General features: G+C 45.0%; 49 protein-coding genes and 1 tRNA gene (2 of these 50 running past the window's edge). 22 read left to right on the forward strand and 28 right to left on the reverse strand.

All coding sequences use genetic code 11. The features are described 5' to 3' along the window. Positions 1–2,602: the 5' portion of a SusC/RagA family TonB-linked outer membrane protein gene (locus FEM33_RS12735; protein WP_139012398.1), read on the reverse strand. Its footprint begins 590 nt before the window's first position; 2,602 of the gene's 3,192 nt are visible here — the first part of the coding sequence; it begins with the start codon at positions 2,600–2,602; its stop codon lies beyond the left edge, outside the window. Positions 2,603–3,333: 731 nt separating this feature from the next. Here FEM33_RS12735 and FEM33_RS12740 point away from each other — a divergent pair. After that, positions 3,334–5,244, forward strand: a complete 1,911-nt coding sequence (locus FEM33_RS12740) for a T9SS type B sorting domain-containing protein (protein WP_139012399.1) — start codon at positions 3,334–3,336, stop codon at positions 5,242–5,244. A 31-nt stretch (positions 5,245–5,275) separates the two neighbouring features. Here FEM33_RS12740 and FEM33_RS12745 read toward each other — a convergent pair whose 3' ends face one another. Together FEM33_RS12745 and FEM33_RS12750 are read right to left on the reverse strand one after the other, a co-directional pair. Beyond that, positions 5,276–5,710 (reverse strand): helix-turn-helix transcriptional regulator, encoded by a 435-nt coding sequence (locus FEM33_RS12745; protein ID WP_139012400.1) that lies wholly within the window; start codon positions 5,708–5,710, stop codon positions 5,276–5,278. 246 nt (positions 5,711–5,956) lie between these two features. After that, on the reverse strand, positions 5,957–6,772 hold the full coding sequence (locus FEM33_RS12750; RefSeq protein ID WP_139012401.1) for a 2,3,4,5-tetrahydropyridine-2,6-dicarboxylate N-succinyltransferase: 816 nt from the start codon (positions 6,770–6,772) through the stop codon (positions 5,957–5,959). 589 nt (positions 6,773–7,361) lie between these two features. Here FEM33_RS12750 and gap point away from each other — a divergent pair. Next, the gene (gene gap, locus FEM33_RS12755) at positions 7,362–8,378 is read left to right on the forward strand and encodes a type I glyceraldehyde-3-phosphate dehydrogenase (RefSeq protein ID WP_139012402.1); all 1,017 of its coding nucleotides are present in this window, start codon (positions 7,362–7,364) and stop codon (positions 8,376–8,378) included. A 68-nt stretch (positions 8,379–8,446) separates the two neighbouring features. On the opposite strand, the gene trmB is transcribed toward gap, so the two are convergent. The 7 genes from trmB to FEM33_RS12790 form a co-directional block, all read right to left on the reverse strand. After that, positions 8,447–9,106: a tRNA (guanosine(46)-N7)-methyltransferase TrmB gene (gene trmB / locus FEM33_RS12760; protein ID WP_139012403.1), complete on the reverse strand. Its 660-nt coding sequence runs from the start codon at positions 9,104–9,106 to the stop codon at positions 8,447–8,449. A gap of 14 nt (positions 9,107–9,120) precedes the next feature. Beyond that, a complete protein-coding gene (locus FEM33_RS12765) occupies positions 9,121–10,422 on the reverse strand; it encodes a bifunctional folylpolyglutamate synthase/dihydrofolate synthase (RefSeq protein ID WP_139012404.1) in 1,302 nt (433 codons plus the stop codon). 5 nt (positions 10,423–10,427) lie between these two features. Then, positions 10,428–11,354, reverse strand: a complete 927-nt coding sequence (locus FEM33_RS12770) for a hypothetical protein (protein WP_139012405.1) — start codon at positions 11,352–11,354, stop codon at positions 10,428–10,430. A gap of 106 nt (positions 11,355–11,460) precedes the next feature. Continuing rightward, positions 11,461–12,543 carry an HU domain-containing protein gene (locus tag FEM33_RS12775; protein ID WP_139012406.1) on the reverse strand — a complete coding sequence of 361 codons (1,083 nt, stop codon included), beginning with the start codon at positions 12,541–12,543 and terminating at the stop codon, positions 11,461–11,463. A 29-nt stretch (positions 12,544–12,572) separates the two neighbouring features. Then, positions 12,573–14,243 carry a TonB-dependent receptor gene (locus FEM33_RS12780; RefSeq protein ID WP_139012407.1) on the reverse strand — a complete coding sequence of 557 codons (1,671 nt, stop codon included), beginning with the start codon at positions 14,241–14,243 and terminating at the stop codon, positions 12,573–12,575. A gap of 35 nt (positions 14,244–14,278) precedes the next feature. Then, positions 14,279–17,296 carry a tetratricopeptide repeat protein gene (locus FEM33_RS12785; RefSeq protein WP_229214225.1) on the reverse strand — a complete coding sequence of 1,006 codons (3,018 nt, stop codon included), beginning with the start codon at positions 17,294–17,296 and terminating at the stop codon, positions 14,279–14,281. Positions 17,297–17,448: 152 nt separating this feature from the next. Next, positions 17,449–17,700, reverse strand: coding sequence for a hypothetical protein (locus FEM33_RS12790; protein ID WP_139012409.1), 252 nt, complete (start codon positions 17,698–17,700; stop codon positions 17,449–17,451). Positions 17,701–17,765: 65 nt separating this feature from the next. Here FEM33_RS12790 and FEM33_RS12795 point away from each other — a divergent pair, with 65 nt between their 5' ends. Beyond that, the gene (locus FEM33_RS12795) at positions 17,766–18,758 is read left to right on the forward strand and encodes a tetratricopeptide repeat protein (protein WP_229214226.1); all 993 of its coding nucleotides are present in this window, start codon (positions 17,766–17,768) and stop codon (positions 18,756–18,758) included. A 2-nt stretch (positions 18,759–18,760) separates the two neighbouring features. Here FEM33_RS12795 and menD read toward each other — a convergent pair whose 3' ends face one another. From menD to FEM33_RS12825, 6 genes are all read right to left on the reverse strand, one after another. Beyond that, entirely contained in the window at positions 18,761–20,470 is a 1,710-nt protein-coding gene (menD, locus tag FEM33_RS12800; RefSeq protein WP_139012411.1) for a 2-succinyl-5-enolpyruvyl-6-hydroxy-3-cyclohexene-1-carboxylic-acid synthase, read from the reverse strand. Between the two features lie 75 nt (positions 20,471–20,545). Next, the gene (locus FEM33_RS12805; RefSeq protein WP_015810559.1) at positions 20,546–21,409 is read right to left on the reverse strand and encodes a sigma-70 family RNA polymerase sigma factor; all 864 of its coding nucleotides are present in this window, start codon (positions 21,407–21,409) and stop codon (positions 20,546–20,548) included. A 66-nt stretch (positions 21,410–21,475) separates the two neighbouring features. Next, positions 21,476–23,611 (reverse strand): polyribonucleotide nucleotidyltransferase, encoded by a 2,136-nt coding sequence (gene pnp / locus FEM33_RS12810; RefSeq protein WP_139012412.1) that lies wholly within the window; start codon positions 23,609–23,611, stop codon positions 21,476–21,478. 112 nt (positions 23,612–23,723) lie between these two features. After that, the gene (gene rpsO / locus FEM33_RS12815; protein WP_026628777.1) at positions 23,724–23,999 is read right to left on the reverse strand and encodes a 30S ribosomal protein S15; all 276 of its coding nucleotides are present in this window, start codon (positions 23,997–23,999) and stop codon (positions 23,724–23,726) included. Between the two features lie 104 nt (positions 24,000–24,103). Beyond that, positions 24,104–25,603, reverse strand: a complete 1,500-nt coding sequence (locus FEM33_RS12820; RefSeq protein WP_139012413.1) for an LptF/LptG family permease — start codon at positions 25,601–25,603, stop codon at positions 24,104–24,106. After that, positions 25,603–25,995, reverse strand: a complete 393-nt coding sequence (locus FEM33_RS12825; RefSeq protein ID WP_138279935.1) for an START-like domain-containing protein — start codon at positions 25,993–25,995, stop codon at positions 25,603–25,605. The genes FEM33_RS12820 and FEM33_RS12825 overlap by 1 nt, the downstream gene beginning before the upstream one ends. Before the next feature lie 201 nt (positions 25,996–26,196). On the opposite strand from FEM33_RS12825, the gene FEM33_RS12830 reads away from it, so the two are divergent. Continuing rightward, positions 26,197–26,270: transfer RNA gene (locus tag FEM33_RS12830), tRNA-Met, on the forward strand. Between the two features lie 161 nt (positions 26,271–26,431). Continuing rightward, positions 26,432–28,210 carry an ABC transporter ATP-binding protein gene (locus tag FEM33_RS12835; RefSeq protein ID WP_139012414.1) on the forward strand — a complete coding sequence of 593 codons (1,779 nt, stop codon included), beginning with the start codon at positions 26,432–26,434 and terminating at the stop codon, positions 28,208–28,210. A 54-nt stretch (positions 28,211–28,264) separates the two neighbouring features. On the opposite strand, the gene FEM33_RS12840 is transcribed toward FEM33_RS12835, so the two are convergent. The 3 genes from FEM33_RS12840 to FEM33_RS12850 all read right to left on the reverse strand — a co-directional run bounded on the left by FEM33_RS12840 (position 28,265) and on the right by FEM33_RS12850 (position 30,900). Continuing rightward, positions 28,265–29,170, reverse strand: a complete 906-nt coding sequence (locus tag FEM33_RS12840) for a DNA-3-methyladenine glycosylase family protein (protein WP_139012415.1) — start codon at positions 29,168–29,170, stop codon at positions 28,265–28,267. Positions 29,171–29,211: 41 nt separating this feature from the next. Then, a complete protein-coding gene (gene holA / locus FEM33_RS12845; RefSeq protein ID WP_139012416.1) occupies positions 29,212–30,231 on the reverse strand; it encodes a DNA polymerase III subunit delta in 1,020 nt (339 codons plus the stop codon). Positions 30,232–30,297: 66 nt separating this feature from the next. Next, positions 30,298–30,900 (reverse strand): acyl carrier protein phosphodiesterase, encoded by a 603-nt coding sequence (locus FEM33_RS12850; protein ID WP_139012417.1) that lies wholly within the window; start codon positions 30,898–30,900, stop codon positions 30,298–30,300. A gap of 97 nt (positions 30,901–30,997) precedes the next feature. On the opposite strand from FEM33_RS12850, the gene FEM33_RS12855 reads away from it, so the two are divergent. Continuing rightward, complete coding sequence (locus FEM33_RS12855; RefSeq protein ID WP_139012418.1) at positions 30,998–31,513, forward strand: FKBP-type peptidyl-prolyl cis-trans isomerase; 516 nt, start codon at positions 30,998–31,000, stop codon at positions 31,511–31,513. Between the two features lie 42 nt (positions 31,514–31,555). On the opposite strand, the gene FEM33_RS12860 is transcribed toward FEM33_RS12855, so the two are convergent. Continuing rightward, complete coding sequence (locus tag FEM33_RS12860; protein WP_139012419.1) at positions 31,556–32,047, reverse strand: deoxycytidylate deaminase; 492 nt, start codon at positions 32,045–32,047, stop codon at positions 31,556–31,558. A 22-nt stretch (positions 32,048–32,069) separates the two neighbouring features. Here FEM33_RS12860 and FEM33_RS12865 point away from each other — a divergent pair, with 22 nt between their 5' ends. Further along, positions 32,070–33,206 (forward strand): DUF922 domain-containing protein, encoded by a 1,137-nt coding sequence (locus FEM33_RS12865; RefSeq protein ID WP_229214227.1) that lies wholly within the window; start codon positions 32,070–32,072, stop codon positions 33,204–33,206. A gap of 16 nt (positions 33,207–33,222) precedes the next feature. On the opposite strand, the gene FEM33_RS12870 is transcribed toward FEM33_RS12865, so the two are convergent. Genes FEM33_RS12870 through FEM33_RS12880 form a run of 3 tightly spaced genes read right to left on the reverse strand, consistent with a single transcriptional unit; the run spans position 33,223 to position 37,218 of the window. After that, positions 33,223–35,001, reverse strand: coding sequence for a ComEC/Rec2 family competence protein (locus tag FEM33_RS12870; protein ID WP_139012420.1), 1,779 nt, complete (start codon positions 34,999–35,001; stop codon positions 33,223–33,225). Between the two features lie 2 nt (positions 35,002–35,003). Next, the gene (locus FEM33_RS12875) at positions 35,004–36,290 is read right to left on the reverse strand and encodes a T9SS type A sorting domain-containing protein (protein WP_139012421.1); all 1,287 of its coding nucleotides are present in this window, start codon (positions 36,288–36,290) and stop codon (positions 35,004–35,006) included. Then, positions 36,271–37,218 (reverse strand): PhoH family protein, encoded by a 948-nt coding sequence (locus tag FEM33_RS12880; protein ID WP_138279945.1) that lies wholly within the window; start codon positions 37,216–37,218, stop codon positions 36,271–36,273. The genes FEM33_RS12875 and FEM33_RS12880 overlap by 20 nt, the downstream gene beginning before the upstream one ends. Before the next feature lie 246 nt (positions 37,219–37,464). Here FEM33_RS12880 and dnaB point away from each other — a divergent pair, with 246 nt between their 5' ends. The 5 genes from dnaB (at position 37,465) to FEM33_RS12905 (ending at position 41,879) form a co-directional block, all read left to right on the forward strand. Further along, positions 37,465–39,084: a replicative DNA helicase gene (gene dnaB / locus FEM33_RS12885; RefSeq protein ID WP_139012422.1), complete on the forward strand. Its 1,620-nt coding sequence runs from the start codon at positions 37,465–37,467 to the stop codon at positions 39,082–39,084. Positions 39,085–39,216: 132 nt separating this feature from the next. Next, a complete protein-coding gene (locus FEM33_RS12890; protein ID WP_139012423.1) occupies positions 39,217–40,542 on the forward strand; it encodes a C10 family peptidase in 1,326 nt (441 codons plus the stop codon). Next, a complete protein-coding gene (locus tag FEM33_RS12895) occupies positions 40,539–41,018 on the forward strand; it encodes a hypothetical protein (RefSeq protein ID WP_139012424.1) in 480 nt (159 codons plus the stop codon). Before FEM33_RS12890 ends, FEM33_RS12895 begins: the two co-directional genes overlap by 4 nt. 130 nt (positions 41,019–41,148) lie before the next feature. Then, entirely contained in the window at positions 41,149–41,403 is a 255-nt protein-coding gene (locus FEM33_RS12900; protein ID WP_139012425.1) for a hypothetical protein, read from the forward strand. Positions 41,404–41,435: 32 nt separating this feature from the next. Then, positions 41,436–41,879: a hypothetical protein gene (locus FEM33_RS12905; protein WP_139012426.1), complete on the forward strand. Its 444-nt coding sequence runs from the start codon at positions 41,436–41,438 to the stop codon at positions 41,877–41,879. A 205-nt stretch (positions 41,880–42,084) separates the two neighbouring features. Here the strand turns inward: FEM33_RS12905 and rlmD are convergent, their stop codons facing one another. Further along, a complete protein-coding gene (rlmD, locus tag FEM33_RS12910; protein WP_139012427.1) occupies positions 42,085–43,485 on the reverse strand; it encodes a 23S rRNA (uracil(1939)-C(5))-methyltransferase RlmD in 1,401 nt (466 codons plus the stop codon). A gap of 61 nt (positions 43,486–43,546) precedes the next feature. Between rlmD and FEM33_RS12915 the strand changes: the two genes are divergently transcribed. The 5 genes from FEM33_RS12915 to FEM33_RS12935 all read left to right on the forward strand — a co-directional run bounded on the left by FEM33_RS12915 (position 43,547) and on the right by FEM33_RS12935 (position 49,469). Continuing rightward, a complete protein-coding gene (locus tag FEM33_RS12915) occupies positions 43,547–45,754 on the forward strand; it encodes a T9SS type B sorting domain-containing protein (protein ID WP_139012428.1) in 2,208 nt (735 codons plus the stop codon). A gap of 122 nt (positions 45,755–45,876) precedes the next feature. Beyond that, positions 45,877–46,281 (forward strand): DoxX family membrane protein, encoded by a 405-nt coding sequence (locus tag FEM33_RS12920; RefSeq protein WP_139012429.1) that lies wholly within the window; start codon positions 45,877–45,879, stop codon positions 46,279–46,281. A gap of 441 nt (positions 46,282–46,722) precedes the next feature. Continuing rightward, positions 46,723–47,133, forward strand: a complete 411-nt coding sequence (locus tag FEM33_RS12925) for an Rrf2 family transcriptional regulator (protein WP_139012430.1) — start codon at positions 46,723–46,725, stop codon at positions 47,131–47,133. Positions 47,134–47,200: 67 nt separating this feature from the next. After that, positions 47,201–47,854 carry an NAD(P)-dependent oxidoreductase gene (locus FEM33_RS12930; RefSeq protein ID WP_139012431.1) on the forward strand — a complete coding sequence of 218 codons (654 nt, stop codon included), beginning with the start codon at positions 47,201–47,203 and terminating at the stop codon, positions 47,852–47,854. 292 nt (positions 47,855–48,146) lie between these two features. Continuing rightward, the gene (locus tag FEM33_RS12935) at positions 48,147–49,469 is read left to right on the forward strand and encodes a porin (protein ID WP_229214228.1); all 1,323 of its coding nucleotides are present in this window, start codon (positions 48,147–48,149) and stop codon (positions 49,467–49,469) included. Here FEM33_RS12935 and FEM33_RS12940 read toward each other — a convergent pair. After that, on the reverse strand, positions 49,441–49,920 hold the full coding sequence (locus FEM33_RS12940; protein WP_139012432.1) for an SRPBCC family protein: 480 nt from the start codon (positions 49,918–49,920) through the stop codon (positions 49,441–49,443). The two genes, FEM33_RS12935 and FEM33_RS12940, sit on opposite strands and share 29 nt — an antisense overlap. A gap of 105 nt (positions 49,921–50,025) precedes the next feature. Between FEM33_RS12940 and FEM33_RS12945 the strand changes: the two genes are divergently transcribed. Then, the gene (locus FEM33_RS12945) at positions 50,026–50,472 is read left to right on the forward strand and encodes an SRPBCC domain-containing protein (RefSeq protein WP_139012433.1); all 447 of its coding nucleotides are present in this window, start codon (positions 50,026–50,028) and stop codon (positions 50,470–50,472) included. Positions 50,473–50,518: 46 nt separating this feature from the next. Here FEM33_RS12945 and FEM33_RS12950 read toward each other — a convergent pair whose 3' ends face one another. Further along, positions 50,519–52,636 carry a Tex family protein gene (locus tag FEM33_RS12950; RefSeq protein WP_139012434.1) on the reverse strand — a complete coding sequence of 706 codons (2,118 nt, stop codon included), beginning with the start codon at positions 52,634–52,636 and terminating at the stop codon, positions 50,519–50,521. Between the two features lie 309 nt (positions 52,637–52,945). On the opposite strand from FEM33_RS12950, the gene FEM33_RS12955 reads away from it, so the two are divergent. Further along, the gene (locus FEM33_RS12955; RefSeq protein WP_229214250.1) at positions 52,946–53,740 is read left to right on the forward strand and encodes a ThuA domain-containing protein; all 795 of its coding nucleotides are present in this window, start codon (positions 52,946–52,948) and stop codon (positions 53,738–53,740) included. Between the two features lie 40 nt (positions 53,741–53,780). Here the strand turns inward: FEM33_RS12955 and FEM33_RS12960 are convergent, their stop codons facing one another. Beyond that, positions 53,781–53,969 (reverse strand): hypothetical protein, encoded by a 189-nt coding sequence (locus FEM33_RS12960; RefSeq protein ID WP_139012436.1) that lies wholly within the window; start codon positions 53,967–53,969, stop codon positions 53,781–53,783. Positions 53,970–54,147: 178 nt separating this feature from the next. Between FEM33_RS12960 and FEM33_RS12965 the strand changes: the two genes are divergently transcribed. Continuing rightward, on the forward strand, positions 54,148–54,603 hold the full coding sequence (locus FEM33_RS12965) for a DoxX family protein (protein ID WP_139012437.1): 456 nt from the start codon (positions 54,148–54,150) through the stop codon (positions 54,601–54,603). A gap of 9 nt (positions 54,604–54,612) precedes the next feature. On the opposite strand, the gene FEM33_RS12970 is transcribed toward FEM33_RS12965, so the two are convergent. Then, complete coding sequence (locus tag FEM33_RS12970; protein WP_139012438.1) at positions 54,613–55,836, reverse strand: RsmB/NOP family class I SAM-dependent RNA methyltransferase; 1,224 nt, start codon at positions 55,834–55,836, stop codon at positions 54,613–54,615. 138 nt (positions 55,837–55,974) lie between these two features. Between FEM33_RS12970 and FEM33_RS12975 the strand changes: the two genes are divergently transcribed. Both FEM33_RS12975 and FEM33_RS12980 read left to right on the forward strand, forming a co-directional pair. Further along, complete coding sequence (locus FEM33_RS12975; RefSeq protein ID WP_161597112.1) at positions 55,975–57,213, forward strand: cation:proton antiporter; 1,239 nt, start codon at positions 55,975–55,977, stop codon at positions 57,211–57,213. A 39-nt stretch (positions 57,214–57,252) separates the two neighbouring features. After that, a protein-coding gene (locus FEM33_RS12980; protein ID WP_139012440.1) for an SRPBCC family protein crosses the window boundary here: on the forward strand, positions 57,253–57,671 show its 5' portion. Its footprint extends 43 nt past the window's final position; the window shows 419 of its 462 coding nt (coding positions 1–419); its start codon is at positions 57,253–57,255; its stop codon lies off the right edge, out of view.

Below are 57,671 nucleotides of genomic sequence, written 5' to 3' on the forward strand. Positions count from 1 at the left end.
CACCGCCATAGGTGATAACGCCGTCGCCGTTCACATCTTTCATCTTGATTGTACCAATGGCTGAACGTCCCGGAATGATCGGTGAACTGGCAAGGTCTTCTGCATTCATGTAAAATCCTTCTTTTACCAGACCATAAAACTGTCCGAACGGCTTGCCAACCTGCGTGATGTGGAAAGAACCGTAAACACGGTCGATGCCCGGAGCCAGTTCCAGTACTTTGTTGCGGTTGAATGAAATGTTGGCATTCGTTGTCCATTTCAGTCTTCCTTCCAGGTTACGTGTCGTCAACGAAAATTCATGTCCCCAGAACTTGATTTCTCCGATGTTGTCATTGAAGTTGGTGAAACCTGCTTCCTGCGGAATCTGTACGGCATACAACAGATTGGTAGTCCGTTTTGTATAGAAGTCATAAATGAACTGGATACGGTCATTGAACAAACCCAGATCCAGCCCCAGGTCCATTTGTTTGGTTGTTTCCCAGCCGAGGTTGTTGTTTGCAAGGGAAGTAACCACGGCACCCGTTGCCACGTTGTTGCCAAATACCGCATTGGTTGTATTGTTGACCAGCGCATACTGCGTATAGTTACCGATGTTATTGTTACCGATTACACCATAGCTGCCTCTGATTTTAGCAAAAGAAACCTTGGCAATATTCTTGAAAAATTCTTCATCCGATATTACCCAGCCGGCCGAAACGGAAGGGAATGTTCCCCAGCGGTTATCAGAACCAAAGCGGGAAGAACCATCCGCACGAACCGCAGCTGTAAACAGATATTTGCCTTTGTAGTTATAAGACAGACGGGATAGATACGATGTCAGAGACCATTCATTGAAACCGCTGAATGTTCCGCCCCGGTTGATGTTCAGCGCACCCTGGATCGTTGGCAGTCTGTCGTCTGCATAGGTATCCGCCTGAATACGGGCAAAATCCTGGGTATAACGCTGCTGTGTAAAACCGGCCAGCAACTCAAAGTTGTGATTCCCGAAACTGGTGTTATAAACCGCGGTATTTTCGTTCAGCCAGCTGATGTTTTCCAGACTCTGGCGGGTTGTAACAGCCGTAGTCGGAACCGGAACGTTGATATTGCTGGTGGCAGTGGACGGGTTGAAGAAGAAAAACTTGTTGTTTTCATATTCAACGTTAAGCGTCGTTCTGAGTGTAAGCCCTTTAACCGGGTTTAGTACCAGATACGTATTGCCCAGCAGTTTTGTAGTCTTGGTTTCATTCACCAGTTCTTCGGCAGCGCGCACCCAGTTCGGGTAATCAAAGATGTTGCCTGTGCTTCCGGGAAAGTTGTTGTATTTTGTCAGCTGGCCATTTGCATCATAAATCGGCATGACCGGCCATGTATGCAGCGCATTGAAAAGAATCCCTGTGCCGCGGTCACCGTCGGTTCTCGGCGTATTGTCGTAAACATATTGCGGAGCGATATTAAAGCCGATTTTTACTTTGCTCGTTATATCATATTCCGAATTCATACGGAGCGAATAACGCTTGTAATCGTTATTCAGCACAACGCCCTGCTGGTTGAAAATACCCGCAACCAGGGAAGTTTTCAGGTTTTCCTTATTGGAAGTCACCGTCAGGTTATAGCTTTGAATCGGCGCAGTCCGTAAAAGGGCATCATACCAGTCATTGTTTTTACCTCTGAAACTGGACGGATTTTCAAATTCTTTCGGGACCGGCTGATTCTGGTCTTCGTAATATTCTTTTTTAAACTGTGCGAATTCTTCGGCGTTAAGCATCTTTACACGGCCTTTTTCTGCGACTTTCTGAAAACCATAGAAAGAATTCAGGCTTACGCTTGTTTCACCGGGTTTCCCTTTTTTGGTTGTAATCAATACAACGCCGTTGGCAGCGCGGGAACCGTAAAGAGAAGTAGAGGCTGCATCTTTCAGAATGGATATATCCTCAATCTCGTCCGGGTTGATCGTACCTATATTCCCTGTGATCGGAAAACCGTCTATTACATATAAAGGATCACTACCGGCAGAAACCGAAACCTGTCCGCGGATACGAACCGACATCCCCTGTCCGGGCTTGCCCGTAGTCTGGTTGATCTGAACACCGGCGAGCCTTCCCTGTAATTTCTGAGTAACCTGAGAAACGGGAATGTCTTTCAGTTCTTCACTTTTTACCGTCTGAACCGAACCCGTAATTTCCTTTTTCAGCTGACTGCCGTATCCGACCACAACTACTTCGGAAAGCGCCTTGGAATCGGTTGCCATTTTAATGTCGATGGTGGAACCGCTTCCGAGCGGGACTTCCTGCGACAGAAAACCGACCGAAGAAAAAATCAGCGTGCCGCCCTGATCTGGAACAGTGATGCTGTATGCACCGTCTGCATCCGAAACGGTTCCGGTTGTAGATCCTTTCAGGACAATGCTGACTCCCGGTATTTTCTCGCCGGTTTCGTCTGTGACTTTTCCTGTGATCGTCCGGTCAATGGTGATGTTGCTTTTTACAGCGTGGCCTGGAAACGGATGATGATCTGCCATTGCATTTACGCCGCAGGCAACACCAATAAGCACCTGGCTCAATGATATTTTCAGTATGGAATTAAGCCGGGTACAATGTAATGATTGTCGAAATTGATTCATACGATTAAATTTAAGAATTGGAAATAGGCTTGGATTTAAGGACTGCTATGTAAGCCGATCTGGCTTCATTACGTATCGTTCTGTTACATCATGTGTTTTGGGTTAGGGTTAAAAAATCTTTCAAGGGTTAGGAACAGGCAGTTCAGCATGGTTAAGGGTAATAAAAGTTTAATTTTTTACTGTTTTAATCTTATTTATACCTTAATGTTCTTCTTCTTTGATGCCTGTAAAAGCATCAAAGGGTGCAATGGACTTAAACCAGATGGGATTACTTTAAGAAAAAACTATGCTTTTGTATGTAAAAGCACAAATTATAATATATATAATAATATTAATGCAATAGTAAAATGAATGGAAGAACTGACTGTCCTGCTCTGTCTGGTTTTAATTAATATTTAATAAGTATGACTTTATTGGACATATCCTGTAAAAAAGCATATGACAAACAACAAAACTGGATGTAAACAGGACGGTCTTGGATAATTGAAAGTGCAGAATATACCCGGCATGGATTTCCTTCATGGACAAAGCAAATCCGCATCGTCCATGACCGCACATGCATGTAAAACCACCGCTGGTGCTTTCATAAATGAAACAAAACGGAAAGGAAATGGATAAATGCCGTTATTTCTATAAATTTACGGTAACAGTGGTCTTTTAACTGTTTCATCAACGTCTTCCGATGCCATACTGAATTTGTACAGATTCGATAATGAAATGCTTTCAGGCAAATGATTAGAAACTTATACTGCTTTTTGCTCCTGCTTCTGCTGACCTGGTTTGCCGGTACAAACGCCATGGCAAACCATATTGTGGGCGGAGAGTTACAGATGAAACCGTCCGGAGCAGCCGGCAACTTCGAGGTTACCCTGATCCAGATATGGGATCAGAACAATCTGGTGGTTTCCACACCCAATGTCACCGGAAACCGCGATCCGGAAGCCACGCTCTATATATACAGAAAAAAGGACGACCGCATGATGGGTGAAATACAGGCTGCCTATGTTTCCGTCAAAACCATTCCATATCAGAATAAAGCATGTGCAAGCATTCGTTCGTTGAATACCTCCATGGGTACATACCGGGGGAATATTTTTCTGGATCCCGGCAAATACAATGATCCGGAAGGCTACTATATTATATGGGAACGCTGCTGCCGCAACGACGATATCAATAACATTGTTTCCCCCGGCGATAACGGAATGGTCTTTTATCTGGAATTTCCGCCGGTTACAGTAAGCAATTCTTCGCCTGAGTTTCTTCCGCCCAACGGACAGTACATTTGCAGCAAACGGCCTTTTTCCATGAATATGTCAGCGACGGACAAGGACGGAGATGAACTCCGGTATTCGCTCGTGACGCCTTATCGCGGAAATACAACGCCCGACGATCCGTATGGCGCGGCCAATGTCAGCAATGGTTATCCGCTGGTTACCTGGTCACGGGGTATTTCACTTTCCAATATTATCCCGGGTTCAAGCCCGCTCAGCGTTAGCAATTCGGGTATGTTAACCGTAAATGCTAATAAACTTGGTCTGTATGTATTCACCATTCAGTGTGAAGAATACAGGAATGGCAGAAAAATTGGTGTAGTCAGAAGAGATTTTCAGCTGCTTGTTATAGACTGCAATGATGAAACACCGGAAAAACCGGTTATTCTTTATGACTCCAAGCCGGTAACGGAAGTGGAATTCTGCCCGGACAGATCCATAGAACTCAGTACAGCAAGTTCACAGGGCTGGGCTTATCAGTGGCAGCAGAACGGATTGAATATTCCGGGCGCAGTGGACGCGAGCATTGTAGTAAAAGACAGCGGATCCTATTCGGTCATCAAAAGCTTTGTTGGAAAATGTTCAAGGGATACCGCATCGGAAACAGTCCATGCCCGATTTACGGAACCTATATTGGCAGTTATTACCTCTGATAACCCTGTATTGTGTCCCGGCGGAGTCGTTAATCTGACTGCGAATGGCGGCAATGTTGCCAATGATCTTGAAATTGAGTGGAAAAAGGATAATGCCATTCTGGCACATTCCGGTCCGGTATTGAGCATCCGTGATGCCGGTACTTATCTGTTGAAGATCACAAATACTGCGGATGGCTGTACCGGAACAGACACAACCAATATTTCAAAAGACGACATTAATGTAGTGCTTCCGGAAAAGACCGGCGTTATAACCGGGGCCAGTGTAAAGCTGGTTCCGGCCATCTCACCGCCGAATGCCAATTTTGTGTATAGCTGGTCGCCGCCGGAAGGATTGGTTTCAGATAGCAAGGTGAAAGATGCCGTGATAGCTCCGCAGTCCGACACGCAGTATATCCTTTCGGTAACATCGGAAAACGGATGTGTTGCTGAGGACAGTACTTTGGTTTTTGTCATAGAAAAAATACACATACCAACGACTTTCAGCCCGAACAACGACGGCCATAATGATACTTTCAAAATAATAGATACCAAAAACCGGATTGAAGAAGTAAGCATCTTTAATCGCTGGGGCGAAGTAATTTTCCATTCAAAAGGATATGCTGAACCCTGGAACGGAACATTTCAAAACAAGCCTTTGCCTGCGGGCAGTTACCCGTATATTATCAAGGCCCAACTTCAGCAACCCGTCGAAGGCTCCATTTTATTATTAAAGTAAAAAGCAGTTCTGCCGGTAAACGGGCATGCTGTCACATGCCCTGCCTGAACTCCTGGAACGTGCCGTCGTTATAAAAGATCAGGATTCTTTCTACGGTTTTATCCTGTCTGGACGGGGCTTCACTGACAGCCACATTCTCGCGTGTCCGGGCAGTAGTAGGATTATATTTTCGATGCGATTCTGACGCGGTCGGGTATGGCGTTTTTCTTTCATTTGCCGGGGTGTAAGAATGCCTTTCCTGAAAGTCGTTCTGTTCCGACGGTAGACTTTCATCATCCATAATCCAGTTCAGGCCGATTTCCGGAAACCGGCGAATGATCTTCTGCACAATGTCCAGGCTAGGCTTGTTTCTTCCAGCAAGAATGTGGGAAATACTTGAACGCTGTATACCAATCTCATCCGCAAACAAAGAGGGTGAAATGTTTTTCTCGATCAGTATCTGTTTAATCTTTTCATTCAGATCCATAATTGCATGATGTAATTTAATGTAACAATGCTCAAACTTAATCAATTTACATTATTAAACAAACAATAATTCACTTAATTAAATTTAATGAATTAAATAGTTAACAAAATTAAACTATTGAAATTTATATATGTAAATTTAACATTCTGCATTGCCTTCCACTTAACAGGCAGTTTACATCATTAAAAAACAAAAAAGGCTGCCTATGCAAGTTATAAGCAGCCTGAATAAATTGGATATATTTTTCTAAACCGCTACCTGATTCTCACGCAATGCATCATTGAGAGAAGTCTTCAGATCGGTGCTTGGTTTTCTTTTTCCAATGATCAAAGCACAGGGAACATGAAAAGTTCCGGCGGCAAATTCTTTTGGTAAAGTACCGGGAATCACAACACAATCTTCCGGAACATAACCTTTATATTCGACGGGTGTATTCCCCGTAACATCGATGATTTTGGAGCTTCCGGTAATGGTTACGCCAGCGCCGAGAACCGCTCTCTTGCCTATATGTGCGCCCTCGACAACAATGCATCTGGATCCGATAAAAGCACCGTCTTCAATAATAACAGGAGAAGCCTGCACCGGTTCCAGAACACCGCCCACTCCTACTCCTCCGCTCAGGTGAACGTTCTTTCCGATCTGCGCACAGCTGCCTACCGTGGCCCACGTATCGACCATTGTACCTTCATCTATGTAAGCGCCGATGTTTACATAAGAAGGCATCAGCACAACACCTTTGGAAATGTATGCGCCGTATCTCGCGACTGCTGGCGGAACAACCCTGATACCAAGTTTATCATAACCTGTTTTCAGTTTCATTTTATCATGATACTGAAAAATGCCGACTTCACTGACTTCCATTTGTTGGATCGGAAAGTACAGAATGATTGCTTTTTTCAAAGCCTGGTTAACCTTCCATTCTCCGTTTTCCAGAGGTTCCGCTACTCTTATCTTTCCTTTATCTACTTCCTCAATAATATCTTTTATAAATCTGATTGCTTCCGGATCTTTAAGAAGCTCTCTATTCTCCCAATAAGACTCAATTTGATGCTCGTAACTCATGTTAAAGTAATTAATTAATAAACTATATTTAATGCATTGAAATACAATAAATTACAACATTGTATAATACAATATTTTACAAATAAGGAAATCTTAAATAGAATCTATGGCCTTTCCTCCTACCCTAAATTTAGCTTAATAAACGCATGTTATCAAATACTGAACGTAATTATTGTTGTTTGTAAGTAAACAGCGGCAAACCGCAATTGACATACGGAAATCATAATGTTTATAATGGAGCTGTTCCCGTATTTATAGTGAAGACTCGTCTTATTTCATCACGGAGGCACTTGGATGAAATTCAGTTTATTTAAATGATTATCCCTCCTGTTCAATTTTAAGAGCATATTGATTTAAAGATGGGTTGTACTGTTATAAACAATACTTAAATTAACGCATTTATTTTAACTACAATATTTAGTATTTAGCAAAATATCCCTATTGCTAACATAGTTAGTTTATCCAATTATTACTAATATGAGTGGTATTAGCTCGCGCGATTTACTAGCGATGAATTTTGAGATATTCCTTTAAAACCGAATACATTTTTATTAATATTGCCCTTTAAATAAATCAAATTAAGAAAGACATGTCTAACGTAAAAGTTGCAATTAATGGATTTGGTCGTATCGGCCGTCTGGTTTATCGTCAGATTTATAATATGGAAGGCATTGATATTGTTGCCATCAATGATCTGACCAGCCCAAAAGTATTAGCACACTTACTTAAATACGATACAGCACACGGCCGCTTTGATGCGGAAGTTAAAACAACCGATAATTCTATTGTTGTAAACGGTGAAAATATCGTGATCTATGCACAGCGTGATCCTGCACAGATTCCCTGGGGATCTCATGATGTAGACGTTGTTCTGGAATGTACCGGATTTTTTACCAGCCAGGAATCAGCAAGTGCACACATCAAGGCTGGCGCTAAGAAAGTAGTTATTTCTGCACCGGCAACAGGCGATCTGAAAACAATCGTTTATAATGTTAACCATGACATTCTGGACGGATCTGAAACCATCATCAGCGGTGCATCTTGTACAACCAACTGCCTTGCACCAATGGCGCAGGTTCTGGAAGAGAAATTCGGTATTGTAAATGGCCTGATGACAACCATTCATGCCTATACAAATGACCAGAATACACAAGACGCACCTCACGCAAAAGGAGATTTGAGACGCGCAAGAGCTGCTGCCCAGAACATCGTTCCAAACAGCACAGGTGCTGCAAAAGCAATCGGTCTTGTTTTGCCGGCTTTGAAAGGCAAGCTCGACGGATCGGCTCAGCGGGTTCCAACCCTGACCGGTTCTTTGACGGAACTTACGGTAATTCTTGGCAAAGAAACTTCTGTTGAGGAAATTAATGCGGCCATGAAAGAAGCGGCTAACGAAAGCTACGGTTATACCGAAGATGAAATCGTAAGCAGCGACATCATAGGCATCAGCTACGGCTCTCTGTTTGACGCCACGCAAACAAGAGTTCAGAAAGTTGGTGATACACAAATTGTAAGAACAGTAAGCTGGTACGACAATGAAATGTCTTACGTTTCTCAGCTGGTAAGAACTGTTTATTACTTCGCAGGATTGATCGGAAATAAATAAGCTCCGTTTATAACCAATAAAAATGCCGTTTCAGCAATAGTGGAAACGGCATTTTTTATGTCCAATGCTTATAAAACAACAGCATTAATGTATTTTATAGTATAACCTTTGGCTGTAAATATCCGTTCGTAATGGGTCGTTACGCCGTAATGGTCATCCAGCAGATGCGAATTGTAAAGATCGGAAGTATGTTCGATGATTTTGTACATGCCCGACTTTTCAATCGTTTCCAGGGTATAATCATATAAAAACGTGCTGTCCGTTTTCAGACAAAACTTTCCGTCTGGTTTCAGGAAAGCTGCATAATCGTTCAGATACCTTAAGTTTGTGAGCCGCTTGGCTTCATCGCGTGCTCTTACCTGCGGATCGGGATGGATAAGCCAGATTTCACTTACTTCATTCCGGTCAAAAAACTCATGTGCATACTGAATACCAGCCCGCAGAAAAGCGACGTTTGAAAGGTTTTTTTCGGATGCAAGCTGGCTCCCTCTTGCAATCCGGTCACCTTTCAGATCCATTCCTATATAGTTTTTTTCGGGAAAACGGGCGCTTAAACCAACGGTGTACTCTCCTTTTCCGCAAGCCAGTTCCAGCACAACCGGATTCTCGTTTTTAAAATAAACCTCGTTCCATTTACCTTTTATCTGTGTATACAAAGGTTTTCCCGCTTCAATCACATTGTGTGCTTCAGCACTGAAGCGGTAATGGTCTAACTTTCTTCTGCTCATTAAATGTATTCAATTTATAACTGTTCGAGGTCAGCTACGACAAATGTACTTCCGCCAACATAAATGGTATCATCCGGATGCGACTCCCGGACGGCTTCTTTCAGGGCTTCGTTGACATTCGGATAAACATTTCCCTGCAAGCCATACTGCAATGCCATACGCTGAAGATCTTCTGCCTTTAATGCACGCATATTGGAAGGCTGACAAAAATAAAATTTTCCGTCTGAAGGAAACAATTGAAGCATGCTGGTGATGTCTTTGTCACCAACAAAACCGATGACAAACCGTGGCTGGCCGCTTGAAATACTTGCAAACTGCTGCATGGTTTCTGACAAACCGGCGGGATTGTGCGCAGTATCGCAATAGACGGAAGGATTATCCTGAAGTTTCTGCCAGCGGCCTTTTAATCCCGTCAGTTCAACCACGGAATCCAAAGCTGATGTTACGTCATGGTCCTGTATTTTCCAGCCTTTCGATTTTAAGATCCGGACTGCCGTCAGAACGCCGCCGAGGTTTTTAACTTGGTAATTGCCCGTAAGATCAAGCTGGAGGTTGGAGTAAAGAACGTCCATGGTAGATTTTTCACAAACCCTGACATTCATCTTGCCATTCAGGAAACCTGTCTTTCTGATGTCGTACAACTGTGAACCGTAATAAAGCGGTGCATTAAGATCCGCAGCAGTCTGCATGAAAACCGTGCTGATTTCTTCATTCTGATATTCACTGATGACGATGGGGACACCGGGTTTGATGATACCGGCTTTTTCAACAGCGATCTTTCCAAGCGTGTCACCTAGAAACTGCGTATGATCCAGACTGATGTTAGTAATCAAAGACAATTCCGGCTGAATAATATTGGTCGAATCCAGTCTGCCGCCCATTCCTACCTCAATAACGGCTACATCCACTTTTTCGTAACTGAAATAGGCAAATGCCATAAAAACAGCTACTTCAAAGAAGGAAGGACTTAATCTATCGATGTTAGATTTTTGATCATCTATAAATTGGGCTATAAAACCGGCGTCTGCATACACCCCGTTGACACGTATCCTTTCCCGGAAATCCTTCAGGTGCGGAGAAGTATACAGTCCGACTTTGTATCCGGCTTTCTGGAGAACGGCAGCAATCATATGCGAAGTACTGCCTTTTCCGTTGGTTCCGCCGATATGGATGGTCGGATAATTGTTTTGCGGGTTTCCGGCCAGCTTGCAAAGCTCCGTAGTAGTATGAAGGCCCGGTTTGAAAGCCCGGGCTCCGATATTGTGAAAAACCGGCAATTTGCTGTACAGGTAATCTAATGTTTCCTGATAATCCATTCTGCTTACCGTGATCGTATTTTAAATGTAATTGTTCCCACGGATTCATCCGGAACATTATCCGATTTAGGCACAAACGTCAGATCACGGACAGCGCTTTTGTATTTGTTTACAACCGCATAGTCAGTAACTGTCGTACTTTGCGTGATAATGCTTTTTACACGCCCGTTCTTATCAACAGTGATTTTGAAAGTAATGTCGCCGGTGGCATCTGAATTATCGTCCACAACCGGTTTACGTGACCAGCTCCATCCGGATAGGCTCAGCCCCACCGCAGTGCCCCCGCCACCGCCTTCTCCTTTGTACGTTTTGGCAAAAAGGCTTCCGCTTCTGGAACCTTTGTCACCTACGCCTTCCGCATCATCTCCGTTATTATTTCCGCCAACCCCGCTCCTTGTCCCGTTGGTGCCATTGCTCCCGGATTTGCTTCCGGATGACTTTGTGAAAAGCGCATCCCTGTTGACAGCCTTTTCAGGTGCCGGCTTGCTGACCGGGGCCGATGTATTTTCGCTTCCGGCAGATTTCTTTACATCTGTCTTTTCAGGCGCTTCAACCGGGCTTTCTTCTTTAGAAGCAATAACCGGTTTTTCCGCCACGGTTTTTACCGGCTTCGGAGACTCGATTTTCGGCGGTGTGGGCGGCGTTGGTCTGGGCGTTGATACAGACTTTACCTTTTTGACTTCGTCGGCATCTGCACGCATATTTTCGGCTACCTTGCTGTCATTTGGTTTATTGAACGTCTGCACATTTCCTCTTCCAACCTTTTCCGTTCCGTAATTCACTTCCACAAAAAGCTCCATAGGCGCTACTTTGGGCACCGAACTGTTCAGCCGTATAAAAAAGAACAATCCGAGCATGGCAATTGTAATTCCGAAGGACATAGCCCATGAAACTGCGATTCTCTGACGGTCTTCTGCCTGTTGTACAATCATTTTCTTTATGGTTTTCTTTTTTCAATCAACGTGTAATCAAAAAATATCTTGTATAAACGTAAAAAGAGGAAGCCGGTTATGCTTCCTCTGCCAATTTCCTGATTTTCTATCTTTTCCTGTAAACCCAGCCGGCTTCACCAATGACTGTTTTCAGTTTGGCGGAAGCACGGTAAGCATCATTTTCGTTATCAAAACCGCTGACGGCCACTTTCACCTTTTTGCTGTATTTATCAGCGGGTATAATAATGGTTTCGGTAAAGCCTTTTGCCTGTAATTCTTTCAGCAGGATCCCAGCCTGCCTTGCTCCTTTGAATGCGCCTGCAATGACATAAAACCTGGCATCCGCCGGCATAACAGAAACGGGCTTTGCAACGACAGCTTCCTCCTTAACAACAGGTTTAACAGCCACCTCGGTTTTAGTAGTCGCCGCGGCGGAATCAGGCACGGCTGTTTTGGCAGCTTCCGCAACATCAGCAACCGGCTTTTCAGCAGCTTTGGGTGTTACTTTAACAACCTTGACCTTCTTTTCTTCCTTTACCGGCAATGACTTACTGGCAAATAGCTCGGTAAAAGGATTAAGTGTACTTTTGATATCTGCACGTGAATTAACGAGAAAGAAGCTCAGCCCGCATAGCAAGCCTGCAATCACCGCAGCAGTTGCCCAGTTCGACCATTTGATAACCGTTGTTTTTACTTCTTCCAGTTCAGGAACCTCCACCGCTTCTTTTGAAACAAACTTTTCATGGAGAGCAGCAGCTGCTGGCCTTGCCTTGAACTCCTGAACCTTTACTTTCTGGAATCCATACCATTCGTCCTTGAAGTATTTTTCCGTGCTTGGCTCAAATACAAGTTTGCCTTCAATATTTTTACTGAACTCACCAATTCCTGCAATCCTTGCACGACCATCTTTTTCCAGCCTGGAACGCAGCTGGTCAGTATATTTTCTTACGTATTCAACCGCTTCCGCATGTGTCAGCTGCTGGTTTCTTGAAATGTAGTTAGCCAGAAATCCGTCATCCAGTTTCAGAAACTCATTAAATGCCAATTTTTTAACCGGTGGTGTAAACAGCCCGGAACTGGTATCGTAAGCAGCCGGGATCTGATGCGAGAGCAAGGCTCCGAACCCGGGAATGATTACGAATTCATATTCACCGACTAGTTTTCTGATGATGGTTTCGACTGCGATCATGGAGCGTCTATTGTGTTAACTGAGCGAAGTTAAAAAGAAAACGATAATCCTCCAATAAAGTTAAGTCCTTGCTGCGGATAATACTGATACCGCTGATACTGTTTGCCGAACATGTTGTTAATGGACACAAATGCAGAGAAGTTCCTGGTTAACAGGTAATCAATCTTCAGATTAAGGTCTGTAATAACGGGCAATCGGGTGACAGCTCCGCTCTGAAAATTTTTCGCTTTTATCCCTTTTAAAACGTAAAAATCAGTTGTTACAAACAATTTTTTACTAATCGACAATGCATTAAACCAGTTTAACGTAAGATCCGGACGATGCCAGGCTTCCTCCACCGCGCCGACGGAGTAATCAAAAAAGTTTACTTTAAGCGAAGTTTTAAAAAGGTCATTAAAGTTGTAGCCGGCCTGGCCTGAAATGGTCAGCACCTTTGTTTTTGCGTTATCATAAATGATCGAGAACTTGCTTGTATCGGCCAGCGAATTGTTGAAATTGTAAAAATTACGGTACTGGGTATAGGCTACTTTACCTTCATAACTGAAACCCGAGGTGGTCTCGCCTTTTACACCGCCGCTGATTTCAGAATTCTTCTCCGTATTAACGATTAAAACATTCGGCCCGAGCCACTGGTTTTCGCTCAGCATGCTGCGCAATGTATTCCGGACCAGATCTCCGTTCCAGCCTGCAAACACATGCAATCCTGTAAACGGTGTTACATCAATGTTCAGCACAGGAAAAGCCTTTGTCTTATTGATAGCCAGTTCGCTGTCTGTTTCATTTACGGCATTGATCCCGGCCGTTACGGAATACAGTTCGGTAACGTATTTGAATGTAGGCTTCACCCTGAACAGATTCCGGTTGTAGGTAAACTGGTCAACACGCTGCGATACAAAGGCATCCGCTTCCAGCAACGCATAAAAACTTTCCGTGATGGGTACCGATGCCATCAGCTGCGTTCCCCAGTCCAGTTCAGACGCATTGTAACGGTCACGAAGCGTATGCAGGCTGGTTTTGACGGAATAATCAACTGCAACAGAAGCATCCGTATTTTCAAAACCCAGGTTAATCCCGAACTGGTTGATCGTTTGTCTCAGACTGTCTCTGTTCACAATATAACTTTCCGGCTGCGGCTTGTAGCCGTAGAAATAGTAGTTTTTACGGTCATAATCAAGCGATGCCTCTACTTTGTACGTATTCCGGATGTACTTGCCGCCGACCTTGAAGTTGGTAGAAGCATTGGCCGAATTCTTTTCATCCACCGGCCCGCTGGCAGCAGACAAATGTTTCAGCTGCGTTGTAAAAACCAGATCTTCCGACGGCCTGGCACCCACGAACGCTTCGCCCAGAAACCGTCCGTAATTGCCTCCGCCCAGCTTGATATAATTGTTCAGTACGTCGGGCTGTTCCTGTCTTTGCTGTTCATCGGAGGAAACACCAACGGCAGGCGTTAGTTTCGGTGAAGCAATGTTGATCTGCGGATCAATGATTTCGTAGTTGACTTTCTTTTTTCCTGCTTCGGTTTGTACGGGCTGCACCTTATCAAAAACACGGTTTGCCGGAGCGAACTCGATGCTCTTTTCTTTGACAATCTCGTAAGTCTGGCTTTCAATTTCTCCTTTTTGTGCAAAGGAAAGCTGAACTGATAATCCGGTTAAAAGGAATACTAAGGAAAAACGCATGGCATTGAAATTCGTCATAAATGTATATTTTGTCTTTTTTCTCACGGAATGAATCATTTAAGTTTTTCAATCTGGGCCAGTTTGTCCTTTGCCAGCTGAACAGCCTCCTTGTCATCCGAGTTTTCAATGATCGAGCTTAAAGTAGCCTTGGCCTGCTTCATATCTTTCATTCCGACATATACCTCAGCCAGCAGAATAAATGACCTTACGCGCCAGTAATCATACCCTTCAAAATTCTTGCCCATTTCAATAATGGCCGCCTCGGCATCCTTGTATTTCTTGTTCCTGTAAAGGATCATGGCCGACCAGTAACTGGCTTCCGCGCCGTATTCATCTTTGGAAGCAGCCATGATTTTTCTGAATTCCTCAGCGGATTTGGCTAGATCGCCCCGGTCATACGGAACCTTGCCAAGATACAGCTGCGCTTTGCCGACACTTCCGGGAACTACATCGGCGGCATTGATGACTTCTCTTGCGTAATAAAGCGTAGAGTCATAGCTTTTCAGCGTATAATACGTGTCCATTAACCCGATCCATGCCTGCGCCTTTTCCTTTTTACTTTCCGAATTTCTCAGCAGCATCCTGTAACTCGTAACGGCATTGTTGAAGTTGCCGCGACCGATTTCCAGTTCCGCGGATCTTTGCGCTGCCGCACTAACGAACGTCGAACGGTTTTCCTGAATGACCTTTCCGAAATACTGCAGTGCTTCATTTATCTTCCCGATTTTATCATACGAAGAACCGATAAAATAATTGGCGTCATACTGATGCGGACTGGACGGATAGCTGCGGATGAATTCCTGAAGTGAGTTGATCGCATTTTCATACTTTTCTGCATAATAAAGGTTCCGTACATTGTCAAACTCGACTTCTTCCAGCTTTTCGTTTCCGGGATTGTTCTTTCTGACGACGCCAAGCACCTGTGTAAATTCCTCCGGACGGCCCACGGCAGTATAACTTTCCTGAATCCCTTCCAGTGCGCTGCTGGCAGATGGAGAATCCGGGTATTCAGTAAGTAATTTTCTGAAATCGACAATGGCTTGTTCGTATACCTGAAGATTGTAATAAGACTGTGCCCTTCGCAATAATGCAGCCGGAATAAGAACGCTGGTCGGCTTTTCATTGATCATGCGGGTGTAGCCTTTCACGGCAGCCGAATAACTCTGGTTCTGGAATTCAATGTCTGCCAGCTGAAAATAGGCATCATCCAGATAGTCGGAAGATTTATACTGTTTGATCAGCATTTCAAACTGCTGACGGGCCTCGGGTTCCCTGTTCATATATACGTAAGCACGTGCTTTCTGGAAAATCGCATAATCTTTATCTACTTTTCCTTTGGCAGCAACTTGCTCGTAAGTCCGGATAGCTTCATTGTAATTCTTGGCAGCGAGGTAACAATCGGCCAGTCGCGCGTAGGCATCTTCGATCATATCGCTTTCCATTCCCTCTATATTGTTCGTGAACTCCTTGAAGTAATTCAGCGCCTGCCCGTACTTTTTCTGATTATAGTAAATATATCCCAGTGCATACAGACTCTTTCTGGCGTAAATTCCCGATTTAGGATTTTTGGAGATCTGCGTATAAAGCTGTGCTGCTTCGTCTACTTTTTTAAGTCCGTATGTTGATTCTGCTTTGTAATAAGCAGCAGAATTACTGATTTCTTCATCAATCGGGAATTTGAGGGACTTATCGAAGTAAACAATCGCCGGATCAAACCTTTGCTGGTTGAATTCCGTGACGCCTTGATTGAAAGTAAGCCGTTGGTAAGTCCCATTGATTTTAGCATTACGCTTGGAAAGCCCTTCAATGTACTTGATGGCGCCTGTACTGTTGCTTGCATTGGAATAACCTTCCGCAACCAGCTCCGTTGCTTCTTCCACATGCTTGCTTTGCGGGTAAGCCGCCATAAAACCATTCAGTTCCTTAACTGCATCGTTGTTGTTTCCCAGGTCAAGCTGCACCTTGGCATGGTTATAAGCGGCTTCTTCTTTTACCGTGTTATTGAAGTCCAGCCTGGAAGCCTGGTCAAATGACGTTAAAGCATTGCTTAAACTATTTGTCTTTAAGTAGCTGATTCCCAATATATATGAAGCATACTGCGAAACAGAATCTTTCCCATTACCCACCGGCTTTAATGAAGTAATGGCACCGCTGTAATTGCCGCTCCGGAACTGTGCATGTCCGTAATGCAAAGCAACACTCGGCGGAATGGCGCCGGGCTTCATTCTTTTGTAACGTTCATAGGCCGTTACAGCCGCTGTGTAATCTCCTTTTTCATAATAGACTTCGGCAACATACAATGCGACATCATCCAGTTTAGCATTTCCTCTTTGCTGCGTCAGGAGCCTTTCACCATACTTTAAAAGCTCATCGTATTTTTTTAGCTGGTACAAAGATGAAATGATCCAGTTGGGAGCTTCATTTTTATAGTACTCGTGCGATTCTATTCTCAGAAAATCCTGATAAGCTTCTTCAAAATTGTTCTTCTGGTAATTAATGACACCTGCATAAAAGGACGCATCTGCAGAATTGGCGAAGCTGGATGCTGTTTTTACCTGGTTGAACAGCGGAAGCGCAGCATCCAGTTGCTGTGTTTTATAGTAGGACATGGCCAGCTGGTAGGTACTTTCCAGCTTTTTGGGATTGTTGCCCGGTAAGGTAACCGCCTTCTCCAGATAGGTAATGGCTTTTTCATACGAACCGCTTTCATAATAATACCGGCCCAGATCACCATAAATCTGCTGTGCCTTGGGATGCTCAGAGTGATTCTTGACAAAACGGTCCACCTGAACTTCTGCTTCCGGGTAATTCAGGTATAACCCGGTTACTGCTACGTAATATTCCGCTGTAACTTTGTTGTAATCACTGGTGCTCAGCAGCTTGTCCTTTGTATTAAGGAATTCTCCAAATTCCTGTCTTGCAGCGACATAGTTGGATTTTTCATAATATTCGAGGCCGTTGCGGAAATGCGCTTCCGGTTCGGTAAAACTCAGCGTGTTCTGAGCCGAAACAGAAGTTGCACCCATAAAAATAAGCGTTCCAACTGCGGAGGCGCTATGTTTAAAAATCATAGAAAGGGAGTTGAGGGAATTTTGATTTAAATTATTCTTGACCATATCCAGTTAAAAAGAGTATTTGCCTGCACACTTACCGCTCCGATTTGTCTGTAACTAACGAAATGTGAAACAAAACCGTATAGGTGCTTAATCATCACCAATAACCGTTAGAAAAGTATATTGTTTCTTCTTAAAGAATTTGAAAAATCATTGTGCATTTCACTGAACCGGTTTGTAACACCGGCAAGGAATGCTTCATCAATGCATGCTTCTATTTCTTCCTGACTCTGGATTTCGTAATCGTCGATTTTGTAAGTTTGCTCATACATGCCCGATTCGATCTTGACGATGTATTTATTATTCCATTGATAAAGCCCGATCTTGTACCCTGAACCGGGTAAATCCTTTATATATCTCATTTTAATTAATTATTTGTAACATCATGGTTATCAGATTAGAACTAATAGTAATACTAACTTTATTAGTGCTAAATATTTTAAGCTGCACCAGTCAGAGCAAAAAGGACGCCGCAGATTTCTTTCTCAAAGGCAACCAGGCCCTGAACCAAAAGAATTATGCCGAGGCCGTCCGGTTTTACAATGAAGCCATTGCCAAAAATGCAGATTTTTCAGACGCATATCTTAACAAAGGTATAAGTTTATTAAAAATGAATAAAGCGGAAGAAGCCTTTGACGTTTTGTCAGAAGCAATCCGGATTGATCCGACGCTTGTACAGGCCAATCTCGTACGGGCAGAAACCAGCCTTCAGCTGGGAAAAATGCGCGAAGCACGCCAGGATCTTCAGGATATAGAAAAGCAATACCGTGATTCCACACGTTACTTTCTGATCAAAGGTGACCTGCTGAATGCCGAAGGAAATGCATCGCTTGCCATTCCTGAATATGACAAAGCCATTCAGCTGAACAGCAACAATGTAGAAGCGCTGGTGAACCGCGGCGCAATCTATTACAACATGCATGCATACAAGCAGGCAAAAGATGATTTCAATTCTGCTGTCGCCATCAGCCCGTTGCTGCCGCAGGCTTTGAACAATCTGGGGCTTATAGCAACCCGGGAAAAGAACTGGCCGCTCGCCACTGCCTATTTTGACAAGGTGCTTGATGCTGATCCGGCCGATCCTTTTTCCCTGAACAATAAAGGCTATGTTTTGCTTCAGACCGGACAAGCTGAAAAGGCAAAAGAGCTCATCAGCCGTTCGCTCGAAAAACTGCCGGAAAACGGTTATGCGCTTCGCAACCTTGGGATGTATTATCAGATGAAAGGAAATATAGCCATGGCCGTTGAAACCTACAAGAAAGCACTTGATTTATCCGAACCCGTAGATATGCTGTACGGACTTGCAGGAAGCGCATACTGGCAGCAAAATAACCCGACAGAAGCATGCAGAATATGGAAGCAGGGAATGATCCTGAAAGACTCTGCTTCCATTGCCGAGGCGGGAAAAAACTGCAAATAAAATTATGCGCGGAACAAACCTTTCAGCGATTTCCATGCTTTTTCATTTTCATACGGATCGGTAAAGATTTCCAGCAGACTGATTGTCCTGCTTTCCAAGAATTCATGCAATGCTGTATGAAGCGATGGGATATCGGTTGCTCTGAAATAAGCAATCCCGGAATCGGCACAGGTCCTTTCCGCGGTAAAGGAATGACGGGTTTCAAAGTAAGTTTCAATTTCTGGCAATGCACCGGGGCCTTCAATCATCCGAAAAATATTGCCGCCTGCATTGTTGATAACTATGATTTTCAGATGCTGAGGCAACGGTGCAATAAGCAATCCGTTGCGGTCGTACAAAAATGCAACATCTCCGACGATCAGCAGCGTATCCTGATGATTGACCATTGCCGCTCCGATTGCAGTACTTACGCATCCGTCTATTCCGCTTGTTCCCCGATTGCAAAAAACGCCGGTTATCCCATTTGGGATTCCAAGGGCGTTTACATACCGGACGGACATACTGTTCCCAACATGTAACTGAAACGATTGAGTAATTGCCTTGAACACATTATCTATCGCCGTTAAATCATTTAACACCAACATATTTCTAAGAAATTTCGACCTTTTGGATCTCGTCTGATATTCCTTTTGAAGCCAGTTCTGCTTGAATCCGGCATCTGTCTCCGGTTCTGAGTTTTGAATAAACAGCTGATTATCAATTCTCTCAAAAAGGTTCTTAAAAAAGTAGCCGGCTGAAACCGAAACCTGCTTCGTCAATGACTGCATCGGGTCGGTCAGAAATTCATCTTCTCCAATGTGCCAGTGACGGCGCGGCGGGTTTTTACGGATAAATTGCTTGAATTCCTTTGAAATAAATGAAAGCCCGAAAGTAATCAGCAGATCCGGAACCAGTTCCTGGCCGGCAGCATTTAAAAACAGATCGTGACTGGTTATGAATTCATCATCCGGTATATTGGTGATGCAGTCGCCCAGAACAGGAATATCCCATTCTTCCGAGATTGTCCCGAGCACCTTTTTCAGTTCCGGATCAGGTTTGTTCTGTCCGCCGGCAATCAGAATTTTTGGAGAATCATCCCATTCATTCAGCAGTTCATGCCACACCGGTTCGGAAAAAATAACGCTGGAATCCGGCTTTTCAATAATCCGTATGGATTCGGATTCCTGAAAATGATCCGATTCGGACGGGTAAAACGGTTCACGGATCGGAACGTTAATATGTACCGGGCCCATCGGAACGGCACCCGCAAGATTTACGGCTTCATTGCTTATGCGGTTGATGGCCCATTTTACATCCTTATGTTCGTAATCGGATGAAAATTCAAACGACCTTTTAACGTGCTTGCCGAAGATTTCAGTTTGATAAATGGTTTGCCCGTCATATTGATGCAGCCATTCTTTTGGCCTGTCAGCGGATAAAACCAGCAACGGGACCTGCTGAAAGAAAGCTTCTGAAACGGCGGGTGCATAATTGTAAGCTGCACTGCCGGAAGTACAGATCAGAACCACCGGAATGTTCAGTTGCTGGGCCATCCCCAGCGCGATAAACCCCGCTGAACGTTCATCCATGCATACGTGTAATGAAAACCCTTTATGACGCGTAAAAGCCAGCGTTAAAGCTGCACTGCGTGATCCCGGGGATATGACAACATGCCTGATTCCTTTACGGTAACAAACGGCGGCAAGATCGATAAGCGGTTGTAAAATAGCCATACTGTAAATGAAAATAGCCTCGGAAAGAGGCTATTTAAATGAAATATTCAAAAATGAACTGATCGGTTTAGCAAATTAACCAAGATACGTTTTCAAAGCTTTGCTTCTGGAAACATGACGCAGCCTTCTGATGGCTTTTTCCTTGATCTGGCGAACTCTTTCACGAGTCAGGTTAAACTTCTCACCGATCTCTTCCAAAGTCATCGCATGCTCGCCATTCAGGCCGAAATACAGGGCAATGACATCCGCCTCGCGCTGTGTCAGCGTGCACAGTGCTCTCTGGACTTCCTTACGCAACGATTCATTGACAAGGCCTGAATCCGGCTTGTCTTCCAGATCATTTTCCAGAACATCCAGCAGGCTGTTTTCTTCACCCTGAACGAAAGGCGCGTCCATCGAAACATGCCTTCCGGAAATCTTCATGGTATCCACCACTTCCGAAGATGAAATTTCAAGTACTTCCGCCAGTTCTTCCGGAGACGGCTCACGCTCAAAGCGCTGTTCCAGTTCTGAGAAAGTTTTGGAAATTTTATTCAGAGAACCTACACGGTTCAATGGTAAACGTACAATTCTGGATTGTTCTGCAAGTGCCTGAAGAATGGACTGGCGAATCCACCAAACGGCGTATGAAATAAATTTAAAACCTCTTGTTTCATCAAAACGCTGAGCAGCCTTGATCAGACCCAGATTTCCTTCGTTGATCAGGTCACCTAATGACAAACCCTGATTCTGATACTGTTTCGCAACAGAAACCACAAAACGAAGATTGGCTTTGGTCAGTCTTTCCAGTGCAAGCTGGTCACCATCCCTTATTTTTTGAGCTAACGTCACTTCCTCATCCGGCGTTAACAAATCCACCTTACCGATCTCTTGCAAATACTTATCTAGTGACTGACTTTCCCGGTTGGTAATTTGCTTACTGATCTTTAGCTGTCTCATCTATTCTTTTATTAATATGTATATACAACGACATTAACTACTGTCCCTATTACAGAAAACAACATTTTACTCGTTTTTGTTCTCCGGTTTTGGCAGTAACACTTTACGTGATAAACGGTATTTTCCGGTTTTTTTGTCTATTTCAACCAGTTTAACCTGAACCTCTTCTCCTACCTCAAGAACGCCGTCCATTTTCTCGAGACGTTCCCATTTTATTTCAGATATATGCAGCAAACCGTCTTTTCCGGGTAAAAATTCCACGAATGCACCAAACGGCATAATTGATTTTACCTTTCCGGTATAAACCTCGCCAATTTCCGGAACAAGGATGATTCCTTTGATTCTGGAAACCGCTTTATCCATGGAAGTCTTGTCGGCCGAGAATATACTTACAAAGCCGGCACCATCTTTTTCTTCGATGGAAACGGTTGCTCCGGACTCTTTCTGAATATCCTGAACTACTTTTCCGCCAGGCCCGATTACTGCTCCGATCATCTCGCGGTCGATTTTGATAACCACGGCGCGCGGCGTATGCGGTTTCAGATCCGGACGGCTTTCCTGGATGGTTTTGTTCATTTCACCCAGAATATGCAGCCGGCCTGCTTTGGCCTGCATCAGTGCTTCAGTCAGTACTTCAAACGAAAGCCCGTTCACTTTCATATCCATCTGGCAGGCCGTAATTCCGTTTTCGGTACCGGTTACTTTGAAGTCCATATCACCCAGGTGATCTTCGTCACCGAGAATGTCGGAAAGAACAGCGTATTTGCCGGTCGCTTCATCCGAAATCAGTCCCATGGCAATCCCGGAAACCGGCGCTTTTATTTTAAGGCCTGAATCCATCAGCGCAAGCGATCCTGCACAAACCGTGGCCATGGAAGACGAGCCGTTGGATTCCAGAATATCGGAAACGATACGGATGGTATATGGATTATCTTCCAGCGGCGGCAATACTTTTTTCAATGCGCGCAGAGCCAGGTTTCCGTGTCCGACTTCTCTTCTGCCTGGACCGCGGTTCGGCTTTACTTCACCGGTTGAAAATCCCGGAAAGTTATAATGCAGCAGGAATTTGCTGTATCCGTATTTCATCGGCGTATCCACAATCTGCTCGTCATTTTTCGTTCCAAGCGTTACAGTGGTCAGCGACTGTGTTTCTCCTCTTGTAAAAAGTGCAGATCCGTGTGCGTTCGGAAGAAAATCAACTTCCGAAGCAATTGGCCTTACTTCATCCAGCTTGCGTCCGTCCAGACGCTTTCTTTCATCCAGCACCAGGCGGCGTGAGCCTTCCCATACCAGATCATTGAAATACCGCTTGGCAAGACCTTTGTTGAATTCTTCCTCTTCCGGAACCGTTGCTATAAACTCTTCCCAGACGCCTTTGAACCCATCTTTGCGAACCTGCTTGTTTGCAGAACCGACCTGTGCCACTGCATATATTTTATCGTAGCAGTAAGATCTTACGCGTGCTTCCAGCTCTTCATCCGCTTCGTCGCCCACGTATGTTCTTTTCTCTGTTTTTCCGACCGCAGCTTCAAATTCTTTCAATGCAACGCACTGATCTTTGATGGCCGCATGCGCCACTTTAAGCGCTTCAATTACTTCTTCTTCTGAAACCTCGCTCATTTCGCCTTCCACCATGGCGATGTCATTGTAAGTGGCGCCCACCATCAGTTCCAGCGTGGCACGTTCCAGCTCCGCAGAACCGGGGTTGATCACGTATTCACCGTCCACTTTGGCAACACGTACTTCAGACACCGGGCCGTTGAACGGAATATCCGAAGCGGCCAGTGCAGCTGAAGCCGCCAGTGCAGCCAGCGCATCCGGCAATGCAGTCTGATCTGCAGAAATCAGCAGCAGGTTAACCTGTACTTCAGCATGATAATCATCGGGGAACAACGGACGCAGTACACGGTCAACCAGACGGCTGATCAGTACTTCATGATCCGACAGTTTTCCTTCACGACGCTGAAAGCTTCCGGGAATTCTTCCGGCGGAAGCAAATTTCTCCTGATAATCAACAGACAAGGGTAAAAAATCCAGACCCTCTTTTATATCTTTATTAGCAACAACCGTTGCAAGCAGCATGGTATTGCCCATTCTGACAACCACGGATCCGTCCGCCTGTTTTGCTAATTTTCCTGTTTCAATAGTGATTTCCCTGCCATCCGGTAAGGTTATAGTCTTGTTAACTATATTAAAGAGCATAGAATATTTGATTTTTGTAGCTGCGAAACGCCGTCCTGACGTTCCTGATGTTTGTTAATTTTCCGCAAAAAATCAGGGAACTTACATTTAGCTGAAGTTCCCTGATCTTAAATTACTTACGTATGTTCAATTCGGCAATGATTGCACGGTAGCGGTTAATGTCTTTCTTATAAAGGTAATCCAGCAGTCTTCTGCGCTTTCCTACCATTTTAAGAAGTCCGAGTCTTGTGTCGTTATCTTTCTTGTGCGTTTTGAGGTGCTCGTTCAGATAATTGATACGGTACGTAAATAAAGCAATTTGTGATTCAGCAGAGCCGGTGTCTCCGCCTTCCTTTTTAAAACCTTTCGATTCGAAGATCTCTGTCTTCTTTTCCGCGGTTAAATACATGATTGTAACAACAGATTAAGTATTTGTAAGTATTTTACAGCACCCTGCCGTAAATAAGGTTGCGAAATTACGATTTTTGAACTGAATTAAAAAATATAATTTTACTATGATTCAATAAGCCGTGCTTTCCCGAATCTACTTGTCCATGCGCTTTTAATTCTTTTTCCCAGCATGATGTAAACATCTTTCTCAAAAAGCCTTGAATCGCTCCGTGCACGGTCAATGAAATAAAGGCCGGTCAGGAACAGGAAAGTGTTGGCGATCCACGCTCCTACGGGCACAATCAGCAATCCTTCCTTGACCCACTTGTCGCCCTGGTTGCTTAAAACGTAAAGCAGGATGAAAAAGATAATCGAGACAAGGACCGGAACCCCGAACCCGCCTTTTTTGATGATCGCACCCAGCGGTGCCCCGATCAGGAACATGATCAGACACGACAGGGCCTGCGTGTATTTATGGTGTTTTTCCAATTCGTACTTGTTGGCATCCTTCAGTTTGGTCTGCAGGTATTCCGTCTGTGATTTGGCGTAGCCCAGCACACTGTTTGCTGCACTTCTGGTATTCTGCAGGATTTCTTTTTTCAGGCTGTCCGAAACGGGTCTGGCCAGCAGCGAATCAATCCATGGCCCCTTTTTAATCGTTTTGTCAGTCCCTTCACGGAAATTGTACGAATAATACTGCTGACTTCCGGAAACCAGGTTTTTCTTCGTTTCGTCGTACGAATTGCGCAGGGAATCCGCCGTTGAGGTCAGATCGCTGATATTTTTCATGAACTCATGGTATTTGAACTGTCCTTCGTCCGTCCGTTTCATACCAAAAGAGGCCAGACTTTCCGTCAGCCGGTAATGCTTGAAAGAATTCCGGCTGAAATTGGAATAACGCGGCATGCTGCCGGGACCGATCGCCAGTGTCGTATACGCCGGCCTTGAATTGCCCGAACTTACTTCGTCCGTGTAGCGCGTTCCATTGTAAAGCTCAATAACCAGATACCGGTTTTCATTAATGGAATACATCCGGCCCGAATCCGCAAGGATCACTTCGGTATTTCCGAATTCATAAGAACGGTTGTTATGCTTGTAGATAACCATTTTCTTAAGCTTGCCGTTTTCCTCCTTTTCGTCAACTTTAATGCTGTACCCCGGAAGGTCATTGTAAAAAATTCCTTCCTTGATTTTCAGCGTGGCCTTTGTGGTTTTGATGTCGTACAGTAGACTGTAACCTTTCAGATTGGCCCACGGAGAAATGCGGTCATTGAAGTAAAAGGAAAAAAGACTGATCAAAACGGCCACGATAAAAAGCGGCGCCATGGCCCGGACGACCGAAATGCCCGCACTTTTAATGGCGGTCAGCTCAAAGAATTCACCCAGGTTTCCGAATGCCATCAGCGAAGAAAGCAGCATCGCCAGGGGAAGCGCCGTGGGCACGGTGATCAGACTGAAAAAGAAAAACAGCTGCGCATAGTCTGTAATGCCCAGGTCTTTGGATACAAAATCATCAATATAAAAAATCATGATCCGCATCAGAAATACGAAGACCACGACAGACATGGTAATCACAAACGGTCCCCAGAAGGACTTCAATATAAGCTTGTCCAGCTTTTTCATCAACTGCCTACTATTTCTCTAAGATTGTCAATAAATCCTTCCCACAAAGACGCCAGCTCATCCTGGTCCGGGTTCGACGAATAATCGATCACACGCAGGAAGGTTGTCTGGGTTAACTCGCTAACTTCCAGTTTTAGTTCCACATGATTATTGTCCAGATTGTTGTCACTCGTATTTTCAAAATCAAATCGTACCGCTTTATTGATCCGCATGCCGGTCTGCCTGGCAATGTGACTGTCGCCATCCCATTGAAAGTCAAACCGGTGATCCGGTAAAACCGTTACTTTTTCAGCAAACCAGCGTTCCAGTCCTGAGGGTGTGGATATATATGGAAATAATACCTTTGGTGAGGAACGTAATTCGAATTCGGTAATAAATTTATATTTTTCCATAGGAACCAGCATTATATAGATTATCCTTCCTCCCGGTACATTGCATCCGGGATTTTAAAAGTTGTAATATAGCATAATTCAACCATAAAAGTGCTCCATTTCCATTTTGCTTCTGTATACGTAACGCAGAAATGATTTTAAAATTGAAAAACAGGTTGTATTGTAAATTTATTTAACATACTTTTGCACCACAATTATGACGGCGGGGTAGCTCAGATGGTTAGAGCGTAGGATTCATAACCCTAAGGTCGGCAGTTCGATTCTGCTCCCCGCTACTTGCATTCAGACATCCTCCCGGGGATGTCTTTTTTGTTTCAATGCCTGCATATTCCAGGTTTTTCCCCATCAAAGCTCGTTAGTTTGCGCTTTTCGAGAATTAAAATCCGGAACTTTCGGTTTACTGTTTTAGGCAAAACCACCGAATCCTCACAAGCTTATGAAATTACTGATACAATATCTCAGCCGCTACAAAGGCCTTATTCTGCTGGCACTTGTACTGGCGGCCATCAACCAGATTTTTTCGCTACTGAACCCCTATATCCTTGGAAATTACTTAATTGATCCTTATGCCAACAAGGCGAAGTATTTCCGCGACAACGGCCTGAACGATGCTTTTTTCCGCGGCGTACTCATTGGTTTGCTGATGATCATCGGCGTAGCCATGGTATCGCGGATTGCCAAGGCTTTTCAGGATTATGTGCTGAATGTCGTCATCCAGAAATTCGGCGCCAATCTTTATACGGACGGGCTGCGGCATGCGCTCAGGCTTCCTTTTCAGGATTTTGAAGACCAGCGCAGCGGCGAAACCCTGTCGGTGCTGCTGAAAGTAAGGGCAGACTGTGAAAAGTTTATTACCAGCTTTGTCAATGTGCTTTTTGCAACGCTTGTAGGAATTGTCTTCGTTGTCATCGTGGCTTTCCGGCTGAGCCCGATGCTGCCGGTCATTTATCTGATCGGAGCGGTTATCCTGGCCATTCTGACCAGCGTGCTCAGCCGTAAAATCAAGGCAATCCAGAAAAATATTGTAAAAGAAACGACTTCGCTCGCAGGTTCCACAACGGAATCTTTACGGAACATTGAACTTGTCAAAAGCCTCGGACTGACGCAGCAGGAAATTACACGGCTCAATACGACCACGTTCAAAATCCTGCAGCTGGAACTCCGGAAAGTAAAAAGCATACGCTCGATCAGCTTTATTCAGGGCACTTTCGTCAATTTCCTTCAGCAATGCATCATGTTTGCGCTGCTCTTCTTTGTTTTCCGTGATCGCATTACGGTCGGACAAATGATGATGATGCAGTTCTATTCCTTTTTCATTTTCGGACCTCTGCAGGAACTCGGCAATGTAATCCTTTCCTACCGGGAAGCAGAAGCTTCTTTAAATAATTTACAGGTTCTGCTGGCCAGGCCCGTCGAGCACAAACCGGAAAATCCGCAAAGCATTGCAAGCATCGAGTCGCTGCGTTTCGAGCATGTGCGTTTTCAGCATCAGTCCGCCACAAGGCCGGCGCTGGATGATATTTCCTTTCAGGTAAAAAGAGGCGAAACCATCGCATTTGTGGGTCCTTCGGGTTCCGGGAAAACCACGCTGGTGAAGCTGCTAGTCGGTTTGTATCAACCCAATTCCGGATCTGTTTATTACAACAATCATAACGGCAGTAACATTGATTTTGATGAAATCCGGAACAAAATCGGCTTTGTAACGCAGGATACGCAGCTGTTCTCGGGCACCATCAAGGAAAACCTGCTTTTTGTAAACCCGGAAGCGACGGATGAAATGATCCATGACGTGCTGGTGAAAGCGGCCTGCTACAACCTGCTTTCCAGAGCAGAAAACGGGATCGATACGGTAATCGGTGAAGGTGGACTGAAACTTTCCGGCGGCGAACGCCAGCGTTTGTCCATTGCCCGTGCGCTGCTCCGCATTCCGCATCTGATTATTTTTGACGAGGCAACATCTGCACTGGATTCACTGACGGAAGAAGAAATTTCGAACACGATCCGGAACATTACCGATCAGCGGCAGCACATTACGGTCATGATTGCCCACCGTTTGTCAACTATCATGCATGCAGACCGGATTTATGTGCTGGAAAAGGGTAACATTGTGGAAACCGGCAGCCATCATTCCCTGATTGAGGAAAAAGGGCTTTATTATGCCATGTGGCGGCAGCAGATCGGTGAGCGCAAAGACGATCAGGTTCTTTCAGCCTGATCGCTCCAAAACAACATCCTTTTTGCTTTTTACTTTTTACATCTTACTTTTTACTCAAATCCGAACCGTCAGGCTGCGCCACAGGTAAAATGCAAGATAACTTTCCCAGCCGGCAAAGCTGCTGAAGAGCGCATCTATTTTCTCCGTTTCGCTTCTGTCATGAATGATGCCGTTATTGGCCAATGCCTGCAAAAGCCCGATGTCGCCATGCGGAATGGCCTGCGGTTCGTGCAGAGATTTCATCAGCGTGTAATTGGCTGTCCATAACCCGATGCCTTTGTGCGCGGTAAGTACTTTTACTCTGGAATCAAAATCCGGCAGCAGCCGGATGGCTTCCTTGTCCAGCGTTCCTTCATGAAATGCTTTGGCAATTCCGATGACATAAAGTGCCTTTCTTTCTGAAAACTGCATGCTTTTCAGTTCCTGCAGATCGGCATGGAGCAGCACTTCGGGTTCAGGAAAAATGTAGTACGATTCGTTTTCAAAGTCCACTTTTTCACCGTAACGCTCCACAAGCCTCCTTTTAACCTTATACGCAAAACTCAGGTTAATCTGCTGACCGACAATGCACCAGCAAATGGCTTCAAAAATATTGAATATCCCGATCAGCCGAAAACCCTTGTACGTTTCGGTCATGTAAGCCAGCCGTCCGTCTGTTTTCAGAAGATCGTAAAACGGCTGGATATTCCGGTTCATATCAAACCATTCCGCTATGTATGCGTTCAGGAAATCCTTGTTTTCTCTGGAAGCTTCTCCCGCTAGCACCGTTACTTTTAGAAAGCTGCTTTCTTCTTCTATTGAAAACAAAACCGGCTCCGCTCCTATTTTAACGGCTTTATACAAAACTTTACCCTTGATGACATGCAGGCAGTCGTCATAGTTCCTGTCCAGAAACCAGAGACATTCGTCGAAACTAAAAAGCGCCGGGACGGGTATAAAAAAAGTTTGGTCAGAATTCATGGATGCTGTTTAATGCAGTCCGGAAACCGCTGCATGGCGCCTTAATGGACAATTTTAAAAACGAGCTCTTTCAGCAGTTCACCTTCCGGAATGCTTACGCCGTCCAGTCCTTTGAGCCGGCTGTCGCATTCGCGCAGGTAATGAATGACATGCGTTACTTTAGGCAATGGATAATTCCGGATGGCAAGTAAATAATCCTTCACAAAATACGGGTTCACGCCAAGTTCCGCCGCAAGACCTTTTTCCGATTTGTCCTTGCTTGCATGTGCCAAAAGCAGCTTTGCAAAGAAATTATACAGGATAATCAGAATCGGCGACAACGGATTGTCTTTGGAATTGGCGGAAAAGTACGAAGCAATCTGATTGGCTTTCATCACATCGCGCTGCATCAATGCTTTCTGGAATTCAAAAACATTGTATTCCTTGCTGATGCCCACAAACCGTTCCACTGCCGAGGCATCAATCCCTTCATCCACGCGCAGGTTCACCATGATTTTACGGACTTCATTGGAAAGCCTTTTCAGGTCGTTGCCAATGTTGTCCACAAGCATCTGAATGGCTTTGGGGCTTATTTTGACGCCTTCCTGCTGACAGAAAGCGGCAACCCAGTCCGGCAGTTTATTGTCGTACATCTTTTTGGACTGCACGACGGCGCCATGCGTGCCGATGGCCTTGATAAAAGACTTTCTTTCATCCGCATTTGCATGAAAGCAAAACACCAGTACGGTACTCGCTGCAGGGTTCAGGGCATAATCTTCCAGCCTGGCCTGCTGCTCTTTCTGTTCGATTCCGCCGAGCTTGTTCGCGTCTTTTACAATGACGATCTGCCTTTCGGCCATGAACGGAAACCTGCGGGCATACCCCAGCACGCCGGTCAGGTCCGTGTCTTTTCCATAAATGATAAACTGGTTAAAACCTTTTTCCGATTCGGGAACCACGCGTTTTTCAAGTTCGTCGGCAATTGCATCAATGTAATAAGGTTCGTCACCGTGAATAAAATACAGCGGTTTGAACTTCTTGCTTCTTATTTCTTTCAGGATTGTTTCCGGTGTCTGGGCCATTGTCAGTTTCCGGCGAGCCGGCAAAAAGGTTGTTTAAGCAGTATCTGGTTCAAAAAGGTTGCAAAGTTATTGCTCATTCCCGGAAATAAACCGGTCGGCCTGCATCTGAAGTTCAGGAAAAAAGCGATTAAATTTTTCATGGTAGAAATCCTCGTGTTCCCGGAGCTCTGAAACAGCCGTCCGGATCGGCGCCAGAAAACCGGCCCGTCTGGACAAGCGCTGAAACGTAAGATCGATGCCGTCCAGCGTCGCATAACACGTAAGCCAGTCCTGCCGGATCATGGAACGCACCATCGGTACCATGCCTGGCGGGATCAGATGCTCGTTTCTTTCCGTAATGGTATAAAAATGATGCGCATAAACGTGCAGCGGTTCAGAAGCATAATCGTTAAAATACTTGGCCAGAAAGTAGTCAAAATAGATATCCGTGACAATCCCGGCAAGTTTTCCGTTTGATGCGGCGGCCATTTTCTTGGTATCCCTGACCAGTTCATGCGTATCGGTAAATGAATCAATAAAGCGGTGCAATTTGAGACCGAGCACGTAATCCGGGTTCCAGTCCTTTGTTTTTTCTTCTGTTAATAGCCCTTTAATGAAATCGCCGACATAATTTCCCATGATCACGCCTTCCTTGTTTCCTGACAGCAGAATATGAGCTAAAAAATTCATATAAATGGCATTTTAATAAAATTGCCGTACGTTTGTTTATACGTATTTACGATGGAACAATTTTTTACAACAACCATTATTTTAACCAAACTAGCAAATGAAAGTCGAAAAAAATAACGTAATCTCATTGATATACAGCCTCAGGATTCCCGATTCCGAAGGTGAAACCGATGTTGTTGAAGTAGTTACCGAAGAAGATCCGATGTACTTTATACAAGGGATCAGCGGCCTTCCCGAAGGTTTCGAAAACCAGATCGAAGGACTGAAAGAAGGAGATCATTTCGAGTTTACCGTTTCACCTGAAGAGGGCTACGGCGACTTTGATGAAGAAGCGATTGTAGAGTTGCCCAAAGCCGTTTTTCAGATGGAAGACGTCAATCAGGACGAGTTGCTGCAGATCGGCAACATCATTCCGATGACCAACGAAGACGGCGAGCGTATGCACGGACAGGTTGTGGAAGTACAGGACCAGGTGGTCATCATGAATTTCAACCATCCGCTTGCAGGAAAAGAAATGCATTTCAAGGGCAGAATCCTTTCAATCAGACATGCAACGCAAGAAGAAATCAGCCACGGCCACATTCACGGTACAGGCGGTGTGCATCATCATTAAAAACAGAATATGAGTAAATCCGTTTTCAACTGGAATCCGGATTTACTCATTGATCATATAGCTGCCACTGTACTGCTCCACTTCCACTCCGAAACGCCTCAGAAACTCCACTCCTTCTTCTACCGTAATTCCCTTGTAAGCTGCATACGAATGCAGAAAGATCACCTTTTTAATTTTCATGGTGTAAATGACCCGCGCACATGCAATACACGGCGCCAGTGTTACAAAAAGTGTGGAACCTTCGATATTGGAACCATTTTTTACAGCAAACAGGATGGCATTCTGTTCCGCATGCAGGGCAAGTGAACAACTTCCTTTTGCATCCCTCGGACAGCCCGTTTCGGGAAATTCCTCATCGCAGTTGTGTGTTCCCGCCGGCGGACCGTTGTAACCGATCGAAATAATGCGTGTATCTTTTGTCAGAACGGCTCCTACCTGCGCTTTGATGCAATGGGAACGTTTGGCAAGGTTTTTAGCCAGTTCCATATAAATATCATCAAATTCCGGCCGCAAATTCGTTGTAAGTAAAGTCATTCGTTTTTCCAATAGAATATACATGCAAACTTATATAAATGCAGCTGGGATTCCATACAGAATACCAAGTATGATCAGAGGCTTGCTGCTGGCCTTCATGCTGGTTTTTACCTTTTCCCGCGCTTACAGTCAGCAGGACAGGATCGTACTGAACCTTGCAAAAGAGTCTTCGGCATTGTTCAAAAATTATAAATTTTACATTGAAGATGTAGAAGATCAGCGGATTATACCCGGGGCAGGATTGGGTAAAGTAATTGCCCTCGGAAAAGAAGTGCCGGTTGTATTTCCTTCCAAAACAGACCGCGAACTTTATAATTACTGGACGTTTGCAGCACCGAAAAAAGAGCAGACATGGCTTCCGCTGATCATCACCGTGAAAGAGCTTTCTGTGAATGAAAAAAGGGTCGCGCCGAACAAGGTCACGGGCGAGATCAAGCTTTCGGTAAAATTCCGCTGGTACCGCAATATGCAGCCGGTTGAACTGACCGGCTACCAAACAGCGGCAAGTTATACAAGACCGGAAAGGGAATATGAATATCAGCGCCTGGTCAAACAGCTTGTGGACCAGGCGCTGACGCATTTTCAGAAATGGATGGCGACGAATTCCGGCAAAAACCCTGCACTGGCCAGAAGTCTTCAGCTTGTTTTCAAGGAAATTACCAAGCAGGACAATGATTCGGATACGGTTTTTTATTCACCGAAAAGGCCGCTGGTCTGGGATGACTTCAAAGTACGCAACGGAAAGCCCGGAAGCCGGTATGCAGCGGCTGTTTTTACAAGTTTCGGTTATGAAGGCCGCTCCTATCCGAAGGAAGACGATCTGGTTGTTGAAATAGGTCTGAAAATCTTCATGGTCAAAAGCATGTCGTGGGGCCGGCCGGAAGCACGGAACGCAAGTACTTTACGCCATGAACAAATCCATTTTGACATTACGCGACTGGTTGTGGAGAAATTTAAGGAAAGGCTGCGCAAGGCGGATCTGACGATTGAAGATTATGACAGTGAAATCCAGTACCAGTTCCTGGAAGCATTCAGGCAGATGAACGACGATCAGGAGCAGTATGACGGAGAAACGGGCCATGGCCTGAACGGTGCGGCGCAGGCAAGCTGGGACCGCAAAATCGCTGAGCAGATTGCAGCCGTTTATGCAGTTCAGTAAAATTCCAGGCTGTTTGTCATTGACCTGAAATGAAGATGGTTTTGTCAACTTCCCGGTTTACCACGTAGTTTCTGACATAATAATCATAGGCATTTGTGTCTTTGGCAAAACCTTTGTCCGCAACAAGATAGAGCTTTGCATCTTTCTTGAAACTCATAACCGAATGACCGGGAATGGCGTAAGTAACCGTTTCTTCTTCCAGAAAAGTCATCATGCTTACGGAAACCGCGCAGCTTATAAAAATGAAGACCAGTGCGTAAACATATTTGAGGTAAACGTATTCACGCGTTTGATACGCATACCAGACCAGAAACAGCAAAACGTACAGCATCAGCACTTCCGGCATGCTCAGATGCAGGTTTTCGATCAGGAAACCGGGTAATTTTTTAGGTATGGAAACAGAAAAATTGGTCAGCCATGCAGAAATGTCCACCACAAAGTTAACGGCCGTCTGCAACCAGAAAATATTTGTTAAACTAACCGCCAGCAACAGCAACGCAGCAGGAAGCAGCACATTCGTGAACGCAATAACAAACGGATTCACCAGCCAGAAATAGCTTGGAAACTGGTGAAAATAATACAGGCTGAGCGGAAAAGTTGCCAGTTGTGCAGCAAATGAAAGTGCGGTGATCTGCCATGTAAACCTGATTACACGATGGGCCGGAGCAAACATGCTGCAAATGGGTTCATACAAAAGAAAAATGCCTGTCATGGCAAGATAGGAAAGCTGAAAACCGACGTCATAGCATGCATACGGATCAAAAAACAGGATCAGAAATGCGGAAACAGCCAGCGTGTTCATCGCATGCTGCTTTCTGCCGAATACTTCCGCAACTACAAAAACGATGCACATCAGCGTCGCACGTTGTACAGACGGTGGCATACCGGTAACCAGCGCATAAAACCCGAGCAACAAGATAGTGGTTGCGAGATAAAGTATTTTTCCCTGTTTCCAGCGCTTCATCCAGCCCAGCAAAAAGCTGACAGTCAGAAAAATAATGGCTACATGCATGCCCGAAACGGAAAGGATGTGAACGGTTCCGGAAGTGGTGTAATCGTCCACCTGCTCCGAGCGAAGGTCATCCCGGCGGCCGAGCAGCATGGCTTTCACCAGCCCGTAAGAGCGGTCGTCTGTCATATTTTTTCGAAATACATGATCAGCCCATTCGGATACTTTCAGGCTCCACAAACCCGGGCCAGGATAGGTTGCTGTTTCGGGCAAAATTTCATAAGTGCCGTCCGGAAGATAAGCCGTCCACTGAATGCCTTTATTCCTGAGATACCTGCGATAATCAAATTGAAACGGGTTGGACGGCGCATCCGGCACTTTCAGATTTCCATGCACGACAAGCCGGTCGCCAACTTCCGGTATCAGTGCTGCATCGGACGGAATGCTGACCAAAGCTTTTACAGAAACCGGAATCCATTTGCCGCGGCTTAAAATCCGGTGAACGGATGCTTCCATGCGGACGGATTGCTGTCTTTTTTCCGGCAAGGTTTTTATTTCCAGTTCATAATCAGAGTAAGTGTTCAGCTGCAAAGCATTCCGTTCTGCATTCAGTTTATGATCCTGAAAAATCCTTATGTAAATACCCGTAAAAAGCAAAAACACAGAAAAACAGACGGTAAAAGCTGTTTTTCTATGTTTGTAATAAAGCCCGGCCGAAAGGATCAGTAGGACTGCCGCTGCACAGGCGGCATATTCCAAAGGCAAAATAGTTGTAAAATACCCACTCAACAAAATACCTGCCACCAAAACCGCAACAATACTGACAAAAGGAGCGCGGGACAACATAACTATTTAACCATGAACCGTTTGGTAATTGTTTCCTTGCTCGTTTTTACCTTGTAAAAATAAATGCCGCCGGAAAAATTGGATACATTCAGAAACGTGCCGTTTACCTGGTCCTCTGTCACTTTCTGACCTTTCTGGTTGTATACACTGACGGTGAACGGTTCGTAATCTGGCGTAAAAACATTGGCTGTAAGATAATCACTGACCGGGTTCGGGTAAAGTTCCACAATCATCTGATCAGTCGTAAGCCTGGAATATTCAACCAGTTTTGCCCTTCTCGGACTCAGTTCCAGAACCGCATGCATCCGTTCTTTCTGATCATTTGTAAATATGCTCATGCATGCATCCGGAGAATAATCCATGTAATTTTCGATCATATTCCGGGATGTAATGCCGTTGCAATCCGAAAAAACAGGCGAACAGGAAAGGTCTGTCGTTTCATTCTTTGTGAAAGCCGTCGGCGTATCATCACAGTAATCCGTTCCGCAGGAAGTATCGCCCCAGGTATGGATCAGTCCGAGCCAGTGCCCTACTTCGTGCGTTGTAGTGCGGCCGAGATTGTAAATGGAACTCGTAATGGCTTCGGAGTTTCTGCCGAAATAATGGAAATCAATGATCACTCCGTCGGTCTGCGCGTCTGTTTCATCCTCGGCTGTTCCCAGCCCGGCTGTTTTGTCCGTTATATCCGTCACCACAGGAAACTGCGAAGTTCCGAGATACCGGTCCGAAAGCCTGCAAACCCAGATGTTCAGGTAACGGTTTGTAAACCAGGAAGCAGAGATTTCGGCAAGTTCATCGGCATCGGACAACGGACTGAACTGGGACTTTTCAGTATAAGTACGGACAATCGTAACCAGTTTGAACCGGATTTTGGTATCCACGGCCAGCGAGTCGGTATAATAGCCTTTGTAACCGGATGTATTCCCGTAATCTTCATTCAGCACATCAATCTGGCTCTGGATCTGTTCAGCAGTGATATTGGCATTTCCGGAGCCTCCGATCCTGTTATTCTGCTGATCATGCACAACATGAACGACCACCGGAATGGTCACAATATCGTCTGCGGAAGTCCGGAGCGAGGAACGGTTCATGCGAATCCGTTCCCGGATCAGATCTTCGGACCTGGATCTGGACTTTGCAAGTGCCGGGTTTCGGAGCATTTTCAGCGAATCCAGCTGTGTAGTGGCACACCGCTGCAATCCGGAATCTTTTTCCTGGGCCGCTGCCTGAGTGAAAAAATACATGATCAGGAAAAGCCCTGAAAAAAGTTTACTGCTCCGATTTTTCATATGCTGCAAGTATATCCTTGACAAGGCGGTGTCTGACCACGTCGGAACCGTCCAGTTCCACAAAACTGATGCCCTTGATCCCTTTTAAAACATTCAGTGAATCGATCAGGCCGGATTTTAGATTTTTAGGCAAGTCGATCTGCGATTTATCACCGGTAATGATGGCTTTTGAACTCGGCCCCATCCGCGTCAGGAACATTTTCATCTGCATCGGCGTCGTGTTCTGCGCTTCGTCAAGCAGGATAAACGCATTGTTAAGCGTCCGTCCGCGCATGTAGGCAAGCGGCGCAATTTCAATGACGCGGCTTTCCAGATACAATTTCAGCTTTTCAGGCGCGATCATGTCATCCAGCGCATCATAGATCGGCCGTAGGTACGGATCGATCTTTTCCTTCAGATCGCCCGGCAAAAATCCGAGGTTCTCTCCTGCTTCCACGGCAGGGCGGGTAATAATGATTTTTTTGACTTCCTTATTTTTTAAGGCCCGTACGGCAATAGCCACGGCCGTGTACGTTTTTCCTGTTCCCGCCGGCCCGACTGCAAACACAAGGTCATATTTGGCAGCCTGTTCCACGAGTAATTTCTGGTTCGGCGTCTTGGCCTTTACGACAAGCCCTTTGTTGCCGTAAATAATGACATCGTCATCATCCTCACCGGTCTTGGTACTTGTTTTAGAAATTCCGTTCAGATATCCTTTTACATTATCGTTGGTCACTTTTCCATATTTCTGATAATGTGCAAGCAGTGAATCCATTACATCTGTGATTCTGATAATTTCGGGAGCGGTTCCCTGAATGCGGATCTCGTTTCCGCGTGAAATGATTTTACTTTCCGGGAAAGCGGCGGCGACTTCCTTGATATTCGAATTGTGAATACCCAGAAAATCCACCATGGAAACGTCTTCGAGCGTTATGATTTTTTCCAGCAAATGAATTAAAGTTTAGTGTTTGTCTATTTGTTCTAAAATTTAGTAATAATAACAACATTTATAAAACATAAAACGCGATTTTGCAATTATAATATCAAAATTCAATTGGAAAATTTAATATATTCTGATCAACTCTTTCATTATCAGATAAACACAAAAAACAACCTTTTTTGAAAATATTTATTTGATTCAAGTTAGCCGATCTTTCTTTTGTTCACGCGGTGCAATCATTAACTTTGTCTTAACATGGAAAACGATAAAGCACCCAATAACTACTCAAGAGCAGGATCAAAGCAAGGTATTGCTGCCAAGAAGCCATACGGCACCCGTACACCAGCTATCGAACAGACTTTCAGTAAGTTACCCCCTCAGGCCATTGATCTGGAGGAAGCTGTTCTGGGTGCTTTAATGATCGAAAAAGACGCACTGACAGCCGTTGCCGACATTCTGCGGCCTGACAGCTTTTACAAAGAAGCACACGTCCGGATTTACACGGCGATCATTACGCTTTTTGCTGATTCCGAGCCTATTGATATGCTTACCGTTACTTCCAAGCTGCGCAGCACCGGCGAGCTGGAACTGATCGGCGGAGCGGCTTACATCATGGAGCTGACTTCCAAAGTGAACTCGGCGGCCAACATCGAATTCCATGCGCGTATCATTTCACAGGCTTTTATCAAACGTGAATTGATCAAGGTGGCTTCCGAGATCCAGCGCGACGCTTTTGAAGATACGACGGACGTGTTCAGGCTGCTGGACAAAACGGAACAGGCACTGTTTTCGATTTCGGAATCCAATATCAAGAAAAATTATGCCGATATGGGCGCATTGATGCGTCAGGCACTGGCCGAGCTGGACCAGAAAAAGAACAATAAAGACGGACTGACCGGTGTTCCTTCCGGTTTCAGCGCGCTGGACAGGCTTACTTCCGGCTGGCAAAAAACGGAACTCATGATCCTGGCTGCACGGCCGGGTATGGGAAAAACGGCTTTTGTGGTTTCTTCTTTGCGGAATGCTGCGGTCGACTTTAATATGCCGGTAGCTATATTTTCCCTTGAAATGTCTTCTGTACAGCTTGTAAACAGGCTTATTTCAGCAGAAGCCGAAATTGACAGTGAAAAAATCAGGAAAGGAAGCCTTGCACCGCATGAATGGGAACAGCTTCACCACCGTATTCACCGGCTTACGAACGCACCGATTTTCATTGACGACACGCCGGCGCTTTCCGTTCTTGAACTGCGCGCCAAATGCCGCAGGCTGAAAGCACAGCATGATATACAGATGATCGTTATCGATTATCTTCAGTTGATGACAGGCGATACGGGCGGCAAAGGGGCCGGGAACCGGGAGCAGGAAATTGCGATGATTTCGCGCTCGCTTAAAAACCTCGCCAAAGAGCTGGATGTTCCGGTGATTGCGCTGTCGCAGCTTAGCCGTGCCGTGGAAACACGCGGCGGCGAAAAACGTCCCCAGCTTTCTGATTTGCGTGAATCCGGTTCCATTGAGCAGGATGCCGATATGGTTATCTTCCTTTATCGCCCTGAATATTATGGCATTACAGAAGATGAATCCGGAAATTCGGTAGCCGGGATCGGTGAAGTCATTCTGGCCAAGAACCGCGCCGGGTCACTTGATACCATTCAGCTCCGGTTTATCGGAAAATATACCAAATTTGCCGATCTGGATTCACAGTTTACACCGGCGCCTTTCTCTGTAGACCGGCCTTTACAAACAACCAATCCGATTGCATCTTTTGAAAGCCAGAGCAAGCCTGCACCGGCGGGCGGAGGCGGAACTTTGAGAAGCCGTGCCAATGATCTGAGCAATTTCGATTACAAAGGCCCGGACAGTGAACCACCGTTCTGATATACGAATTTGTATAAGACAATTACCGTTTGAAAACTGAGACTAGCCGCTGGGCAACTACTCATCCTTTTCATGGTTCTGTTTTGAAATAATTCCTTCATATAGCAGTGTTGTTTATCAAACACATGCTGTATGAACAAAAACGTTATACTTTTTACCCTCCTTTGTTTATTGTCCGGCTTGCTGATGCAATGCAGCCGGCATGAAAGTCTTCCGCCCGGTAATTCTGCTGCAACCAACAGCAATCCGCTTCAAATCAGCGGAAAAGATGCGGCTGAACTGGCCCGTAACTTCCTGAAAAAAGATAAAAATGAATACTTTGCTGGTAGTGAAAAGCTGCGATTAAAGGAAAGTCCGGAACAGTCCGTACCCAAACGGGTCAGGAACGTCAAAACGTTATATGATGATGCAGGCAATCCGCTGATGCATGTCATCCATTTTGAATCGGATCAAAGCCCGGAACATGGATTTGTGATCCTTGCGGCAGACAAGCGCATTGTTCCCGTTCTTGCCAAAAGCGACAGCGGAACTTTCAGCCTGGAAGGAGAAAATCCCGGTCCGGGAATCTGGTTTGAACGCGTTAAAAAAGAAGTTACCGAAGGAACAAAAAGAATAAAAGCTCCGGAAAAGGGCATTGCCCTGATGTGGCAAAAACTGAACGAAAATTCACCCGATCTACTTTCGGAAACACCGGATTATGAACCGCCCGTTGATCCGTATTACTGTCCGCCGGATACTTATTACGACAGCGGACTGCTGATTACATCGATTTGGAGGCAGGATGAAGTTTACAACATGTATTGTCCAACAAGATCTTGTGGTAAATGTTCTTATGCATATGCAGGTTGCGGAGCAGTTGCAATAGCTCAAGTCTGGAATGCAAAGTGTAACCAGAAACCCAAAACTTACTCCATTGCGCCCGGACCTGTATTAAACTATAATTTTCCATTAAAAGATGTAAGGTCAACAATTAGCTGCACTTCTGTTAACCCGAATGACATGCAGATTGCCAATATGATTCGGGTTGCGGGGATGTTTGCAGGATCTGACTATAATTTCCTAAACTGCAATACCATGACATGGAGGAAAGACATAAAAACTGCTTTCCAAGCAGCCGGGTACTCCAATCCGGGCACCAGAGTTGGTTTCAACAATTCAACAAATCAGGTTCGTTCGGAATTAATGAGTGGACATCCCGTTATTATGGACGGTACAAACACAGTCCTAGGTTTTGATAATTGGCATATTTGGGTCATCGCGGGCATTCAGGAGACGATTTTACACGGTGTGGTTGATCTAAATGGATCACCTACCTGCATGGCCTGGACGTATAACATGTATTACCTCAATTGGGGCTGGGGAGGCAATGATAATGGCTGGTATGCAATGGGAAATTTTATTGGTGATAAAGTAAATTATGATACATCTTTAAACGTAACCCTTGGCATGCGGCCATGAGTAATTATATGAAGCCATTTAAACATCTATATACGCGTTTTTTGGTTCTGAGTCTTTTGACTACTTCCTGCGAGTATCCATTTAACATTGTTATGCTTTCACAAACATGGGATGTCAAGCAAGAAGCAGAACGTCGTTATTATACCAAAAGCAAAACTTCCTTTTTCTTTGATCGTGTAAATTATCAAACGCTGGAATTTAAAGGTGATACGATGATTCTGACGGTCAATGATAAAATAATGGATACCATTTATTTAAAAGACGATTATTGGCTGGGAAAACAGAAAAAGGGAATCAAGATCTTTAAAGGCATTTCCGCAACTACCAAGGAACATAAATCCATTCGCTGTACCGTAGAACATATTAAAGATAGAGGCTTGCAGCGACTGGTTACCAGTGAAATTATGACAGGTGATTACAATCCAGCTGCTGACACCGTTTGGACGTATTATGAGTTGCTTCCAAACCAGTTTTAAACAGAGCCATTTGCCGCATTAAAAAAGGATCATTAACCAAGTATTTTTATCCTGAATGATAGGAATTTAAGAGTGACGGAAATCGAACTTTAAGAAGTAATACTCAGACAACTTTCCATTACCCGTTATTATGGACGGTACAAACACAGTCCTAGGTTTTGATAACTGGCATATATGGGTCATAGCGGGCATTCAGGAAACCATTTTACACGGCGTTGTTGAGCTGAACGGAGCTCCTACATGTATGTCGTGGACCTATAACATGTATTACCTTAACTGGGGTTGGGAAGGCAATGATAATGCATGGTATGCAACAGATAACTTTCTTGGAAAAGGAGTAAAATACGATACATCTTTAAACGTAACCTTGGGAATGCGACCATGAACAAGAATATAAAAAAAAGCATGCTGAAAATCATGGCACTTTTTGCAATTAGCTTGCAATTGCTTTCATGCGGATACCCCTTTGATGAAGTGATGCTTGAACAAACATGGAATATCAAGCAAGAAGCAGAACGTCGTTATTATACCAAAAGCAAAACTTCCTTTTTCTTTGATCGTGTAAATTATCAAACGCTGGAATTTAAAGGTGATACGATGATTCTGACGGTAAATGATAAAATAATGGATACCATTTATCTAAAAGACGATTATTGGCTGGGAAAACAGAAAAAGGGAATCAAGATCTTTAAAGGCATTTCCGCAACTACCAAGGAACATAAATCCATTCGCTGTACCGTAGAACATATTAAAGATAGAGGCTTGCAGCGACTGGTTACCAGTGAAATTATGACGGGTGATTACAATCCAGCTGCTGATACCGTTTGGACGTATTATGAGTTGCTTCCAAACCAGTTTTAAACAGAGCTATTTGCAGCATAATTAAAGGATCATTAATCAAGAATTTTATCCTAAATAATAGGAATTTAAGAGTGACGGAAATCGAAATTTAAGGAGTATTACTCAGACAACCTTCCATTATTGTGTGTTCGCCGGAAATGAAACTATATAAAAAAACAACCCGGAATTGTTAAATCCGGGTTGTTGCTTTCTCATTGTATCTACCTTAATTTTTCCGGATCAATAAGGCCACGTTCTCGACATGATGAGTATTCGGGAACATATCCACCGGCTGGACTTTTGTGACTTCATAGTGCTCCGACATCAACGCCAGATCGCGCGCCTGGGTGGCGGTGTTGCAGCTGACGTAAACAATCTTCTGCGGTTCCGCTTTCAGGATCGTTTCCACAACCGGTACGTCCATTCCTGCACGCGGCGGATCGGTAATAATGACATCCGGTTTGCCGTGCTGCGTCAGGAAATTTTCGTTCATAATCCAGCGCATATCACCCGAAAAAAATGACGTATTGCTTATGCCGTTCAATTCCGAGTTCCGGCGCGCATCTTCAACTGCTGCCTCTACATATTCAATCCCAATGACTTTTTTAGCTCTTCTTGCAACGAAATTGGCAATGGTCCCGGTTCCGGTATACAGGTCGTAAACGGATTCATTTCCTGTCAGTCCGGCATATTCCCTTGCCACACTGAACAACTGATATGCCTGTTCGGAATTGGTCTGGTAAAAAGATTTGGGCCCGACCAGAAAAGTCAGGTCTTCCATGGTTTCCCGGATAAACTTTTCTCCTGAATAATTGATCACTTCCTGATCCTGGTACGAATCGTTCCCCTTCAGGTTAACGATGTAATTCAGCGATGTAATTTCGGTATGCGTTTTTTTGAGGTATTCCATCACCATTTCAATCGCTTCGTCATGCTGCTCGCCGAATTGCACGATCACCATTACATCACCCGTATTGGCCGTTCGCACAACCAGATTGCGCAAAGTGCCTTTGTTGAAGCGTACATCGTAATACGAAATGTGATGCAGTTCGCCGAAATGATGCAGCGAGTTCCGGATCGTATTGGATGGGTCCGGCTGCAGGTGGCAGTGATTTACCGTAAATATTTTATCAAATCTTTTGGGCACATGAAACCCGAGCGCATGTTTGGAATACACCTGTCCGGAATCCATCTGTTCCTTGGTGAGCCAGCGCCAGTTGGAAAAGGTAAATTCCAGCTTGTTCCGGTAATATTCCGTTTTCGGAGCTGCAATAATCTGATTTACAGGAACATTTCGGATTTTACCAATTCTTTCAAAATGATCGATAACCTGCTGACGTTTGAAATGCAGTTGGTGCTCGTAGGCAATATGCTGCCATTTGCAACCGCCGCACACATCATGGTGCAGACAGTACGGCTCGGTACGCAGATCGGATTTTTTATGGATTCTGGTTACAATCGCTTCCTTTAACTTCTTTTTTGTTTTAATTACCTGAAGATCGACAATATCGCCCGGAGCCACGTTGCCTTCCACAAAAATTACGCCGTCTTCCGATTTAAATATACATTTGCCTTCTGCCGCAAAATCGGTAATTTCAACGTATTCATACTGATTATTCTTAATCATATTCCTTTTTTTAAATTCTGATTCAACCTTATAGGACAAATTTTTACTGTTACATCAAGCCATGAAAATTCGGTTCATCCTATGCATTCTGATGCTGCTGGTCATTACTGCTGCCAAGGCTACGCATATTGTCGGCGGGCAGCTTTTCATCACTGAAAACAAAAACAGCATCTACAATTATAATATCGGGCTCACCATGTACTTCGATGCCCTCAACGGCAATCCCGGTGCCGAAGATCCGTTTGTGACCATCTATGTTTTCAGAAAACGGGATAATGCAGCAATTGGTTGGCTTGAAGCCCCAAAAATAGAACGAAAATCCGTCACGTACGCAAATCCGCTCTGCGGAATATCTTCTCTGGAGACTTACATGATCACTTACAGCTCGTCTGTAAACCTCGAAACCAGCGATTTCAATGACCCGGAAGGCTACTATATGGTCTGGGACCGGTGCTGCCGGAACGGAACGATCACAAACATTAAAAACCCGGGAGATGCAGGAAGCCTGTTTTATCTGGAATTCCCGCCCATAACAAAAAATGGTACGGCATTCAGTAACTCCTCTCCTGTTTTTCCGGCGGTCAAAGGCGATTATGCCTGCGTGAATTCACCCTTTTTCTTCGATTTTGGCGGCTCGGATGCGGATGGCGACAGCCTTGTTTACAGCATTGTAACGCCGATGCAGGGCTTTTCTGACAAATCCAATCCAAGCCTGCCTGCACGCGGATCGTCCGGTTACCCGCGGCTTACGTGGACAGACAACATTTCTGTTGCCAATGTAATTCCCGGACCCAAGCCTTTAACGGTAAACAAATCGACCGGAATGCTATCCGTTACGCCCGGATTTGTGGGCCTGTACGTATTTGCGGTACAAGTGGATGAGTACAGGAAAGGTCAGAAGATCGGAACGCTTACACGCGATTTTCAGCTCAAAGTCGTTGATTGCCCCAAAATGGATCCGCCCAAGCTGCTGTTCAAGCCTGCGGGTAAAAATGTGTTTTATACTGAAAACGAAATCATAACGGTTAAAAAAGACGATCCTAACTGTTTTGAAGTCATTGTAACTGATCCATCCATCAATCAGCTTATAAAGGTAAACGGCAGAGCTGTAAACAACGCCAAGGATTACTTTACGCTGCTCCCGGCCGAATTCCGTACAACCATTGCCAACGATACGCTGAAATTTCAGGTATGTCTGGATGAATGCTTTGTTACTTACGACAACAGGCCGATCAAAATAGAGCTCATTGCGGAGGATGAAAGCTGTCCGGTTCCATTAACCGATACTTTGAACATTTTCATTCGTCGGGAAGGCAACGACAATGCATCGCCGGAAATCACTACTTCCCTTCCTTCGGAATACATGCACGTGACCGCCGGTGTTCCGGTGCGTTTTACTGTTTACGGAAAAGATCCCGACAAAGACAACCTTGCACTGTCCGGCCGCGGAAGGGATTTCAACATGGCCGACAAAGCGATGAACTTCCAACCGGTGAACGGAACGGCAACGGTTCAGCAGAACTTTACGTGGACACCGCCCTGCAATGCCCGAAAAGGCGATACGCTTGCCGTTGACTTCTTAGTGGAAGACATGCGCTGTGAGGGCAACCCGCTTGGCGTTTCCAGGCCTGTATATTTTATCGTCGACGAATCGCCAAACACGCCGCCTGCGGTGCGTACGACACTGCCTGAACCGGAAATCACCTATACGATCGGAAACTCGTCAGAAATCATTTTTGATGTGCTTGCATCAGATCCCGACACCAGCACGATCAGTCTGGTTGCGGCCGGCCGAGGATTTGACCTTCAGTCCGCCGGAATGAACTTTACCGATAAAACCGGAACCCGGGAAATCATCTCGCCTTATGCATGGAACCCGGACTGCGCCCTGTTGAACGGAAAAGGTGAGCAGACATTTCTGATCGATTTCATTGCGCAGGATAAAAGCTGCAGTTCGGCCAACGACACGACTACAGTAAAGGTTACCGTCAAGGACAATTCCTTTACCGAGTTCCCGGAACTGCCGAATGTGATCACGCCTAACGGAGACGGCAAAAACGACTGTCTGGTTCTGCAGGATTTGCCCGAAGGCAACTGCTCCGATCAGTTCAAAGACATTGCCGTTTACAATCGCTGGGGAAAACAGGTTTATTATTCCAGGGTGAAGGAAAACAACTGGTGCCCGGCGGACCTTTCAGGAGGTTACTATTATTTTCTGATTCAATATACAACCCGGTCGTACAAGGGCGGGATCACCGTTCTGAAATAAACCACGATTGCCGATTCCGGAATCCGTACTGTTTTCCTAGCGGACTGCTTTTATTGCCATTGGCGGGAAACCTGATTAAAACCGACTTTGTTAGTCATTGTAAATCATCACCACAACTTACAATGACTGACAATTTTCACTGGGGATTTCTGATGGCCAGACTTGCGGCCGGCATGAGTATGTTCGGGCACGGACTTGTACGCTTGCCCAAACTGAGCGGATTCAGCAACTGGATGGTCGGGCAGTTCCAGAAATCCATGCTTCCCGAAACAATCGTCATTCCTTTCAGTTACATACTTCCAGTTGCCGAACTCGTGATCGGGTTCTTGCTTCTGCTTGGATTGTTTACACGTACAACCCTTATTGCAGCAGGTTTTGTCATGACTGCTTTGATTTTCGGATCGTCCATGATAGAAGAATGGGGAGCCATTCCGTCCCAGCTTTTACATGCAGCCTTCTTTGCCATTCTGCTCTGCTACACCAATGAATATAACCGGTTTTCACTGGATCAAAAATTCCAGAAGTAGACAGGCACGCTTTTACCGCTAATGAAATGTATGAGAAGTAAAATACCTTTCGGACATATAATTTGTATTTAATTTATAATACTTTTAATTCTTATCAAATACGGATTACTTTAAATACTAATAAAACAATTTCAATAATCTTTAAGAACAGGAAAAATAGTAAGTAAAATACTTTCAATAAATATAATAAGTATATTCATGTATTTACATATAGAATTTACCGGCCTTTCTTAACAATTAAATTGCATGGGCTGTATTGAACTTTCCAAAACTCTATCAATACAGATAATTAACTTAAAATCAACAAATTAATATAAATAAGCATACAACTCACATTTATGTTCTTAAATTTCTACTGCCTTCAGTAAACATTTTTCATCTTCCATTTTACATTTTACAAAACATACCATACCTTTGTACTGTAATATTAATAGTTACAGTATGAACAACGGACGGTTTGCTATTTCAGTACATATCCTGACACTGCTTGCTGATGCAAAGGAGGAATGGGTACCCTCCGAGTATCTCGCCGGAAGTATCAATATCAATCCGGTACTCGTACGCAAGGAGCTCGGCAATCTTCGGGAACACGGACTGGTGATCAGCAAGGAAGGAAAATCAGGCGGTAACAGGCTTGCCAGAACACCGGAACAGATTTTCATGTCCGACGTTTACAAGGCCGTCAAACAAAAAGATCTGCTGGGAAAAAGCATCAATGCGCCCAATCCGCAATGCGACGTCGGAAAGGAAATTAACAAGCATCTGGACAGTCTGTATAATGAGGCGGAACAGGCATTGCTGCAGAGTCTGGAAAGGAAATCCTTGTCTGATTTTCACAAACAGTTCAGTTAATTTTTTTTATACCAAACTGTAACATTTATTATAACAGTACTATCTAAAACGTAAAACAAAAACAAGCATGAAAATTGCATTGATCGGAGCCACAGGGTTTGTCGGCTCAAAAGTATTGGAAGAACTGGTTTCACGCGGCCACCATGTAACAGCCATTGCCAGAAATCCGGAAAAAATAACGCTAGAAAGCGACCTGATTACGCCCAGGCCCGCAAACATTCTGAACCCGTCCGAGGTTTCTGAAGCCGTAGCCGGAAACGATGCCGTGATCAGCGCTTTCAATCCGGGATGGACCAATCCGAACATTTACAATGATTCCATTGAAGGTTACAAATCCATTCAGGAAGGGGTAAAACAATCGGGAATTAAACGGTTGCTGGTTGTAGGCGGCGCGGGCAGCCTCGAAGTGGCTCCCGGTGTGCAGCTTGTTGACACGCCGGATTTTCCCGCAGAATACAAGGCCGGCGCAAGTGCCGCAAGAGATTACCTGAACATCATCAAAACGGAAAACGAGCTTGACTGGACTTTTTTGAGCCCTGCGATTGAAATGCATCCGGGAACGTCAGGCGTAAGAAAAGGCGTTTACAGAACCGGTCTCGACAATCCTGTTTTTAACGAAAAAGGCAGAAGCATTATTTCGGCAGAAGACCTTGCCGTAGCCATTGCGGACGAAATTGAACAATCCAACTTTGTTAAAAAGCGCTTTACCGCTGCATACTAAAAGTATTCCGGATGTGGAAAATAAGTAAAGGGCATTTAGTTATAACTAAATGCCCTTTACTTGATAAATGTATCAGACATTTAGTCAGTATCATACATACATAACATTTTATATAGTCTTAATGTACGATAAGTATAGTTAATTAATCCTTTTACTTTAAGTTACTTAACAAATTCCGATTTATTTGCAAGTATTCAATTTTATGAATTTGTAAATTATTTGGCACATTATACTGCTAATGTGAAGCGGGATAAAGTTCTTTGCATCTTAAATGGTATAATAACATTACCCGATGAAGCGACTTTTTACCGCAGCTGTTCTCCTTTTGACCTTCCTTATTGCACCACAGGCAAATGCACAGCGGTTTTTGATGGATCTGGTGGATACGACAAACCAAATGGGAAAAGGCATGCTTTCCATCTATGAACGGTACAACCGGGTCCGGATCAGCGGATACATACAGCCTCAGTTCCAGTATACTCTTCAGGAAGGTGCCGAAACCTTTGCGGGCGGCAATTTTTCACCCATGTCAAACAACCGCTTTACACTGCGCCGCGGAAGGCTGCGCGTGGATTACGCGCATCTGAATGAAAACAATGATCCTACCTCCTACTTTGTTTTTCAGTTTGACGGTACGGAACGCGGCGTTGCCATCCGGGATTTCTGGGGACGGTTTTATGAAAACAGGTTCCGGATTTTTGCACTGACAACGGGCATGTTTGCACGTCCGTTCGGACATGAAGTAAACTTGTCTTCGGCCAACCGGGAGTCACCGGAACGCGGCAGAATGTCGCAGCTGCTGATGAGAACCGAGCGTGACATCGGAATCATGTTAACCGTAACAAGCCGGAAAAGTTTAAGCTGGTCGCAGAAACTCAAACTGGATGTCGGCGTATTCAACGGTCAAGGTATGTCCGGGACTTCGGATTACGACAGCCATAAGGATGTAATCGGAAGGCTCAGTATGAAACCAACCCGGATCAATGCACTTGGCGGCGCCACACTATCGGCAGCAGTTTCGGGTTATGCAGGCGGCATTACAAGCCAGTCTGGAACGGTTTACAAAACCAGGATGAAGGAAAACGCATTTCAGTCCGTCAAGGATTCTTCGGGCAGAAATTACGCCAGGGTTTTGCCGCGCAATTATGCAGGAGCGGATTTCCAGATTTTCTTTCCGAACCGGGTCGGTAAAACCGAATTACGGGCCGAATACGTTTTTGGCAAACAGACGGCAACTTCGGCAAGCAGCGAGACACCGGGCATTTATCCCGTTTCAAACGGGCAGAAAGATCCGCTGTATGTAAGGAATTTCAACGGAGCCTATTTCTATTTTCTGCAGCACCTCGGCAGCCTGAATCATCTGTTTGTGCTGAAATACGACTGGTATGATCCCAATTCGAAAATTTCAGGAAATGCCGTTACCGGTGCAGCCGGGTTCAGCAAAGCCGATCTTCGTTATGATACTGTCGGAATGGGTTATGTTTACGTGGCCAACGAGTCGTTGAAATTTACCTTGTATTACGATTTGGTCAGAAATGAAAAATCTGCGATAAAAGGATTTGAAAAAGACGTGCGGGACGATGTACTTACATGCCGCGTGCAATATAGCTTCTAGTTCCGAAGCGTTCTTCCAGTACTTTTTTGCGGTATTGAAAAATTTGATTGACTTCGTTCCGGACAAACACGGCGTTGACAATATCGCCGATGAACCCGAGCGGAACTTTATAGTTAAGAATATCTTCCATTAAAACACCTTCATCAATGGCTGTAAAACGGTGCTGATGGTGCCAGAAAGCATACGGACCAAAACGCTGCTCGTCCACAAAATAATGATTTTCGGAAACGTGTGTGATTTCCGTGACCCACTTTAACGGAATGCCCAGAACAGGTTTGACGATGTACCGGATGATCTGGCCTGCATACATTTTTTCGCCGTGATGCGCCGAAGTCACCACAAATCCCATGTGGGGCGGTGTAATTTCTTTTAGATTGGCCGGATTTGAAAAAAACGCCCAGGCTTCCTGAAGAGAAATCGGCAGCTTTTGTGTAAAATACAACTCTTGCATTGCTTTTTGATTGATTCAACAAATAAGTTAAATAACCAGGCCAGCGTATACGTTCCATGGCATGATTTTCTTGAATTTCCATATTTGACTTAACCACATAGCACCATGAACAGAAAAATGATTGCGACCACATCCTTATCCATTTATGCAAATCCTCTGAAAGTATGGCGAGCATTGATAGATCCTGAAACTGTTAAAAAATACATGCACGGCGCCGAAGTAAGTTCCGGCTGGGAAGTAGGCAGCCCCATTACTTTTACGGGTGTCTGGAACGGCAACACGTACGTGGACAAAGGAACAATCCTGGAAATCATCCCGGAACGGGTTTTAAGCTATTCCTACTGGAGCCCGCTTGCTGGCTCAGAAGATTACGAAGACAATTACGCGCATGTTACTTACCATATCGCTCCGTTTGATAATGAAACAACGCTGACCATTACGCAGGATAATCTGGAAACTGAAGAAGAAGTTGCAAGAGCAGAAGAAAACTGGATGTCCGTCATGCACAACCTGAAAAATATTCTGGAAGAAAAATCCAAGCACGTATTATAGCAATGGGGTACTTTCCGAAATTCCGTTTTCGGAAAGTACTTCCCGTTTACAGCTTCATGGTGAGGGCAATCCGTTTGCGGCCCAGATCCACTTCCGTCACCTTGACGCTTACAACCTGCTGAAGACGTACGACTTCATTCGGATCTTTGATAAACCGGTCGGCCATTTGGGAAACGTGAACAAGGCCGTCCTGTTTGACGCCAATGTCGACAAAAGCGCCGAAAGCTGTGATATTGGTGACAATACCCGGCAGGATCATTCCGGCTTTCAAATCTTCCGGCTTTCTGACACTGCTGTCAAACTCAAACTGCTTCATGCCTGCACGCGGGTCGCGCGAAGGTTTTTCCAGTTCCAGCAAAATATCTTTCAATGTAGGCAGCCCTACAGCATCGGAAACATACTTTTCGGGCCTGATCTGCTTTCTGAGTTCGGGTTTCTGCATCAGTTCCCTGATGGTCGTGCCTGCATCTTTCGCCATTTGTTCCACAAGACCGTATCTTTCAGGATGTACAGCACTGGAATCCAAAGGATTATCAGCATTTTGGATCCTTAGAAAACCTGCTGCCTGCTCAAATGCCTTGGAACCGAGCCTCGGCACTTTCAGCAATTGCTGGCGCGATTTGAAATTCCCGTTTTTAGCCCTGAAATCCACAATATTCTGCGCCAGCGCAGGCCCAAGCCCTGATACATAGCGAAGTAAATGCTTGCTGGCCGTGTTCAGGTTTACGCCTACGGAATTTACGCAGCTTTCTACGACTACATCCAAAGCATTTCGCAATAAATTCTGGTCGACATCGTGCTGATACTGCCCTACTCCGATTGACTTCGGGTCAATTTTGACCAGTTCGGCCAATGGGTCCATCAATCGCCGGCCAATGGAAACCGAACCGCGAACGGTTACATCCTTATCCGGAAACTCTTCCCGTGCCACTTCCGAAGCGGAGTAAATGGAAGCGCCCTGTTCACTGACCATATACAATCCGATTGCTGCTGTTTTACCCTTTTCATCCAGCCATTTTCTGACAAAGTCCTCCGTTTCCCGACCGGCAGTACCGTTTCCAACAGCAATCGCTTCTACCTGAAACTTGTCTACGGCGTCTGCCAGTTTGTTGCGGGCTTCCGCCGGCTTATCAAAAGGATACATGACATGATCAGACAATAAATTTCCCTGGCCATCGAGTACCACTACTTTGCAGCCGGTACGAAAGCCGGGATCAATGGCCAGCACATTTTTTTGTCCGAGCGGAGACGCCAGAAGCAGCTGACGCAGGTTTTCGGTGAAAACCTGAATGGCGGCTGTATCGGCTTTTTCTTTGGATAATCCGGCAAATTCCGTTTCAATGGAAGGTTTCAGAAGCCGTTTGTAACTGTCCGTCAATGCCAGCGAAATCTGTTCCCTGCATGCCGGCGGACCTTTCAGAAAAAGCCTTTCCAGCATGGTGAGTGCCTGCTCTTCATCCGCAGAAATATCCACGTTCAATACACCTTCTTCCTCACCGCGGCGTATCGCAAGCAGCCGGTGCGACGGAATGCGGGAAAGCCGTTCCGAAAACTCAAAATAATCGCGGTACTTCACGCCTTCCTCTTCCTTTTTCTTTTTAACCTTTGCAGTTATGACTGCTTCTTTCTGAAACAGGATGCGGATACGGCTTCTGGCGTCCTGATTTTCGTTGATCCATTCCGCCATAATATCCCGTGCGCCGCTCAATGCATCTTCTGCCGAATGCACCTGATCGTTCAGAAAAGTCCGTGCTTTCTGAAAAGGGTCTGTTTCTTTTCCTGAAAATAGCAATTGGGCCAGCGGTTCCAGCCCTTTTTCAATCGCAAGGATTGCACGGGTTTTTCTTTTCTGCCTGAATGGCAAATAAAGGTCTTCCAGCTCAATCATGGAAAATACACCTTCAATGCGTTTTTTGAGCTCCGGTGTAAGTTTTCCCTGTTCTTCAATACTTTTCAGGATAAATTCCCTGCGTTTTTCTACTTCCTGCTGCTTTTGCCATGCGTCCCTGATGGCGCCGATCTGCACCTCGTCCAGGCCGCCGGTCGCTTCTTTCCGGTACCGCGATATAAACGGCAGCGTTGCTCCCTCTTCAAAAAGCTGCACCGTATTCCTGACCTGTTTTTCAGAAATGCCCGTTTGCTGCGCAATAAGCGAATAATTCATACCTGTAATGCAATTTTACCTGAATTTCAATTCCTGCAAATGGGCAGACAGCCAGTTCGTCAATGTTTTCTGAAGGCCGGCCCATTGTTTCTTGCAGCAAATAAAACAGAATTTTACTGCATTAACGGTGTATGTTCCTGCAGACACTTTATACGGACAAAGCTGCTGTGTTTTTAATTTGAGTCCTTTCAAATGTATAATTCTGATTTACACCTATATTTAACACACATTTTCCATATCCAAATTATCCTGAATCCTAAATTAAAAATGCTGTTATCTGTACAAAAGTTGCGTATTGCCTGGCTCTTTATGATGGCCGTTTACCTGAGTTCCGGAACCACAAGTGCTCAGCAAAAGCCGTTGTTCCGGGTTATTGCTTTTTTTACAGGGAAAAATGACAAGGCGCACATCAGTTTTGTGAACGAGGCAAACCGGAACTTTCCCAAACTGGCTGAAAAAAACCATTTTACATACGATACCACAAGCAACTGGAATAATCTGAACGCAGAATTTCTTTCTAAATACCAGGTAGTGCTTTTTCTGGATACGAGGCCGGAAACGTCAGGACAGCGTGAAGCTTTCCGGCATTATATGGAACATGGCGGCGCATGGATGGGCTTTCACTTTGCGGCATTTGCGCTTACACCTTCGGCTTACCCGCAGAATTGGGACTGGTACCACAACGAATTTCTGGGTTCCGGCCAGTACAAAAGCAATACATGGCGCCCGACTTCGGCTATTTTAAAAGCAGAAAACAGGAATCATCCGGCTGTAAGGGGAATTTCTGCTACTATCAAGGCTTCCCCGAACGAATGGTACCAGTGGGAAAATGACCTGACTCAAAATAAAGATATTCAGATTCTGCTATCGATTGATCCGTCCAGCTTTCCGTTAGGAACGGGTCCAAAGCAGCATGAGATATGGAAAAGCGGCTATTATCCGGTTGTATGGACAAACAGGAAGTACAGGATGATTTACCTGAACATGGGTCATAATGACATTGACTATGAAAACAAAACGGACAAGGAACTGTCATTCACTTTCGATAATGACGTTCAGAACCAGTTTATAATCAATGCCCTTATTTGGCTGGGAAACAAATAACCGGACACCCCGCATGTACATTGGCCGAGTGCCCGGTTGGTTATGCCGGTTCAGAATCTTTGGCACCTACATCTTCCGGATCAATATCCTGTTGCGGAATTTCCGGTTCCATTCTCGTTCCGGTATTGACTTCAGGAGCATCAGGGCCCTGCACATTCGGCTTCGTGTTCAATGGTGCAGTTTGTCCGGGTTCGGGCGTACTTGGCGCCGGTTTTTGTTTGTCAGGCATATGGATATCGGTTAATGATTAAAGTTGCAGTTTTTAAATTGGTCATTTGATATGTATGATAATTTCCACAATGAGAAAAAATCATGCCCTGAACCGAAAGGCTGCATTTAATTGTGTACAATCCGGTTTCTGCACGACAAAAAGCTGTTGATTCAGCAAACATTTTATTTTCTGAAATATGCCCGTATTAATCGTCTTACTGATCAGTTTTTTTGCAAGTCTGGGTTTAACCAAAGTATACTCGGGCAGCTGGGATTATTTGCTTTGCGGCAACATCGCCATGTGCGTGATGCTGTTTTTTACTGCCATTGGTCATTTCAAGTTTTCGAAAGGTATGCAGTTAATGATCCCGGAAATAGTTCCTTTCAGGAAAGCACTGGTTTTTGTTACCGGCATTATGGAAATCGTTGCCGGCATTGCATTGCTGTTTCCTTCTTTAAGGCATGGAACAGGCATTTTCCTGATTGTTTTCTTTCTGCTGATCCTTCCCGCCAATGTCCACGCAGCCATTAATAAAATTGATTATCAGAAAAATACGCTTGACGGAAAAGGTTTGGATTATCTATGGTTCAGAATTCCGTTCCAGATTTTCCTGATGCTTTGGGTCTGGTATTTTTCGGTCCGGCCTTATTAAAGTCAGGTTTCATTTACGTTCCAGCAAAGCCATGTAAAAACCGTCGAATCCGTCTTTTGCAACAGAAGTCCTGTGTTCGGAAATGAAATTCCATTCCTTTTTTCTGGACTTCATAAATCTTTTAACCTGGTCTTCGGATTCGGACGGCAGAATGCTGCATGTGGCATACACCATCTTTCCGCCTTTTTTGACCAGCTCGGAATAATTATCCAGAATCTGCCATTGAACCTGACGGATCGAATCCAGGAACTGCGGTTTCAGCTTCCATTTGGTATCCGGATTTCTCCGCAATACACCGAGACCGGAGCACGGAACATCCAGCAGAAGGCGGTCAGCCGTTCCAATCAGGTTCTGAAGGGCCAGTTCGTCATCAATCAGCAGCGTTTCCAGATTTTTCACACCGTTGCGTTCAGCCCTTTTTACCAGTTCGGCCAATTTATACTGCTCAATATCCATGGCGAGGATCGAGCCTTCATTCTGAAGCAATGCCGCTATATGCAGCGTTTTTCCACCGGCACCTGCACAGGCATCAATGACACTCATTCCCGGTTTGATGTCCAGATATGGCGCAATTAACTGGGATCCGGCGTCCTGCACCTCAAAATAGCCTTGCCTGAAAGCGTCCGTTCCTGTTACATTCTGACGCTTTTTCAGTATCAGTGCATCCTGTACGCCATTCACCTGCAGCACATTTTCGGCTCCAAAAATGTTGATTACCGTTTCCAGACCTGTTTTCAGCGTATTTACACGGATGGCCACCGGCGCCTGCTGATTGAGCGCTGCGAGTTCTTCATCCCATTTTGCGCCAAGTTCCTGTGCAGCTGTTTCATCGATCCAGTCGGGCACGGACTGGGCAATTTTTCTGGTACCCAATGCTGCATTGTATCTTTCCAGCACGGTTTCTGCATGTATGCCTTCAAACTCCGGCCATTCCGGCAATATTTCGTCTTCTTCCCTGTTTAGATGCCGCGGCCGGATGATCAGCCATGCGCCCGCAAGTTTCCAGAAATCCGCATGTTCGAATGCCTTCTCCATCCCGGCGGTATATTTGACCAGCCGCCACCAGCGGACAATCTCATACGTATTTTCAGCAATGAATGCCCGGTCACGGGCGCCCCATTTCTTGTTTGATTTCAATAACTGCTCCACAACACGGTCAGCCTGCCGGTTTTTTACAAAAATGTTGTACAATGCGTCCACAGTTGCAGCAACAAGTCCTTTATATAATTTCAAAGCCTGTATATTATTTGTTACATTCAAATCTAGCCGTATGCGCCAAAAAGCAGCGGCTGTCATGCGGTAAAGTTGGTGATGTCTTTTTTACAAAGCAACAAAATGGCATCAAGGCATGGTTTTTAAGTCATGTGCAGCATGGACAGCTACATGGTTACCGTTACCATTATCGGCATTGCAGTTTTAGGAATGGCATGGATGCCGTCCTTTACCAAACTTACGGGTATTTCCGACTCGGTTGTATACGTATTGCTTGGTGTTATCATTTATCTGGTCTTTGACTTTTTACCCAATCCGAACCCGGTTACATACAACAAGTTCACCATTCATCTTACCGAGCTCGTCGTGATCATATCTTTGATGGGAACCGGATTGAAAATAGACCGGGCATTCTCATTCAAAGCCTGGTCGATACCCTTCCGGATGCTGACGATTACGATGCTATTGTGCATTGCGTCCGTGACGTTCATTGCATACTGGTTCCTGCGGTTTGATATGGCTTCGGCCTTGCTGCTCGGTGCCGTACTGGCTCCGACAGATCCTGTACTGGCGGCGGATGTTCAGGTGGGACCGCCACAGGAAGAAATTACGGATGATGTACGCTTCTCCCTGACAGCAGAAGCCGGCATGAACGATGGAATGGCTTTCCCTTTTACCTGGCTGGCAATCCTGATTGCAGGCTCGGCCACAGGAGAATTCAGCGAAGTAATGGGCGAATGGCTGACCTGGGATCTTGCTTACAAAATCGTTTCCGGTGTTATTTTTGGGATTCTGCTGGGAAAACTGATTGCTTACATCATATTCGACTACTCTGAAAAACATCAATACATCGACCTGAACGACGGATTTATTGCCGTTGCCGCTTCACTGACCATATTCGGTATCGTTGAACTGCTTCATGGCTACGGGTTTGTTGCTGTGTTTGTCGCATCGCTGACGATCAGGAATTATGAACATAACCACCAGTTTCATAAAGACCTTCACAGCTTTTCGGATCAGACTGAACGTATACTGGTGGCGGTTGTGTTGCTTGTGTTCGGAGGCAGCCTGGTACACGGCATCCTGGATTTCCTGACATGGGAAACTGCATTGCTTTCCATAGGGTTTTTGCTGCTTATCAGACCTGTTGCCGGGCTGATTTCTCTGATCGGCACAAAATTGCATTTCAAGGAAAAACTCGGTATCAGCTTCTACGGCATTCGCGGAATCGGGTCGTTTTACTACCTTGCTTTTGCATTTCGTGAAGAAACATTCGTGCTAAGCAAGGAACTATGGTCCACGGTATCCTTTATTGTGCTCTTGTCCGTACTCATTCACGGGCTGACAGCAACCAGGGTCATGTCGAGGCTTGAAAAAAAATTTTCACGCACAGTCTGAGAATTTATTGAAGAAAATACACAGAAAAAGTCTATAAACATGGAAACTACAATGGCTGTCATTTGCCCACCGGATTTATCCACACGTCCATACAGCCTGCAGGCGGAACGGTTACTGGCATTTTCTGCAGATGTGTTGATCAAGGCCTGGACCATTCAGCTTGACCTCTGGCTGGCATCGCCCGCATCCTTTCTTGGAAAGCCAGAAGTCAATGCGCCGTTCTATTTTGAGACCATGCACGACGGGATCCGTTACCCGCATTACGGCCGTTTTCTGGCCATTGAACAGGATAAAGTTGAATTAACGTGGGTATCTGGAGAAAATGGTACAAAAGGGACTGAAACCGTGCTGACCATTACACTTTCTGCACATGCAAACGGAACATATCTTAATCTAGTTCATGCAGGTTTTCCGGATGAAACTACCAGAGACAAGCATCAGGAAGCCTGGCCGGCCAT

The organism is Dyadobacter flavalbus (genome assembly GCF_006149045.1).
GTDB lineage: Bacteria > Bacteroidota > Bacteroidia > Cytophagales > Spirosomataceae > Dyadobacter > Dyadobacter flavalbus.

Excerpts from the sequence above, each read along its gene's own strand:
- FEM33_RS12740 (WP_139012399.1), top strand. The coding sequence starts at position 3,334 with ATGATTAGAAACTTATACTGCTTTTTGCTCCTGCTTCTGCTGACCTGG.
- FEM33_RS12745 (WP_139012400.1), bottom strand. The coding sequence starts at position 5,710 with ATGGATCTGAATGAAAAGATTAAACAGATACTGATCGAGAAAAACATT.
- FEM33_RS12750 (WP_139012401.1), bottom strand. The coding sequence starts at position 6,772 with ATGAGTTACGAGCATCAAATTGAGTCTTATTGGGAGAATAGAGAGCTT.
- gap (WP_139012402.1), top strand. The coding sequence starts at position 7,362 with ATGTCTAACGTAAAAGTTGCAATTAATGGATTTGGTCGTATCGGCCGT.
- trmB (WP_139012403.1), bottom strand. The coding sequence starts at position 9,106 with ATGAGCAGAAGAAAGTTAGACCATTACCGCTTCAGTGCTGAAGCACAC.
- FEM33_RS12765 (WP_139012404.1), bottom strand. The coding sequence starts at position 10,422 with ATGGATTATCAGGAAACATTAGATTACCTGTACAGCAAATTGCCGGTT.
- FEM33_RS12770 (WP_139012405.1), bottom strand. The coding sequence starts at position 11,354 with ATGATTGTACAACAGGCAGAAGACCGTCAGAGAATCGCAGTTTCATGG.
- FEM33_RS12775 (WP_139012406.1), bottom strand. The coding sequence starts at position 12,543 with ATGATCGCAGTCGAAACCATCATCAGAAAACTAGTCGGTGAATATGAA.
- FEM33_RS12780 (WP_139012407.1), bottom strand. The coding sequence starts at position 14,243 with ATGACGAATTTCAATGCCATGCGTTTTTCCTTAGTATTCCTTTTAACC.
- FEM33_RS12785 (WP_229214225.1), bottom strand. The coding sequence starts at position 17,296 with ATGATTTTTAAACATAGCGCCTCCGCAGTTGGAACGCTTATTTTTATG.
- FEM33_RS12790 (WP_139012409.1), bottom strand. The coding sequence starts at position 17,700 with ATGAGATATATAAAGGATTTACCCGGTTCAGGGTACAAGATCGGGCTT.
- menD (WP_139012411.1), bottom strand. The coding sequence starts at position 20,470 with ATGGCTATTTTACAACCGCTTATCGATCTTGCCGCCGTTTGTTACCGT.
- FEM33_RS12805 (WP_015810559.1), bottom strand. The coding sequence starts at position 21,409 with ATGAGACAGCTAAAGATCAGTAAGCAAATTACCAACCGGGAAAGTCAG.
- pnp (WP_139012412.1), bottom strand. The coding sequence starts at position 23,611 with ATGCTCTTTAATATAGTTAACAAGACTATAACCTTACCGGATGGCAGG.
- rpsO (WP_026628777.1), bottom strand. The coding sequence starts at position 23,999 with ATGTATTTAACCGCGGAAAAGAAGACAGAGATCTTCGAATCGAAAGGT.
- FEM33_RS12820 (WP_139012413.1), bottom strand. The coding sequence starts at position 25,603 with ATGAAAAAGCTGGACAAGCTTATATTGAAGTCCTTCTGGGGACCGTTT.
- FEM33_RS12825 (WP_138279935.1), bottom strand. The coding sequence starts at position 25,995 with ATGGAAAAATATAAATTTATTACCGAATTCGAATTACGTTCCTCACCA.
- FEM33_RS12835 (WP_139012414.1), top strand. The coding sequence starts at position 26,432 with ATGAAATTACTGATACAATATCTCAGCCGCTACAAAGGCCTTATTCTG.
- FEM33_RS12840 (WP_139012415.1), bottom strand. The coding sequence starts at position 29,170 with ATGAATTCTGACCAAACTTTTTTTATACCCGTCCCGGCGCTTTTTAGT.
- holA (WP_139012416.1), bottom strand. The coding sequence starts at position 30,231 with ATGGCCCAGACACCGGAAACAATCCTGAAAGAAATAAGAAGCAAGAAG.
- FEM33_RS12850 (WP_139012417.1), bottom strand. The coding sequence starts at position 30,900 with ATGAATTTTTTAGCTCATATTCTGCTGTCAGGAAACAAGGAAGGCGTG.
- FEM33_RS12855 (WP_139012418.1), top strand. The coding sequence starts at position 30,998 with ATGAAAGTCGAAAAAAATAACGTAATCTCATTGATATACAGCCTCAGG.
- FEM33_RS12860 (WP_139012419.1), bottom strand. The coding sequence starts at position 32,047 with ATGACTTTACTTACAACGAATTTGCGGCCGGAATTTGATGATATTTAT.
- FEM33_RS12865 (WP_229214227.1), top strand. The coding sequence starts at position 32,070 with ATGCAAACTTATATAAATGCAGCTGGGATTCCATACAGAATACCAAGT.
- FEM33_RS12870 (WP_139012420.1), bottom strand. The coding sequence starts at position 35,001 with ATGTTGTCCCGCGCTCCTTTTGTCAGTATTGTTGCGGTTTTGGTGGCA.
- FEM33_RS12875 (WP_139012421.1), bottom strand. The coding sequence starts at position 36,290 with ATGAAAAATCGGAGCAGTAAACTTTTTTCAGGGCTTTTCCTGATCATG.
- dnaB (WP_139012422.1), top strand. The coding sequence starts at position 37,465 with ATGGAAAACGATAAAGCACCCAATAACTACTCAAGAGCAGGATCAAAG.
- FEM33_RS12890 (WP_139012423.1), top strand. The coding sequence starts at position 39,217 with ATGAACAAAAACGTTATACTTTTTACCCTCCTTTGTTTATTGTCCGGC.
- FEM33_RS12895 (WP_139012424.1), top strand. The coding sequence starts at position 40,539 with ATGAGTAATTATATGAAGCCATTTAAACATCTATATACGCGTTTTTTG.
- FEM33_RS12900 (WP_139012425.1), top strand. The coding sequence starts at position 41,149 with ATGGACGGTACAAACACAGTCCTAGGTTTTGATAACTGGCATATATGG.
- FEM33_RS12905 (WP_139012426.1), top strand. The coding sequence starts at position 41,436 with ATGGCACTTTTTGCAATTAGCTTGCAATTGCTTTCATGCGGATACCCC.
- rlmD (WP_139012427.1), bottom strand. The coding sequence starts at position 43,485 with ATGATTAAGAATAATCAGTATGAATACGTTGAAATTACCGATTTTGCG.
- FEM33_RS12915 (WP_139012428.1), top strand. The coding sequence starts at position 43,547 with ATGAAAATTCGGTTCATCCTATGCATTCTGATGCTGCTGGTCATTACT.
- FEM33_RS12920 (WP_139012429.1), top strand. The coding sequence starts at position 45,877 with ATGACTGACAATTTTCACTGGGGATTTCTGATGGCCAGACTTGCGGCC.
- FEM33_RS12925 (WP_139012430.1), top strand. The coding sequence starts at position 46,723 with ATGAACAACGGACGGTTTGCTATTTCAGTACATATCCTGACACTGCTT.
- FEM33_RS12930 (WP_139012431.1), top strand. The coding sequence starts at position 47,201 with ATGAAAATTGCATTGATCGGAGCCACAGGGTTTGTCGGCTCAAAAGTA.
- FEM33_RS12935 (WP_229214228.1), top strand. The coding sequence starts at position 48,147 with ATGAAGCGACTTTTTACCGCAGCTGTTCTCCTTTTGACCTTCCTTATT.
- FEM33_RS12940 (WP_139012432.1), bottom strand. The coding sequence starts at position 49,920 with ATGCAAGAGTTGTATTTTACACAAAAGCTGCCGATTTCTCTTCAGGAA.
- FEM33_RS12945 (WP_139012433.1), top strand. The coding sequence starts at position 50,026 with ATGAACAGAAAAATGATTGCGACCACATCCTTATCCATTTATGCAAAT.
- FEM33_RS12950 (WP_139012434.1), bottom strand. The coding sequence starts at position 52,636 with ATGAATTATTCGCTTATTGCGCAGCAAACGGGCATTTCTGAAAAACAG.
- FEM33_RS12955 (WP_229214250.1), top strand. The coding sequence starts at position 52,946 with ATGATGGCCGTTTACCTGAGTTCCGGAACCACAAGTGCTCAGCAAAAG.
- FEM33_RS12960 (WP_139012436.1), bottom strand. The coding sequence starts at position 53,969 with ATGCCTGACAAACAAAAACCGGCGCCAAGTACGCCCGAACCCGGACAA.
- FEM33_RS12965 (WP_139012437.1), top strand. The coding sequence starts at position 54,148 with ATGCCCGTATTAATCGTCTTACTGATCAGTTTTTTTGCAAGTCTGGGT.
- FEM33_RS12975 (WP_161597112.1), top strand. The coding sequence starts at position 55,975 with ATGGACAGCTACATGGTTACCGTTACCATTATCGGCATTGCAGTTTTA.